Raw genomic sequence first — 57,671 nt, 5'->3', positions numbered from 1 at the left:
CGATACGCACAGCAGGCAGCGAGCTGCCGCCGATCTGCACTTCGCCGACCCCGGAAACCTGTGACAGGCTCTGCGACAGGATGGTGGACGCCAGGTCGTAAAGCTGGCCCTTTTCCAGCACTGTCGAGGTCATCGACAAGACCATGATCGGCGCCTGGGACGGGTTGACCTTCTTGTAGGTCGGCATGCTGCGCATCCCGCTGGGCAGCAGGTTGCGTGAGGCATTGATCGCCGCCTGCACTTCCCGGGCAGCGCCGTTGATGTCGCGATCAAGGTCGAACTGCAGAATGATCCGTGTCGTGCCCTGGCTTGAATTGCTGGTCATGGTGTTGATGCCGGCAATGCTGCCCAGCGACCGCTCCAGCGGCGTTGCCACCGTGGACGCCATCACCTCAGGGCTGGCACCGGCGAGACTGGCCGAGACCACGATCACCGGGAAATCCATGTTTGGCAACGGTGCCACCGGCAACAAGCGAAAGCTCACCGCGCCGAGCAGCATGATCGCCAGGCTCAGCAGAACGGTCGCGACGGGGCGGCTGATGAATGGCGCTGAGAGATTCATGCGTCAGCCCGTTCCATTCGGTCCGGATCGGCAGGCTTGCGACTCCAGCGACGGCCAAGGCGGTCGAAATACAGGTAGATGACCGGCGTGGTGAACAGTGTCAGGACTTGGCTGAGCAACAGCCCGCCGACCATCACCAGCCCAAGTGGTTGCCGCAATTCGGCGCCGGAACCACTGGCGAGCATCAGCGGGATGGCGCCGAACAACGCTGCCAGGGTGGTCATGAGAATCGGCCGGAAGCGCAACAGCGCCGCGTCGTAGATCGCCTGCTCGGGCGCAACACCGCGGTTGCGCTCAGCGTCGAGCGCGAAGTCGATCATCATGATCGCGTTCTTCTTGACGATACCGATCAATAGAATGATGCCGATGATCGCAATCATCCCCAGATCGTTGCCGCTGATCAGCAGAGCCAGCAAGGCCCCCACTGCTGCCGACGGCAGGGTCGAGAGGATGGTGATCGGGTGAATGTAGCTCTCGTAGAGCACGCCCAGCACGATGTACATGGTGACCACCGCCGCCAGAATCAGCAGCAGCGTGCTGGACAATGACGCCTGAAACGCTTCGGCTGCGCCCTGAAACTGGGTCTGCACGCCAATCGGCATGCCGATCTCCTGCTCGACCTCCTCGATCACCTTCACCGCCTTGCCCAGGGCGATGTCGGGCGCCAGGTTGAACGACATCATCACCGCCGGAAACTGCCCAAGGTGCGCGATGGCCAACTGAGCCTGGCGCTGCTCGACACGCGCCAGGCTGGACAGCTTCACCTGTGCACCATCGGTGGTCTTGACGTGGATCTGCTCCAGCGCCGCCGGACCGAGCTCGCTGCCCGACGCAGCCTGCAGCACCACTCGGTACTGGCTGGCCTGCGTATAGATGGTGGATATCTGGCGCTGACCGAAGGCGTCGTACAGCGCATCGGTGATGTTCGCAACCGTGACCCCGACCCGGCTGGCCGCATCACGATCGATGTTCAGGTACACCTGCAAACCTTTGTCCTGCAGGTCGCTGGCAACATCCCTCAGTTCGGGCCGCTTGCCGAGCGCGTCTACCAGCTTTTCGCTCCACAACGTCAGCAGTTCGGCGTCAGGCGACGACATGCTGAATTGATACTGGGTACGACTGACCCGGTCTTCAATGGTCAGGTCCTGCACTGGCTGCATGAACAGACGGATATCCGACAGTTTGTCGACTTCGGGCTGCAGGCGCTGGATCACCTCGGACGCGGTCAGGTCCCGTGCTCCGTGGGGCTTGAGGTTGATCAGCAGACGCCCGCTGTTCAGCGTGGCGTTGTCACCGTCGACACCGATGTAGGACGACAGACTGACCACCGCCGGGTCCTTGAGAATGATGTCGGCAAGTGCCTGCTGACGCTGGCTCATCGCTGCGAACGAGACCGACTGTGGCGCTTCCGAAATGCCCTGGATCACGCCGGTGTCCTGCACCGGGAAGAAGCCTTTGGGTACGACGATGTACAGCAGCACCGTCAGTGCCAGGGTGGCCAAGGCAACCAGCAGGGTCAGTGGCTGATGCTTGAGCACCCAGCGCAGCCTGCCCGCGTAGATGTCGATCAGCCAGTCGATCCAGGCACCGCTGGCCCGGTAAAAGCGGCTCTGCTCTTCTTCCTTGGGCTCGCGCTTTAGCAAGCGCGCGCACATCATCGGCGTCAGGGTCAGCGAGACCACCAGCGATATCAATATCGCGACCGCCAGGGTTATCGCGAACTCGCGGAACAGCCGCCCTACCACGTCGGCCATGAACAACAGCGGGATCAATACCGCAATCAGTGACAGTGTCAGGGAAATGAGGGTGAAACCGATCTGCTTCGCGCCCTTGAGGGCGGCCTGCAAGGGCGTTTCGCCCTCTTCGATATGCCGGGAGATGTTTTCCAGCATGACGATGGCGTCATCGACAACGAAACCGGTCGCGATGGTCATGGCCATCAGCGTCAGGTTGTTGACCGAAAAGCCTGCCAGGTACATCACGCCGAACGTGCCTACCAGTGACAGTGGAACGGCAATCGAGGGAATGATCGTCGCGCTGAAACGACGCAGGAACAGGAACGTGACCAGCACCACCAGGATGATCGCGATCAGCAATTCATGCTGAACATCGGTCACCGACGCGCGGATCGTCTGCGTGCGGTCCGTCAGGACCACGACGTCGAGGCCGGCCGGAAGGTTTTCGGTGATCGACGGCAACAACGCCTTGATCCGGTCGACCACCTCGATGACGTTGGCACCCGGCTGACGCTGAATGTTCAGTAGTACTGCCTGACTCCGATTGGCCCAGGCCGCGAGCCGCTCGTTTTCGGCACCATCGACGATTTCGGCGACATCCTTCAGGCGCAAAGGTGCGCCATCCTTGTAGGCCAGAATCAGGTTGGCGTACTCCTCCGGAGACTTCAGCTGATCGTTGGCATCCAGCATCGACACGCGGGTCGGCCCGTCGAAGTTGCCCTTCGGCTGGTTGACGTTGGAGGCGCTGATCAGGGTACGCACATCGGACAGGTTGAGGCTGTTGGCGGCCAGCGCCTCCGGGTTGACCTTGATCCGGACCGCCTGCCGCTGCCCGCCGGCAATGCTGACCATGCCCACGCCGCTGATCTGCGAGATCTTCTGCGCCATGCGCGTATCGACCAGATCATTGAGCTTGGGCAACAACATGGTTTTCGAGGTGATCGCCAAGGTCAGAACCGGTGTGTCGGCCGGGTTGACCTTGTTGTAGACCGGAGGCGCTGGAAGGTCGGTTGGCAGCAGGTTGGTGGCCGCGTTGATCGCCGCCTGCACCTGCTGCTCGGCCACATCCATATTGATTTCAAGGCTGAAGCGCAACGTAATGACTGACGCACCGCCCGAGCTGGTCGAGGCCATCTGGGTCAGGCCGGGCATCTGTCCGAATTGACGTTCCAGAGGCGCAGTCACGGAGCTGGTCATCACCTGCGGGCTGGCACCTGGGTACAGGGTCATCACCCGAATGGTCGGATAGTCGACCTGGGGCAACGCCGAAACCGGTAGCAAGGTATAGGCGATCAGACCCGCCAGGACGATTGCCAACATACTCAGTGTGGTGGCAACCGGACGCAGGATGAACAGGCGCGACATGTTCATACGTTTGGTTTTTCCACCTTGCCGAGCGCCGCCGACTTGTCGGTCTTGCTGTCAGGCTTGCCTTGCAGCTTCTGAGCCGGGCCAGCCGGCACTTCCTTGCTGTCGTTGACGACTTCGACTTCGGCACCGTCGCGCAGACGGTCGGTGCCTTCAAGCACCACCCGCTCGCCGGCCGCCAGACCTTCGGTGATCACCGTGGATGTCTCGTCGCTCGGGCCGGTCTTGAGCAGCTTGAGCTTGACCTTCTTGTCACCGTCCAGCACATAGACAAAGGTCCCGTCGGTGCCGAACTGCACGGCCGCGGTCGGCACGAGCGTGACTTTTTTCAGCGTGTCGGCGCGCAGCCGCACGTTGACAAACTGATTGGGAAACAGGACCTCGTCGCTGTTATCGAAACGCGCCTTGAACTTCAGTGTGCCGGTGGCCACGTCGATCTGGTTGTCGAGACTGGCCAGTACGCCGGTAGCCTGCATCTTCGTATCGCCACGGTCCCAGGCTTCAACGGGTAGCTTGTCGCCGGTGCGGTAGCGGGAAATGACTTTCGACAGGTCTTTTTCAGGCAGCGTGAACGCCACGGAAATAGGCTGAGTCTGGGTAATCACCACCAGTGCTGTCGTGTCATTTGCGGCAACCAGATTGCCCACGTCCAGCTGTTTGAGGCCGACACGCCCGGCAATCGGGGCACGGATGCGACTGAAGTCCAGGCTGAGTTTTGCGTCAGCCACGGCAGCCTGATTGGTCTTGATCGTGCCCTTGTATTGATTGACCAGCGACTCGGCAGTGTCGAGGGTCTGCTTGGCGATGCTGTCCTCGGCAAACAAGCCTCGGTAACGCTGCACGTCGAGCTGAGCGTTCTTGAGCAGCGCCTGGTTGGTGGCCAGCGTACCTTCGGCCTGCTGCAACGCCACCTGATAGCTGCGCGGATCGATTTCAGCCAGCAGATCACCCGCCTTGACCATCTGCCCTTCCTGGAAATAAATCTTCACCAGCTCCCCTGCCACGCGGCTGCGCACATTGATGGTGTTCATCGCCGTCACGGTGCCAAGCGCTTTGTAGTAGATCGGAAAATCACCTTCGGTAGCCGGGGCCACACGCACCGGAACCGCGACAGCCGATCCGCCGAAGCCAGGACGTGCCATCCCGCTCGTTGCAGGCTTCTTGTTGCTATCGGCCCCCTTGCCGGAAGTGGACGCAGGCCAGAACCACCAGCACAAGGCGACAATAACCAACAGGACCAACAAACTGATCAACCAGCGACGGGATTTACGGGAGCCAGACGATTGCATGAATAAATCAACCATTACAGGTGGGGGTTTGTTCAGAAGGCTGAACAATAAGCACAGTTACGTTACAAGCAAAGCGCCTTTACCAAGCGCTTACTTTGGATAAACGTATGAAGCACAAACAAAAAAACGGCCTGAGCGGATTCAGGCCGTCGACAGGTTGCGGAAAGTTACTTCAGCACAGCCAATGCAGCGTCATAGTTGGGCTCGCTACCGATCTCGGCAACCAGTTCGCTGTGCAGCACTTTGTCGTTTTCGTCCAGCACTACCACGGCGCGCGCAGTCAGACCCGCGAGCGGGCCGTCTGCAACGGCAACACCATAATTCTGAGCAAAATCAGCACTGCGGAACGAGGACAGGTTCTGGACATTCTCCAGCCCTTCGGAGCCGCAGAACCGGGCCTGGGCGAACGGCAGGTCAGCCGAGATGCACAGAACCACGGCGTTGCTCAGGTCATTGGCCTGGGTGTTGAATTTACGTACCGAAGTGGCACAGGTCGGCGTATCGACGCTAGGGAAGATGTTCAATACCTTGCGCTTGCCGGCGAATGAAGCCAGGGTTTTATCCGCAAGGCCTGCGCCAACCAGCGTGAAATCGTGTGCCTTGCTACCGACTTCAGGCAGGTTGCCACTGACCTGAACGGGGCTGCCTTTGAGGGTCACTTGAGCCATGAAACACGTTCCTTTTCAAAATGGATGAAAGAGCCGGAAGTTAAACACGAAAGTGTGCCGCGGCCTATATGGGATAATTCTGAATTTTTTTCAGGAAACCAGTCTGTCCCTAATATCTGTGTGGGCACACAATTCCACCAGCCAATCAACGAATACCCTGACCCGTCGTGATAACTGTCGATGCGGGGGGTAAAGCGCCGTTAGTGGCAGCGGCGGCGGACGGTGCAATCGCAATACTTCCACCAGTACACCGCTGCGCAATTGCGCGGCGACATGGTAGCGCGGCACCTGAATCAGGCCGAACCCGGCTTCGCACGCCGCGACATAGCCATCGGCACTGTTGACAGCGATCGAGCAGGCCGATGCGTGTTCAACGCCCATGCCATCGGCCATGAACTCCAGTCCATAACGCTTGCCGGTGCTGGTCGAAAAATATTCGATTACCTGATGTTGCGCGAGCTCCTGCAGGTTCAGTGGCGTGCCGTGTTGCGCCAGATACTCACGACTGGCGCAGGTAATCTGGGTCAGACTGCCCAGTGGCCTGGCAACCAGTGTTTCATCCAGTGCCGCGCCGGCACGCAACACGCAGTCCACACCTTCGCGGATCAGATCGACCGGCCTGTCACTCATGCCGATTTCCAGGCGGATCTGCGGGTAGCGCCGGCTGAACTCAGGCAACGCCGGGATGATGATCATACGGCCCAGACTGACCGGCAGATCGACACGCAGCAACCCCTTGGGCTCGGCCCCCGTCGCCGAAAACGATGCTTCAGCATCATCCAGATCGGCCAGCAGGCTGACGCAGCGCTGGTAATAGGCCTTGCCGTCCGGGGTGGCACTGACCTGACGCGTCGTCCGTTGCAAAAGCTGTACGCCCAAATGCGCTTCCAGCTGTTTGATCAGGATCGTCACCGAGGCACGCGGCATGTGCAGACTCTCGGCTGCTCTGGCAAAACCGCCCAGTTCGACGATACGGGTGAACACGCGCATGGCGTTGAATCGATCCATGATGGCCGGCAACCTGAAGGTGGATAACGTGTGAAGGGACTTGCGGTTGCAAGAGGGACGTCCGGGCAAGGCCAGGCGGATGGACGCGGGGCAGTACCATTACCGCCGGCGACCCTCGCTTAGAAGTCCCTTTTATAGAAAATATCCAGCGAGCTGGCAACACCGCTCGCGGCCTCAAGGTACACACGCTTGCTGAGCAGATAGCGTAAGGCGATGGTATTGGCCGGCTCAAACACGCCTACGCCATAGCGCAGGCTGAGCTTGTCGGTGATCTTGCCGCTGGCAACCACGTTGGTCTTGTCGCCGGTTCCCGAGGTGTCCAGTTCGAAGTCCTTGATACCCAGATTATCCGCGAGCTTGCCGGTGGTCGACGAGCTGCCTGCTACACCCAGCGCCAGCGCGGCCTGAGCAACCATGTTGTTGTCTTCGCCGGAAGTACTGAGCGGTCTGCCCATGACCAGATAGGAGAGCGCCTGCTCCTGGCTCATCGCAGGTTCGGAGAACACCTCGGTGGTAGGCTGCTCGGCACTGCCGGTCAGACGGATACCGGCAATCACGTCGTCGGTCTGCCGAATCGCCTCGATGTCCAGATAAGGCTGGTCGACCGGGCCGGCAAACAGCAAGCGCGCCTTGCGAATGGTCAGCCGCTGCCCGTAGGCACGATAACGACCATCGTTCAGGTTCAGTTCGCCACGGGTGTCTAGGTTGTCACCGATGTGCACATGCCCGACCAGATTGGCGGTGAGCCCGAACCCGCTGAAGCTGAGCTTTTCCTGGCCGACGTCCACATCGATGTCCATCGCCACAGCCAGCGGCGGAGCGCCCTGCTCGGTCTGCTGTCCAACGATCACCGTGTCGCCGGAGAGCTTCACAGTAGAAGGCGGCAACTCGCGTATCGTAATCGCGCCCTTGGGCACCAGCACCTTGCCGGAGATGGCCAGTCGCTCTCCCTGCATGGAGATTTTCAGGTCAGGCGCAGCCTCTACCGCCGCATAGGGTTCGACATTGATCGGCAGGCGCGAGCCCTTGAGGCTCACATCGACGTTCAGGCTCTGCCCCCAGGCCACCTGACCACCGAGGCTGCCCTGCCCGGTGCTGCCACTTTTCCAACCGCCGTTGAGCTGTACGCTTTCTCCGGCAATCAACGCCTGGACCTTGAGGTCGTGCAGCTCCATGGGCAGCTCTGCGCCCGCCACTTCACCGCCTTCCAGCGTCACGTTGCCGTTGACCAGTGGCGTCAGCAACGTGCCTGACAACCGGCCATTGCCATTCAGACGTCCATTGAGTTTCTGCACCATCGGCGCGAAAGGACGTGCCACCGAGATATCCAGCCCCGAGAGGTTGAAGTCACCTGCAAGGGTTTTGTCCTTCGCCAGTGGGTCGATCTGCGCGTTGAGCAGCAGCCTTCCCAGCTTGCCGCCGTCGAAGTTCAGACGCGTGTCGATGCGCTTGGGCGCCAGCGTGGTGGCCAGTTTCAGCGTCTGATAAGGAAAGTCCAGCCACTGATTGTTGTTGCGGACCCGCAGCGTCCCACCTCCGGCGTCGATCGTGACCTTGCCGCTGGGGCCGGCTGCCGGGATGTCGAGCTGCACATCTGCATTCAGCGCGCCCTTCCAGGCAAAATCCTTGGGCATCCATTGCGCCAGGCTGTCCAGCGGGAAATTCTTGAGCTGATAACGCAGATGGGGTTCCGGCATCAGGCGCTGATCACCGCCACACAGGCTGGCGGCCCCGGACAACCAACAATGCGCACCGAAGTTGAGGCGGCCATCGGCCAGACGCTCGATCTTCGCCGGCTGCTGCAAACGCCAGTTCTGCCCGCCGCTTTGCACCGTACCGCTGGCCAGTCGGCCTCGCCAATCACCCTTGTCCAGACCACCGTCAAGGCCGATGGCCAGCTTGAGCAATGGTCCTTGCAGGTCCAGTTTCAGTTGCTGGTTTTTGAGCGTACCCTGACCGTCCACCAGCAAGGTGCCCAACTGGGTATCGCCAGCCTGAATACCGGCACCTTTGAGGCTGATGTCCGCGCGCTGCGCCTGATCCAGTCTGGCGTTGAGCGTCAGGGTTTGCAGACGATTGTCTTGCAAGGCGAGCTGGCTGCCCTGCAAGGCCAATTGCCCCTGAGGCGCCTGCAGCGTTCCGGCCAGATCCAGCCGGCCTTTGACTTGCCCCTGCAAGCGTGGCCATAGCTGGGCCAGACGCGGCAGATCCAGGTCCAACTGACCCTTGAGACGCTCCTGCAGACTACCCGTACCTTGAATACGGTTGTCCCCGAGGCGGATGCTCAGGCTGCTGACATTCCATTGCTGATCACGGCCGTCAGCCTTGGCTTGCAGCAGCGCCGGCTGACCACGCAGGCGCCCTTTCAAATCGAGATCGGCGCTGAGTTCAAGCTGCTCGTTGCGCATCTGACCTTTGCTGCGCAACGGGCCTGCCAGAGTGCCGGGCAGTTCGGCAACCCAGAATGAAGGGTCCAGCGCACTCAGGTCCAGAGCCGTATCCCAGCCGATGCCGTCAGCGAATTGCAGGTTCAGGAAACCACTGGCCTTGCCCTGCCCGGCGACCAGTTCCAGTTGCGGCAGATGAATCTCCTGCAGGTTGCCGCTGAACGGGCTGACCAGGGTGAATGCACCGGCAGGCCCTTTGAGGCTGGCGTTGAAATTGCCGAGGTAATTGCCATCGGTATAGGAAATATCACCCTTGAAGGCATGCAATGCCACCTGAGGCTCTGCCGCCAGTGGATACAGGCGCTGCCAGGGGAAATCCAGCCAGTCGATGCTCGCCTCCGCAGAAAGACCGCTCTGCCAGTTCATCTTGCCGTTGATGGCCAGACGCTGCTGATCATCGGCGGCCAGATCGAGTCCGGCGATGGTTGCGCCGTTGGCATCCACACGCCCTTTCAATGCCAACGCAACCGGGCCTTTCTCTGCGGGAAGGCTGGCGCTGCCATCTATGAGGTAGCCCGAGTCAAGATTGCCCTCGGCGGTCAGCAGCAACTGGTCGAGTTGCAGGGTATCAGGCAATGCAGCGCTGGGCTTGAAGTGCTCGGCAGTCAGCTTGATGCGTGCCGGAAGGTGTTCGGCCAGGGGCTGCAACTCGCCGGTCAGCAAACCCGGCAGATAACCGCTGCTGTCCGCCTTGAGCTGCAGCGTCTTCAGCAGGTCGCCCTGAATATCCAGCGCCAGCGTCCAGGGCTGGCCATCCTGTGGCGGAAGTTGCAGTTGACCTTGAACGCTGAGTGGCCAGTCGCCCTCGGGTTTCAGCAGGCCACTGAGGTCCAGCACCAGCGCATCACGTTGCAGGTGCGCACTGTCGATCTTCAAGCCTTCTGCGGTCCAGTGTGCTGCCAGCTTGAGATCGCGCAATTGTTCGACGCCATCCAACTGCACACCGCCTACCTGTATATCACCCAGTTGCAGCGCCAGCGGCAGCCTGAGCGTCGGTAACTGGATCGGGCCGTCGCTGGCGGGCGTATCGCTCGGCGGGAAGTGCATCAGCACCTGCTGCGCATGCAGACGGTCGATGCACAGCGTCATCTTCAACAGACAGGCAGGCGTCCAGGCGAAATCGACGGATTGAACCTCGACGCGATCTGCGCCCTGCTGCCATACCAAACGCTCGGCGCTCCACTGGCTACCCAGTCGTCCCTGAAAGCTTTCCAGTTGTACACCGGGCACGCGAGCCAAGGCCCACTGACTGCCCGTATGAGTGCCCAGTAGCAGCGCGACACTGATGACCACCAGCAGCAGTAATGCAACAAGTCCCAGCCCGACGATCTTCGCGCCGCGGGTGATGTTCGCCTTGTTCAAAGCTCCGGCCCCATCGAAAAGTGCAGACGGATTCCGCCTTCATCGTCCAGCGCGTGGGCCAGATCGAGACGCAGAGGGCCCACTGGAGATACCCAGCGCACGCCGAAACCAACCCCGGTTTTCAGGTCTGGCTTGTCCAGGCTGTTGAACGAGTTGCCCTGATCGATGAAGGTCGCCAGGCGCCATTTATCAGCAATGGAATATTGGTATTCGACGCTGCCGGCAAACATGTATCGCCCACCGATGCGGTCGCCGTCGGAATTGGTCGGTGACAGCTTCTGATAGTCATAGCCACGCACGCTTTGATCACCGCCGGCAAAAAAGCGCAGCGATGGTGGTATCGAGGTGTAACCGTCGGTGAGGTTGCCGCCAAACTGCACACGACCGAGAAAGCGGTGATTTTGCGCGACGGTCGTCAGCCCTTTGAGCAGCACATTGGCATGCACCAGGTTGGCGTCAGACAACATGCCCTCCTTGGCCACCTGCGTGTCGAATTGCAGGCGGTAACCCTGGTGCGGGTCGATACGGTTGTCACTGCGCAGGTACGAGTAACTGATACCGGGCATCAGCAACGTGCTGAGGCCGGCGTCGTCGCCCAGGCGGTATTCTTCACGCTGCCACTTCAGGGATATGACCCGCTCCCAACCGCTGGGCAGCTTGCTGTGCCATTCAGGCCCGGCAGTCAGCAACTTGCTGAGGCTGTCGGTTCCGGCGATCTCTTCATACTGATACCCGCCGGCGTAGCGCAATTTGTCGGTCAGCGGCGGGTCGAGGGGCACGTCGTACCACAGACCGACATTTTGCCGTGGCGCGGAGATCTCGGATTCGAAGCCATAGCTGTGGCCCTGCGGGTTGGCCCAGTGCCGGGTCCAGTTGGCTTTGCCTCGCGGGCCGACGTCGGTCGAATAGCCCAGCCCCAACCCCATGGTGCGAGGTTTGCGGGTTTCGAGCTGGACGGTCACCGGAATGACCTGGTTTTGCGCTGCGGTGGGCGCCGCATCGACCCGTACGCCCTCGAAATAGCCGCTGCCCTGCATAGCCTGGGTCAGTTCGGCAATCAGTTGGGAGTCGTAAGGCGTGTTTTCCTTGAACGGCACCATGCGTTTGAGCAGATCGTCATCAAATGGCGCGTCGCCACTGAACATGACCTTGCCGAGCGTGTAGCGCGGTCCGCTGTCATAAACCAGTTCGATATCGGCCACACCGGCCCGCGGATCGATGGCCAGACGCTGGCTGGTGAAGTGTCCACTGAAAAATCCGTAGCGCGAGGCCTGATTCTGGATCAGGCGCTTGGCGTCTTCATAATTGCCGTGATTCAACACCGCGCCGGTTTTCAGGGCGTCGCTGCTGGGCACACGAAAGGCCTTCATCGCTGCCGCCGGCCCTTCGACCCGAATCACCACGTTGCGCAGATGAATGGGTTCGCCCGGCTGGATATTGATCACCAGGCTGGGCTGCTCTCCATCCTTGATTTCACTGTCGATCTGCGCCTGGTAATAACCCAGCGCCTGAGCGGCTTTTTCCGCCTGCTGCTCGGCGCCAAGGCTGAAGTTGCGCAATGCCTGGACATCACGCTCGCCCAGATCACCGACATACCCTTCGACGTTGGCCTTGAGTTGCGGATTGGCAGGCTTGATCCTGACATCTAGGCGGGCCTGGGCAAGCGCGGCCGCACTCATGGTCATCAGGAACACGCTGCTGAATAGTCTGAAGAGCTTCATGGGCGTAGATGCTACCACGATCGACAGGCTGCACTGGAAGCCCACGAATTGTCGGATATTCAGGCCATTACGTCAGGGACCGGCAGTGATACCTGAGGGTTGGGATGAAAAAATACATGCTCTCGGACAGGCCCTACAGCAATTTCACCGATCTCTTCGTAGCCCTGTCGCTTATAGAACTCCAGATAACGCGGATTGCCGGTGTCTACCACGATGCCCTGGGAGTGTTCATCCACTGCGCACCAGTCGTGCAACGCGGCCAGCAGCTGCTCGCTCAGGTCCTGACCGAGCTTCTGCCCCTGAAACTCCGGATCAAGGCCGATCAACGGCAGCACATGCACGGTTTCCGACGGTACGCAGGCAAGAACTGCGTTGTAATACGCCAGATAACGCTGGGTGCAACCCAGACCTGTGTCCATCACCATGCGCAAGCGCCACGCCCAGCTTTCGGTGACACCCAGACGACGCTGCGGCGGCGCGATCAGCGCTACGCCGACCAGGCGGTCCTGCAGAAACAGGCCCAGCGCGGGCTGGTTTTGCAGAAAGTGTTGTTTGACCAATTGGCGAATGGTCGCCAACACGCGTTGCTCGTAGCCCTCACGCTCGGCGTTGAACAGATAGGCAAATGTCGGATCGTGGCGGTAGGCCCTGAACAGCAAGGAGCGGGTTTCACGGGAATAACCACTGTCGAGTTGGCGAATTTCACCCGTGATGGCAGCAGGTAGGGACATAAAGGGCCTCGTGTTAACGGAACTGCGTCTGGCGCAGCGGTTTTGGCAAGCAGGCTTTCGAGTGATGGCCATTGATAACAGTTCCAACGATTTATCCAGACACACCAAGGCCTGCGCTTCCGACGCGGCACTGGTCCTGAAACCACAGGTCGGCTAGCATCGCTGTTTGTTTTTGCTCAGGACCGCTGTTTTATGAAAATCGTCTCGTTCAACATCAATGGTCTGCGCGCTCGACCGCATCAGCTGGCGGCGCTGATCGACAAACATCAGCCTGACGTGATCGGTCTTCAGGAAACCAAGGTTTCGGACGAGCAATTCCCCCAGGCGGAAGTCGAAGCGCTGGGCTACCACGTTCACTTCCACGGCCAGAAAGGCCATTACGGTGTCGCGCTGCTGTCGCGCAATGCGCCGCTGGCCCTGCACAAGGGCTTCGAGGGGGACGACGAAGAATCCCAGAAGCGTTTCATCTGGGGCACTTACGCCGACAGCAATGGCCAGCCGGTGACCATCATGAATGGCTACTTTCCACAGGGCGAGAGCCGTGATCACCCGACCAAATTCCCCGCCAAACAGCGCTTTTACGAAAACCTGCAAACGCTGCTCGAGGGACAATTTCGCAACGACCAGCCGCTGATCGTCATGGGCGACGTGAATATTTCTCCGCAGGACTGCGATATCGGCATCGGCGCCGACAACGCCAAACGCTGGCTGAAAACCGGCAAGTGCAGCTTTCTGCCTGAAGAGCGGGAGTGGATGGAGCGCTTGAAAAACTGGGGCCTGGTGGACAGCTTTCGTCACCTGTACCCGGAGGTCATTGACCGCTTCAGCTGGTTCGACTATCGCAGCCGTGGCTTTGAAGACGAGCCCAAACGCGGCCTGCGCATCGATCTGATCATGACCTCTACCGGTTTGCAGCCACGCATCAAGGAAGCGGGTGTGGATTACGATTTGCGCGCAATGGAAAAGCCGTCCGACCACGCGCCGATCTGGCTGGAACTGAGCTGACTGCCCGCCTGCCGGGCACTCTTGCGCGATCCTTCTTTAGTAAGGATTGGGTCGCGCTGAAACACGCACAGCCCCTGAAATTGTCATATTCCGGCAATCTCTCTGACTTATTCTCCCGGCACCCTCCCGTGATTCATGGTGACGCCGATGCTGCGCGCTTTGCTTACGGCGTTCATTCTGTTGAGCGCCACCCTGCCCGCTTTCGCGCAAGCCGCGCTGCCGTTGCCCGCTGGCGATATACCGGCCTTGCGCATTCAAGGCTCCAACACCATCAATGCGCAACTGGGGCCTGCGCTGGTCGAAGGATTGATGCGCCAGCAAGGTCTGCAGTCGGTACAGATCCTTCCCGGCAACACTCTTAATGAACAGCGCGTCGTTGGGACTACGGCCACCGGACAACCTGTCAGTGTCGAAATCGCTGCGCATGGTTCAGGCACCGGTTTTACCGCGCTGAAAGCAGGTAACGCAGATATCGCGGCCTCCTCTCGACCGATCAAGGATCAAGAGGCCAAAGACCTGACCAGTCTGGGGGACCTGAAAAGCGCGGCCAGCGAGCAAACCATTGCCATCGACGGCGTTGCGGTGATCGTGCATCCGGGCAATCCGCTGAGACAGCTGGATACCCTTCAACTGGCACGCATTTTCAGTGGCGAAGTCAGAAACTGGAGTGAGGTCGGTGGCAACCCAGGCACCATCCATCTCTATGTGCGCGATGAAAAGTCCGGTACCTACGAGACGTTCAAGGACCTGGTACTGACCAAATACGGCAAGACCCTGCTCGGCAGCGCTGCGCGATTCGAGTCCAGCGAACAGCTCTCTGACGAAGTCAGCAAGGACATCAATGGCATCGGCTTCACTGGCCTGCCTTCCATACGCCGCGCCAAGGCGGTGGCCATCGCCGACGGCGATTCCAGGCCCATGCTGCCGACCGTCAGCCTGATTGCCACCGAAGACTATCCGTTGTCGCGACGGCTGTACTTTTATGTGCCCACATCCACCCCTCAGCGTTGGGCGCAAGCATTGGTCCGCTTCGCGCAGAGTGCCGAGGGCCAGGCTATCGTCGCGCAAAGCGGCTTTGTCGCACAGACGGTGCAGGTGCTCAAGGTGCAGCCTACCGCGCAGATGCCCGCCGATTACCAGGCACTGGCACGCAAGGCCGAGCGCCTGTCAGTCAACTTCCGCTTTGCCCAAGGCAGCGCGCGCCTCGACAACAAGGCGCAGCAGGACCTCAAGCGGGTCGCAGATTATCTGAAAACCAGCGGCAAACTGGATCAGCACGTAACGCTGGTCGGCTTCGGCGACGCCAAGAGCGACCCGGAGCGTGCTGCCCTGCTCTCCAGGCTGCGTGCCATGGCCGTGCGCCGGGAACTGCTGAAAAGTGGCGTGACGTTCCGCGACATCGTTGGCCTGGGTGACGAAATGCCGGTGGCCACCAATGAAATCGACGACGGCCGGATCAAGAACCGTCGAGTTGAAGTGTGGGTACAGTGATCGACCGGTAGCTAGGAGCTGCTGCGCGTGGTACCTGCCGGCATATATTTGCCCAACTCATACTTGCCGACGGCAGCGCGATGCACTTCATCCGGGCCGTCAGCCAGACGCAGCGTACGCTGCATGGCATACATGTAGGCCAGCGGGAAATCACTGGAAACCCCGGCGCCACCGTGCATCTGGATCGCCCGATCGATGACCTTCAGCGCCACATTGGGCGCGACCACCTTGATCTGCGCGATTTCGCTCCTGGCGACCTTGTTGCCGACAGTATCCATCATGTACGCGGCCTTCAGGGTCAGCAGGCGTGCCATGTCGATCTCCATGCGCGAGTCGGCGATCAGGTCGATATTGCCGCCCAGCCTGGCCAACGGCTTGCCGAACGCGACGCGGTCAATGGAACGTCTGCACATCAGCTCCAGCGCCCGCTCCGCCATGCCGATCGAGCGCATGCAGTGGTGAATGCGCCCCGGCCCGAGCCTTCCCTGTGCGATTTCAAACCCCCGCCCCTCACCGAGCAGCACGTTTTCGAACGGGACCCTGACGTTTTCGAACAGCACTTCGGCGTGACCATGGGGCGCATCGTCATAGCCGAACACCGGCAGTGGCCGCACGATCTTCACGCCGGGCGTATCGACCGGTACCAGAATCATCGAATGCTGCTGATGGCGCGGCTCCTCAGGACTGCTCAGGCCCATGAATATAAGGATTTTGCAGCGCGGGTCGCAGGCACCGGAGGTCCACCACTTGCGACCGTTGATGACCCACTGGTCACCGTCACGCTCGGCGCGCGCGGCCATATTGGTGGCGTCCGACGAGGCTACGTCGGGCTCGGTCATGGCAAAGGCAGAGCGAATCTCACCACGCAGCAGCGGTTCGAGCCAGCGGGCTTTCTGTTCCTCGCTGGCATAGCGGACCAGTACCTCCATGTTGCCAGTGTCAGGCGCCGAGCAATTGAAGGGCTCCGGACCGAGCAATGAGCGCCCCATGATTTCCGCCAGCGGCGCATATTCCAGATTGCTCAGGCCGGCGCCCAGTCCGGAGTCGGGCAGAAACAGATTCCACAATCCTTCGGACTTGGCCCGGGCCTTGAGCTCTTCCACGATTGCCGTGGGCTGCCAGCGATCCCCTTCGGCCACTTGCCGCTCGAAAACCGGCTCGGCCGGATAAACGTAGGCATCCATGAACGCCGTGACGCGTTCACGCAGGGCCTGCACCTTCGGGGAGTACGCAAAATCCATGGGGTCGCCACCGTGTCGATCAGGTTGTCGAAGTCATGAACGCGATGCTAGAGAAACGCTGCACATTTATCTAATCTATTCCCAGCGTGTATAAACATTCATAACCGATATATGATCCGTCACCCTTGCGGCATTACCACCCCTCTAAACAATCAATCACAATAACGGCACGAGGCGCCCCATCAATGAACCTGAACAAGGTCGATCTCAACCTTTTCATTGTCTTCGACGCCATCTACACCGAAGCCAACCTGACCCGCGCCGGACAGATTGTCGGCATTACCCAGCCTGCGGTCTCCAACGCACTGGCGCGGCTGCGCGAGACTTTCAACGACCCGCTGTTCGTGCGCACGGCACAGGGCATGGTGCCGACACCGATGGCGCAAAACATCATCGGCCCGGTGCGCAACGCGCTTTCGTTGCTCAGGGTATCGGTGCAGGAAAGTCGCATCTTCAACCCGCTGCAGGCCAACAAGAATTACCGCATCAGCATGACCGACCTGACCGAGGCAGTGATTCTGCCGGCGCTGTTCCAGCGATTGCGGCGTCTGGCACCTGCAGTGACCATCGAAAGCTTTCTGTCCAAGCGCCGGGAAACCACCAAGGAACTGGCCGCAGGACGCCTCGACTTCGCTGTGGACGCACCGCTCAACACTGATCCGCAGGTGCGCCACGTGAAGCTGATGGAGGACCGCTATGTGTGTGGCATGCGCAAGGGGCATCCATTGGCGAACAAGGCCGCGCTGACCCTAGACGATTACCTGAGCCAGTCACATATCCATATCTCAAGCCGCCGCAGCGGGTTGGGCCATGTGGATCTGGCGCTCGGCAAGATGGGCATCCAGCGCAGGGTCGCGTTGCGCTCGCAACACTACATGATGGCAACCCAGGTGCTGCAGCAAACCGACATGGTCATGACCGTGCCCGAACGCTTCGCCCGTCGTAATGACTTGCACTATGTCTACCTGCCAGTCAGCGACGTTCCGTCGGTCGAGACCCACCTGTACTGGCATGAAAGCACCGACCAGGACCCGGCCAACCGCTGGATGCGCGAACAGATCATCGAACTTTCACAGCGGGTTGTGGCGCAGGAACAAAACCTCGAAAATGCATGAAATATTTAACTCAACTTATTGATTATTAATAAGTTAAGTTATTAACTTAATGTTGTTTCGAAGCAAAGGTTGGCGACCGCTCAAGCTCGGGCATCGCCACTGCTGCTTGACGTAAACGTAAAGCAGCCCTTAGCTTTGCGGCTGCAACCCTCGCCGAGCCACGCCATGAGCAGTCACACCTACAGCATTTCCGAACTCGCCCGCGAGCTGGACATCACCACCCGCGCCATACGCTTTTACGAAGAGCAAGGCATGCTCAGCCCTGAACGCAAGGGCCTGGAACGTATCTATACGGCGCGTGACAAGGTCACCCTGAAACTGATCCTGCGAGGCAAACGCATCGGTTTTTCCCTGGCAGAGTGCAAGGAACTGATCTCGTTGTATGACCCTGCCGGCGGCAATCAGAAGCAGTTGCAGACCATGCTGGGCAAGATCGCCGAACGCCGTGATCAATTGGAACAGCAGTTGCTGGACATACGCCAGATGCAGCTGGAGCTGGACACCGCCGAAGAGCGCTGCCGAGCCGCACTCGATAAGACCGCTGCTGCCCCACTCTGACCCATTCGCACTCACCACAAAGGCGCCGCCATGTCCGTCCCGCAAAAGGTGAATCTCGTCGAAGTCGGCCCGCGTGACGGCCTGCAGAATGAAGCACAACCCATCAGTGTCGACGCCAAGGTGCGCCTGGTGGATGACCTGACGGCAGCCGGGCTGAGCCACATCGAAGTCGGCAGCTTTGTCTCGGCCAAATGGGTGCCGCAGATGGCGGGCTCCGCGCAGGTGTTCGAACGGATCCAGCGCCGTGAAGGCGTTATCTATTCGGCTCTGGCGCCGAATCTGCGCGGCTTCGAAGACGCATTGGCTGCCGGGGTCAGAGAAGTCGCGGTGTTCGCAGCGGCGACCGAAGGGTTCTCGCAACGCAACCTCAACTGCTCGATCAGCGAAAGCCTGGAACGCTTCGCGCCTGTCATGGAAGCAGCACGCATGCATGGCGTGAGGGTTCGAGGGTATGTGTCGTGCGTGTTGGGCTGCCCTTACGAGGGCACCGTTTCGCCCGAACAGGTCGCGACGGTCGCCAACCAACTGCACGCGATGGGCTGCTATGAAATTTCCTTGGGCGACACCATCGGAACCGGAACGCCGGGCGCCACACGGGCGCTGCTAAATGCCGTGGCTGCACAGATACCGCGCGGCAAGCTGGCCGGCCACTTCCACGACACCTATGGCCAGGCGCTGGTAAACATCTATGCAAGCCTGGAGGAAGGCATCCAGGTGTTCGACAGCTCCGTGGCCGGCCTCGGTGGCTGCCCTTACGCCAAGGGGGCCAGCGGCAATGTTGCCACTGAAGACGTGCTGTACATGTTGCAGGGGCTGGGTATCGAAACCGGGGTCGATCTGGACCAGGTCATCGCGGCGGGCCAGCGCATCTGCGACGTGCTGCAACGCAGCAATGGCTCTCGCGTGGCCAAGGCCAGACTGTCTGCGTAGCACTGTCACCTGTCGGTAACAGGGTGCGACAACTTGCCACAGAGTGTTACTGTGCCCCGCGTCGAGCAGAGACAAACGGGTAACACGGAAACACTCGGCCGCAGAATCAAACGGCCCGATGCCGGAAAAACAAGGTCATCCCCCGGTATTACAGGGGTTTTGAAAACCTGGCACGGGTCCTGCTATATCCCTTGTACAACAAAAATAAAAACACGCAGCAACCTAATAAAAACAATACGTACCGGCTCTGACATAACAAGAACAACACGGACAGAGGCGTAGCTAACAGATTTTTTTGAAGTGGATAGCTTTTCTGAATCGCTTGCTTCGCAAGTTGTTCGCAGCCAGACAGAGAACAACAAAACTGCCCTGAGGCAGCTGCCGAACTGGTTGGATCGCTACGATGAAAGTGTAATCAGCGCTCAAAAAAATACGTTTGCTCTTGGTCCAGCATGTGGACCGCTCAAAAAAGATGTGAAGGGTCAGGTCGCCAAAAACAACAACAGGCCTCCCGAACAACAAAAAAGAGCGTAGCAACATACCTTGAAGGGGAGCCCAGGCTCCCCTTCGTGCTTTCCGGCTTTCCGCCCTCTCCTCTCATGACTGAAAAATACAGGCTCATCGCTCTTCGTCGGCATCGGCATAGGCATCGGCGTTGACAGCAAAACCCTACAGGTTTACGTTAACGTAAAGGTCATAGCTGATAGACGCTATAGCCGCTTCCAGAAAGACGCGCCATCCAAGAACAAAGCGCCACTCAAGAACAAAAAAGGAATGCCCCATGAGTTACCCCAGCCTGAACTTCGCCCTGGGCGAAACCATCGACATGCTGCGCGATCAGTTGCAGTCCTTCGTCGCCGCAGAGCTTGCCCCGCGCGCAGCGCAGATCGACAAGGACAACCTGTTCCCCGCCGACATGTGGCGCAAGTTCGGTGAAATGGGCGTACTGGGGATTACTGTCAGCGAAGAATACGGTGGCGCGGGCCTGGGTTATCTGGCGCACGTCGTAGCCATGGAAGAAATAAGCCGTGGATCGGCATCGGTGGCGCTGTCCTATGGTGCGCATTCCAACCTCTGCGTTAACCAGATCAACCGCAATGGCAGCCCGGCACAAAAGGCCCGTTACCTGCCCAGGCTGATCAGCGGCGAACACGTTGGCGCGCTGGCCATGAGCGAACCCAATGCAGGCTCGGACGTGGTGTCGATGAAACTGCGCGCCGACAAGCGCGGTGATCATTATGTGCTCAACGGCAGCAAGACATGGATCACCAACGGGCCGGATGCCGACACCTACGTGATCTACGCCAAGACCGATCTGGAAAAGGCAGCCCACGGCATCAGTGCGTTTATCGTCGAACGCGACTGGAAAGGCTTCTCGCGGGGCAGCAAGTTCGACAAGCTGGGCATGCGCGGCTCTAACACCTGCGAACTGTTTTTCGATGATGTCGAGGTGCCCGAGGAGAACCTGCTGGGCGTGCTTGATGGCGGGGTCAGAGTGCTGATGAGCGGCCTCGATTACGAGCGCGTCGTGCTCTCTGGCGGACCGACCGGGATCATGCAGGCGTGCATGGACGTGGTGGTGCCCTACATTCACGACCGCAAGCAGTTCGGCCAGAGTATCGGCGAGTTTCAGCTGATTCAGGGCAAGGTCGCAGACATGTACACCCAGCTCAATGCCAGCCGGGCCTACCTGTACGCGGTCGCCCAGGCCTGTGACCGCGGCGAGACCACTCGCAAGGACGCTGCAGGGGTGATCCTGTACAGCGCCGAGCGCGCCACGCAGATGGCGCTGGAGGCCATCCAGATTCTGGGCGGCAATGGCTACATCAACGAGTTCCCGGCGGGCCGACTATTGCGCGATGCCAAACTCTACGAGATCGGTGCAGGCACCAGTGAAATCCGGCGCATGCTCATCGGTCGCGAACTGTTCAACGAAACCCGTTGATTGGGGAGCCACCATGACCATTCTGCAAACCCGAATCAACACCCGATCGCCTGAATTTATCCTCAATCGCGACGCCCTGCTCAAGCAGGTCGAAGCACTGCGTTCGCTGTTGAGCAACGTCCAGCAAGGGGGCGGCCGCAAAGCCCAGGAGCGCCACACCTCACGCGGCAAGTTGCTGCCGCGCGAGCGTATCAACCGTTTGCTGGACACCGGTTCACCGTTTCTGGAAATCGGCCAACTGGCTGCGCATGAGGTATACGGCGAAGAGGTACCTGCCGCTGGTGTGATCGCCGGAATCGGCCGGGTCGAGGGCGTCGAATGCATGATCATCGCCAACGATGCCACGGTCAAAGGCGGCTCCTATTACCCGCTGACCGTAAAGAAGCATTTGCGCGCGCAGACAATCGCCCAGCAGAACCGCCTGCCATGCATCTATCTGGTGGATTCCGGCGGCGCCAACCTGCCGCGTCAGGATGAAGTGTTTCCGGACCGCGAACACTTCGGGCGGATCTTCTTCAACCAGGCCAACATGAGCGCGCAAGGAATCGCCCAGATAGCGGTGGTCATGGGCTCCTGTACCGCAGGTGGCGCATACGTACCTGCCATGGCCGACGAGGCGATCATGGTGCGCCAGCAGGCCACGATCTTTCTGGCCGGCCCGCCGCTGGTCAAGGCAGCAACCGGCGAAGTGGTCAGCGCCGAAGAACTGGGCGGTGCCGATGTGCACTGTCGCACGTCCGGCGTGGCCGATCACTACGCAGACAATGACGATCACGCGCTTGCACTGGCGCGCCGCAGCATCGCCAATCTTAACTGGCGCAAGCAGGGCCAACTGAACACCGTCGCGCCCATTGCACCGCTGTACCCCGGCGATGACCTGTACGGCATCATCCCCGCCGACACGAAACAGCCATTCGACGTGAGGGAAGTCATCGCGCGGCTGGTGGATGGCTCGGTACTCGACGAATTCAAGGCCCTGTTCGGCACCACGCTGGTCTGTGGCTTCGCGCGTCTGCATGGCTACCCGATCGCGATCCTCGCCAACAATGGCATCCTGTTCGCCGAAGCGGCACAGAAAGGCGCGCACTTCATCGAGCTGGCCTGCCAGAGAGGCGTCCCCCTGCTGTTCCTGCAGAACATCACCGGCTTCATGGTCGGCCAGAAGTATGAAGCGGGCGGCATCGCCAAGCATGGTGCCAAGCTGGTGACCGCCGTGGCCTGCGCCAAGGTGCCAAAATTCACGGTGATTATCGGCGGTAGTTTTGGCGCGGGGAATTACGGTATGTGTGGCCGCGCTTATGATCCGCGCTTTCTATGGATGTGGCCCAACGCGCGGATCGGCGTGATGGGCGGCGAACAGGCAGCCGGCGTGCTGGTGCAGGTCAAGTGCGAACAGGCCGAACGTGCTGGTCAGGCGTTCAGCGCCGAACAGCAGGCCGAACTGAAACAGCCGATTCTCGATCAGTACGAGCATCAGGGCCATCCTTACTACTCCAGCGCCCGCCTGTGGGACGACGGGGTCATCGACCCGGCACAAACCCGCGAAATTCTCGCGCTTGCCCTCTCCGCCTCGCTCAACGCGCCCATCGAACCTACCACCTTCGGCCTGTTCCGAATGTGAGCCGGGAAATGATCATGACTTCGACCTCATTCGCAACCATAGAGCTGATCAACGACCCACGTGGCTTTGCCACGCTGTGGCTGAATCGACCGGACAAGAACAACGCCTTCAACGCGCAGATGATCCGCGAGCTGATTATCGCGCTGGACCAGGTACAAGGCGATGCCAGCCTGCGCTTTCTGCTGCTGCGTGGCCGTGGCCGGCATTTCAGTGCCGGTGCCGACCTGGCGTGGATGCAGCAGGCAGCAGACCTGGATTACAACACCAATCTGGACGACGCCCGCGAACTGGCGGAGCTGATGTACGGCCTCGCCAGGCTGAAAATCCCGACGCTCGCTGTGGTACAGGGCGCAGCATTCGGCGGCGCGTTGGGCCTGATCAGTTGCTGTGACATGGCCATTGCAGCGGCGGATGCGCAGTTCTGCCTGTCAGAAGTGCGCATCGGCCTGGCGCCAGCGGTCATCAGCCCATTCGTGGTAAAGGCCATCGGCGAACGCGCCACGCGACGCTACACCCTGACGGCCGAGCGCTTCGATGGCCAGCGGGCGCAGCAGATCGGTCTGGTCGCCGAGTGCTACCCCGCTGCAGAGCTGCAAGACCAAACGCAGCACTGGGTCGACAACCTGCTGCTCAACAGCCCGCAAGCCATGCGCGTCAGCAAGGAACTGTTGCGCGAGGTCGGCAACGGCGAGCTGACCCCTTCGCTACGCCGCTACTGCGAAAGCGCCATCGCGCGCATCCGTACCAGTGCCGAAGGGCAGGAAGGCCTGCGCGCCTTTCTGCAGAAACGCACGCCCGGCTGGCAGCCCGTCAAGGATCAGCCACCTGGCGATCCCGTTACAACAGTCTCGGCAGCCGGGCACGAACCGCAGAAGGACTCGCAATCATGAGCACGCCCGAGCTGACCACGCTGTTGATTGCCAACCGCGGCGAGATTGCCTGCCGCATCATGCGCACGGCGAAAAACATGGGCCTTACCACGGTCGCCGTGCACAGCGCCATCGACCGTGACGCACGCCATAGCCGCGAGGCCGATCTCCGTGTGGATCTTGGCGGCAGCAAGGCCGCAGACAGTTATCTGGCGATCGACAGGCTTATCGAAGCCGCCAGGGCGAGTGGCGCGCACGCGATCCATCCCGGCTACGGATTTCTGTCTGAAAATGCCGATTTTGCGCGTGCCATCGAAAACGCCGGGCTGATTTTCCTCGGTCCACCCGCCTCGGCCATCGATGCCATGGGCAGCAAATCCGCCGCCAAGGCCTTGATGGAGCAGGCAGGCGTGCCTTTGGTGCCTGGCTATCACGGTGAAGCACAGGACATCGAGACGTTCCGTGCCGCGGCCGAGCGCATCGGCTACCCGGTGCTGTTGAAAGCCACCGCGGGCGGCGGCGGCAAAGGCATGAAAGTGGTCGAGCACACTGGCGAGCTGGCCGAAGCGCTAGCTTCAGCGCAACGCGAGGCGCTGTCCTCGTTCGGCGACGCGAGAATGCTGGTGGAGAAATACGTGCTCACCCCGCGCCACGTCGAAATCCAGGTGTTTGCCGACCGGCATGGCCACTGCCTGTACCTCAATGAGCGCGATTGCTCCATTCAGCGCCGACACCAGAAGGTCGTCGAGGAAGCACCGGCGCCCGTCCTGACGGCTTCATTGCGCAAAGCCATGGGCGAAGCCGCGGTGAAAGCCGCACAGGCCATCGGCTACGTGGGTGCGGGTACGGTGGAGTTCCTGCTGGACGCACGCGGCGAGTTTTTCTTCATGGAAATGAATACCCGTCTGCAGGTAGAGCACCCGGTCACCGAGTACATCACCGGGCTGGACCTGGTGGAATGGCAGATCCGTGTCGCCAGAGGCGAATCGCTGCCCATCACCCAGGAGCAGGTGCCCCTGACCGGCCATGCCATCGAAGTCCGTCTGTACGCCGAAGACCCGGCCAACGACTTTCTCCCGGCCACCGGCACGCTGGAGCTCTACAGAGAGCCTGCGCCCGGCCCCGGCAGGCGGGTGGACAGCGGCGTTGCCGAGGGCGACAGCATTTCGCCCTTCTACGACCCGATGCTCGGCAAGCTGATTGCCTGGGGTGAAGACCGCGAGCAGGCCCGTCTGCGCCTGCTGGCCATGCTCGATGAATTTGCCGTGGGCGGAGTGAGGACCAACCTGGCCTTCCTGCGCAGAATCATCGCGCATCCAGCGTTCGCCGCCGCGCAGCTTGATACCGGCTTCATTCCACGCTATCAGGCGCAGTTGCTGCCGCAAACCGACGAGCCGGACGAGACATTCTGGCAGGCCGCCGCCGAGGCCTTCAGCCAGAGCGAACCGGCACGCATCGATCAAGCCGATCCATATTCGCCCTGGGCAGTCAGCAGCGGCTTTCGCGCCGGTCTGCCTGCGCAGACGGATGTGCGACTGAGCTGCAACGGTCAGATCCGCAACACCTGCCTGCGCCACAGCAGCGCCTCGTTATTCACTCTGAGTGGCGAGCATCTGCAGGTCGAGCACAACGGTGTGCGCCAACGACACCTGGCGATACGACGCGGCAGTACGCTGTATCTCGAATGGCAAGGCGAGGTGCATACCGTCACGCGCCTGGACGCCATCGCCCAGGTAGACGTCGGTGAAGGTCAGCATGGAGGCCTGACAGCACCGATGAACGGCAGCATCGTACGGGTACTGGTTGAAGTGGGGCAGGCTGTCGAGCCTGGCGCACAACTGGTGGTGCTTGAAGCCATGAAGATGGAACACAGCATCCGCGCCGCCAGCGCCGGGGTGATTACCGCGCTTTACTGCCACGAGGGCGAGATGGTCAACGAAGGCGCGATACTGGTGGAGCTGGACTGACGCTCGTCAACCGCCGCACATGAAAACGCCCTGAACAGTCAGGGCGTTTTCGTGCAGCAATTTCTGTGCAGCGAAGAGACGCTTAGTAGTAGGCGTTTTCTTTCTGCGTATGGTCGGTAACATCGCGAACGCCCGACAACTCGGGAATACGCTCAAGCAGCGTGCGCTCGATACCTTCCTTCAGCGTGACATCTGCCTGACCACAGCCCTGGCAACCGCCACCGAACTGCAGGACGGCGATGTTCTTCGCCTCTTCCTCGACCACATCGATCAGCGTGACCTGACCGCCATGGCTAGCGAGGCCAGGATTGATCTCGGTTTGCAGGTAGTAATTGATGCGCTCGTTGATCGGGCTGTCGGCATTAACCATCGGCACTTTGGCGTTCGGTGCCTTGATGGTCAGCTGGCCGCCCATCCGGTCGGTGGCGTAGTCGACCACTGCATCGTCCAGAAAGGCCTCGCTGAAGCCGTCGATCCAGGCCGTGAAGCTCTTCAGGCCGATGGCTTTGTCTTCCGGTTTCTCTTCACCCGGCTTGCAGTAGGCAATGCAGGTTTCGGCGTACTGAGTGCCGGGCTGGGTGATAAATACGCGGATGCCTATGCCCGGGGTATTCTGCTTTTCCAGCAGATCGGCCAGATAATCGTGGGCGGCATCGGTAATAGTGATAGCGGTCATGAAAATTCCTCGCAGACGTGCGTGCAGTTTACGCCAATCGGCCGCTTCACACAAAGTCCCAGTATTTTTGTCAGGTTAATGCTTGCGCCTGACTGACCGCCCTGCGCGCATCCAGCCAGGCTTTCATCCGGCGGTAGAGGCCCTTCTCGACCCACTCATAACTGACCCAGGCACCGATGGCGATGATCGGCACGCAGAAGGCGAAGACCACATAGGGATTGAGACCAAAGCGCTGCGCCATCAGCAAGCCACCGTACAGCACCAGAACGTGCAGCAGGTACACCGAATACGAGCAGTCACCCAGCACCTTGAGCAGGCGATTGCCTTGGAAATACGGTTCCAGCGAGATGCACGACAACACGATCAAGGCACTCGGCAGGCCCCAGTTGAGCAGGCGCTGCTCGTTGGTCAGGTTATTAATTGCATACAGCCCCACCGCAATGCCTGCCAGCGGCAGCCATAGCGCCTGTTTGATCAAGCCCCTGCGATAGAGGATGCCGATACCGATCCCCAGCAGGAATTCGTAAATGATGTCGTTGCCGTAGAAGCGGCTGATCAGCCCGGCGCGAGCCAGAACCTCACTGACCGCAAACAGCGCTGCGGCAATGATCAACGGCCGGTGGCGCTGCTTGAAGAGGAATACCATCGAAAACAGCAGGTAGAAGAACATCTCGTAGTTCAGCGTCCAGCCAACGTTGAGCGTCGGGTAGAGACCGTAACCACCGGGGTTTTCGGAAGGAATGAACACCAGTGACAAGAGAAAATTCTGCCAGCCGATGACTTGGTGCGGGAGCATCGGCGCTGCCATCAGCAGCAACAACGCCATGGCGGCGGTGTATAGCCAATAGGCCGGAACGATGCGAATCAGGCGATGCAGAATGAAGCGCCGTGCCGGCATGTCGCTGTTCTGCGTAGACAAAAAGATCACCAGACCGCTGATGACGAAGAAGATATCGACGCCGACCGCGCCCTTTGACACAAAGAACTGCCCTACCGGGCCGCTGGCCTTGAAATCGAAAAAAATCTGCATGAAGTGATGACACACCACGACCCACGCTGCGAACGCCCGTAGGGCCTGAACTGAAATCAACATCACGAAAAACCTCTACTTCCTGACTTTCAATCATGGGCCGCTGAATAAACCGGCCTATGACGCGCACCATTTCGGACCACCTTTTTGAAAAAAAGATCGCGCAAGATACATTTCGTTCAGGAAGTAAAGATGGCCGCAGGCCATGTTACACAAGGGCCTGCGGCGTGAAGCCCCCGTTTTTCAGAGGTTCTCGTAGCGATTCATGTCCAGCACACCGGCTTCGCGCGGTTCAGTTTCCTGAACGTAGCGATTCAGATCGTGGAAGTAGCTCCAGAACAGCGGATGAGTACGGCGGATGCCCCAATGCCGGACGATCTGTTCGAAACTCGCCTGATCCTTGCTCTGCTGCATGGCATCGACAAAGGCCGGCACCTGTGCGACTGGAATGTTGAAAATGAAATTCGGGTAACTGCTGAGCACGCCCGGGTAGACAGTCAATGTGTCCAGGCCCGGAATATAGCGGTACGACTCGCCCAGCAGAAACGCGACATTACTGTGCGCGCGGTTGCGCAGCATGCTGTAGATCACGCGCTTGCCATTGCTGCCCTCAATCCGCAGCATGCTCGCTTCCGGCAACTGATCGATGACCTTCAGACCCGCCGCAGGACGCGACGTCAATCGGCTCAGCGCCTGTTCTGCCTGAGCGAAGCTGCTGTCGAGGCCAGGCCGCGAGCAATACGCCCCGGTGCAGCGGTTGATCGGGTCAGGTGCAGCATTCAATGTGCCGAAGCGCTCAATCAGCCTGGACGCAAAGTCACGCTGCGCGGCCTTTTCATCGAGCTTGATGCCCGTCGGCGTATCGTCGTCGATCTTCTGGTAATCCAGCCACATCTTGATTTTGCCGCCCTCCTGATAAAGATCACTGAGCATGTCTTCACGCAGGTCGGCAGGCATCAGGCGCAGGAAGTTGATCTCGGCGCCATTGCGGATCAAGTCGAAATACAGTCGCGTCTGGGCCTGATGTGCAACATTGCCATAGACGTCGAAGTTCACCGCCAGCTGGTAATAGGTACGCTCCAGCAACGGGTAATCGAACAGCCACATGGAGTGCGGCACGTCACCAATCAGGCCTTTATTGACCGACGCACTGTCGAAATGGCGGAAAACGGTCAGCAAGGCATTGTCATTGCCTGCCCACAGCGTGCTCCAGCCCGGCGCAGGCATTTTCGCGTAACTGTCGCGGCGCAGGTCTTCATACTCATTGCGTCGGTCGCGGTAGGACAGCCACAGGCTCAGCACGCTGCCCACGTCATCGTTCTGCCCCGGCATGGCCAGCAATGGCGTGGCCTCCCCGCGATACGTCGCATCGGTGATGTAACGATCATGGGACGGGTCCTGAAACAGCACCCAGAACTGATCGCGAATCACGTCTGTGGCGATCTGCCCGCGACAGACCGGCCCGCGAATGAACGTGCGGACGAAATATTCGGCGTTGTCGAGCATGAATTGATAACGCGCCGCTGCCGGGATGGCTTCGAAGGTCAGAAACGGATTGGCACGATGGCCAGGGCCGTAGCCCGGCAATGCGCTGACTTTCCAGTCGGCCCCGTAGAACAGCTGCCTGACCCGCGCCAGCTTCTGCGGGCTCATGGCGTAGGTAATGTGGGTCTTGTGAACGATCACTCCTTGCACGGGGATCAGCCGGTAATAGAAGTCGCTGCCCGGATCGTCGTCGGGACGACGGGTCGCGATCAGGTCCACAGGTTTACCGCTTGGAGTTCGCGAGCGCACCCACTGGAAGAAGTGCCCCGCCTCACCGCCTTCGAAATAGATGTGCGCCAGGAACAGGTGTTCGAACAGCCAGCGACCGACCAGCGCCTGATTCGCCCCAGGTTCGTTGAGCTGCGCCTCCCAGGCATTGATCTGCGCCGCCTCGGTGACACTCGGGGTAATGGCCTGCTGCTCGACCGGCGCACCGGCGGCCAGCCAGCGCCGCAGGGTCTGGTATTCGGCATCGGTCAGGCCGGCGACCGCCAGCGGCATGCCCTGCTGCGCGTGGGCAGCCGCATAAGCAGTGAATTCGCCGGGCAGCGGGCAGACGTTTTCGCGATTGATGCCCAGCGCGATGTCATCCGGAATCTTGCTGTTGGCTGGCAAGGGTGCGCTGCGCCCCAGGTCAAGCATGCGCGTCATCAATGCCGCCTGGCTGCCCTGAGCTTCCAATACTGAGTAGAAACCCTTGCCGCGCCACGCGTCGGTGTCACGCGCATCATAAAACAGGCGCGTCGGCGCAACCGCCTCGCTGCGTTCGCCCTGATAGACCGAGACCTTGCTGGCACCACGGCTGACGCCTTCCCCGCTGCCCAGGTTCAGCTGGCACGGAGCGTCATTGCAGGCGTGGCAGGCAACGCACTTCTCGGTGAGGATCGGCTGGATGTCCTTTACATAGGAAATCGCCGGGGATGCCGGTGTGACGGGGGGTGCAGGAGTCTGGGCCTGGACAGCACAGCAGATAAAAAGCAAGGCGACGCTTGCCAACAAACGGTGCTGCATATGCCATGGGCTCTGATATTAAAATGGCACGATTCTACAAGGGCATCACCCGCTCCAACATGAATGATTTTCATGCAAAAGGCGCAACACCACCAAAACCGTTCCGGTTTGCTATCATCCCGTTCTTTAAAGAATCGACCTTCTCAAGGTAGCCCCCATGTCTGACCGCAGCGCCCGCCATCAAGCCTTTCTCACTGCTCTGAAACAGAGGATCCTGATCCTTGATGGCGGCATGGGCACCATGATCCAGAGCTACAGGCTCGAAGAACAGGATTATCGCGGCAAACGTTTCGCCGACTGGCCAAGCGATGTCAAAGGCAACAACGACCTGTTGATCCTGACCCGCCCTGATGTGATCGGCGCCATTGAGAAGGCTTATCTGGATGCCGGCGCCGACATCCTTGAAACCAACACATTCAACGCCACCCAGGTGTCCCAGGCCGATTACGGCATGGAATCGATCGTCTACGAGCTGAACGTCGAAGGCGCACGCCTGGCACGCAAAGTCGCAGACGCCAAGACACTGGAAACCCCGGACAAGCCGCGCTTCGTGGCCGGCGTGCTGGGCCCTACAAGCCGCACCTGCTCGCTGTCGCCGGACGTCAACAACCCCGGCTATCGTAATGTGACCTTCGACGAACTGGTCGAGAACTACACCGAAGCGACCAAGGGGCTGATCGAAGGCGGTGCCGACCTGATCCTCATCGAGACCATTTTCGACACACTCAATGCCAAGGCGGCGATCTTTGCCGTGCAGGGTGTATTCGAAGAAGTGGGCTTCGAGTTGCCGATCATGATCTCCGGGACCATCACCGATGCCTCGGGGCGCACCCTGTCCGGCCAGACCACCGAAGCGTTCTGGAACTCGATCAGCCATGCCAAACCGATCTCGGTCGGCCTGAACTGCGCACTGGGCGCCAGCGAGCTGCGCCCTTACCTGCAAGAGCTGGCCAATAAAGCCAACACCCATGTGTCCGCGCACCCCAACGCTGGCTTGCCGAATGCATTTGGCGAATACGACGAACTGCCGAGCCAGACGGCAAAGATCATCGAAGAATTCGCCCAGAGCGGCTTCCTGAACATCGTCGGCGGCTGCTGCGGTACCACCCCGGCGCACATCAAGGCGATTGCCGAGGCGGTTTCGGGTTACGCGCCGCGGGAAATTCCGGACATCCCCAAGGCCTGCCGCCTCTCAGGCCTCGAACCATTCACCATCGATCGCCAGTCGCTGTTCGTCAACGTCGGCGAGCGTACCAACATCACCGGCTCCGCCCGCTTTGCCCGCCTGATCCGTGAAGACAATTACACCGAAGCCCTGGAAGTTGCCCTGCAGCAGGTCGAAGCCGGCGCCCAGGTGATCGATATCAACATGGACGAAGGGATGCTCGACTCGAAGAAGGCCATGGTGACCTTCCTCAACCTGATCGCAGCCGAGCCGGACATCTCCCGCGTACCGATCATGATCGACTCTTCGAAGTGGGAAGTGATCGAGGCCGGCCTCAAGTGCATCCAGGGCAAGGGCATCGTCAACTCCATCAGCATGAAGGAAGGCGTCGAGCAGTTCATTCATCACGCGCGGCTGTGCAAACGATACGGCGCGGCCGTGGTAGTCATGGCCTTCGACGAACAGGGTCAGGCCGATACCGAGGCGCGCAAGAAGGAAATCTGCAAGCGCTCCTACGACATTCTGGTCAACGAAGTGGGCTTCCCGCCGGAAGACATCATCTTCGACCCGAACATCTTCGCCATCGCCACCGGCATCGAAGAGCACAACAACTACGCCGTGGACTTCATCAACGCCTGCGCCTACATCCGAGACGAGCTGCCGTATGCGCTGACCTCGGGTGGTGTGTCCAACGTGTCGTTCTCGTTCCGCGGCAACAACCCGGTGCGTGAAGCGATCCACTCGGTGTTCCTGCTGCATGCGATCCGCAATGGCCTGAGCATGGGCATCGTCAACGCCGGGCAGCTGGAAATCTACGACCAGATTCCCGCTGAACTGCGTGACTGTGTCGAAGACGTTGTGCTCAACCGCAATCCAGAGGGTACCGATGCGTTGCTGGCGATTGCCGACAAGTTCAAGGGTGATGGCAGCGTCAAGGAAGCCGAAACCGAAGAATGGCGCAGCTGGCCGGTCAATCAGCGTCTGGAACACGCGCTGGTCAAAGGCATCACCACGCACATCGTCCAGGACACCGAGGAGTCGCGTCTTGGATTCGCGCGGCCTATCGAAGTGATCGAGGGCCCGCTGATGGCAGGCATGAACGTGGTCGGCGACCTGTTTGGCGCAGGCAAGATGTTCCTGCCCCAGGTGGTCAAGTCCGCGCGCGTGATGAAGCAGGCAGTGGCGCACCTGATTCCGTTCATCGAGCTGGAAAAGGGCGACAAGCCCGAAGCCAAGGGCAAGATCCTGATGGCGACGGTCAAGGGCGACGTGCATGACATCGGCAAGAACATCGTCGGCGTGGTACTGGGCTGTAACGGCTACGACATCGTCGATCTGGGCGTGATGGTGCCTGCCGAAAAAATCCTGCAAGTGGCCCGCGACGAGAAATGCGACATCATCGGCCTGTCCGGCCTGATCACGCCGTCCCTGGACGAAATGGTGCATGTTGCACGGGAAATGCAGCGCCAGGACTTCCACCTGCCGCTGATGATCGGCGGCGCGACCACGTCCAAGGCGCATACGGCGGTGAAGATCGAGCCCAAATACAGCAATGACGCAGTGATCTACGTCACCGATGCTTCCCGAGCAGTCGGCGTCGCGACCCAGTTGCTGTCTAAAGAGCTGAAGCCGGCCTTCATTGAAAAAACCCGACTCGAATACATCGAAGTGCGTGAACGTACCTCGGCACGCAGCGCGCGCACCGAGCGCCTGAGCTACGTTGCTGCAGTGGCTAAAAAGCCGCAGTTCGACTGGGAAAACTACACCCCTGCCCAACCGACGTTCACTGGCACTCGGGTGCTGCAGGATATCGACCTGAACGTGCTGGCCGAGTACATCGACTGGACGCCGTTCTTCATTTCCTGGGACCTGGCTGGCAAATACCCGCGCATCCTCACCGATGAGGTGGTCGGTGAAGCGGCCACTGCGCTGTACGCCGACGCAACGCAGATGCTGCGCAAGCTGATCGACGAGAAGCTGATCAGCGCTCGCGCGGTATTCGGCTTCTGGCCGGCCAATCAGGTCAATGACGATGATCTGGAAGTCTATGGCGACGACGGCAAGCCGTTGGCCAGGCTGCATCACCTGCGCCAGCAGACCATCAAGCCCGACGGCAAGCCGAACTTCTCGCTGGCCGACTTCGTTGCACCCAAGGACAGTGGCCTGACCGACTACATCGGCGGCTTCATCACCACTGCCGGCATCGGTGCCGAGGAAGTCGCCAAGGCGTATCAGGATAAGGGCGACGACTACAACTCGATCATGGTCAAGGCGCTTGCCGACCGTCTCGCCGAAGCCTGCGCCGAATGGCTGCACCAGCGAGTGCGCAAGGAATACTGGGGGTATGCGAAGGACGAAGCGCTGGACAACGAGGCGCTGATCAAGGAGCAATACATAGGCATCCGCCCGGCACCCGGCTACCCGGCGTGCCCCGACCACACGGAAAAAGGCACCCTGTTCGCCCTGCTCGATCCGCTGCCGGAAGGCAGCGCCGAACACACCGCAGGCAAGAGCGGTGTGTTCCTGACCGAGCACTACGCGATGTTCCCGGCTGCAGCAGTCAGCGGCTGGTATTTCGCCCATCCTCAGGCGCAGTACTTCGCCGTGGGTAAGGTCGACAAGGATCAGGTCGAAAGCTACACCGCCCGCAAGGGACAGGACCTGAGCGTCACCGAACGCTGGCTGGCTCCGAACCTGGGCTACGACGAGTAACGCCTGACCGGTTATCTGCCGCCTGAGTGATCAGGCGGCAACATCGCTTTCAATGAAAATGGCGATGCTTCGCCAGAAGCCATGTTCAGCTTCGGCAGATCCTTTATCGACCCGTCATCGGCTGCTGGCCCAGAACATCGCGGCACCTACCGCCAGAATGACAATGAATAAAATGGCCCAGGTATCCACGGATCTGCCTGGCTTGGTTACTTTCGGGTGCTTGCTCATCGCATCGCCTCTTGTCGGTCTTGTTGGTGATTGCACATGACTGGAAGTATTCCGACACCTGTCTGGCATCGGTCAACGTTCAGTTAAGTCGAGTCTTGCCCACACGGCAAGCAGGGATATGAACAAGGGTCGTTTTGCTTATCGCTTTTAGTGATTTGCATATATATAAACATCACTTTTATCGATAACTGCAAACTGCTATCGTCGCCTTCGCTCCCCGGGGAGTGCGCGGCCGTGCGCGCAGAATTGACCAGATGAAGCAGGAAACAACGAGCAGCGGGCTTTTTCCAGACTGACGCCACTGCCCTGCTTCATGACGAAGCCTGAGAACAGGACCTATATGTACGTATACGACGATTACGATCAGAAGATCATCGAGGACCGCGTCAAGCAGTTCCGGGATCAGACCCGACGCTACCTGGCCGGGGAACTGAGCGAAGAAGAGTTTCGACCGTTGCGCCTGCAAAACGGTCTTTATGTTCAGCGCTTCGCGCCAATGTTGCGCGTCGCCGTGCCCTACGGTCAGCTGACCTCGCGCCAGGCGCGCATGATGGCGAAAATTGCGCGCGACTACGATAAAGGCTATGCGCACATCAGCACCCGCCAGAACGTACAGTTCAACTGGCCCGCGCTTGAAGATGTTCCCGATATTCTCGCTGAACTGGCGACCGTGCAGATGCACGCTATCCAGACCAGCGGCAACTGCCTGCGCAACGTCACCACCGACCAGTTTGCCGGTGTGGCCGCAGACGAACTGGTAGACCCGCGCCCATGGTGCGAGATCGTCCGCCAGTGGACTACGTTCCACCCTGAATTCGCTTACCTGCCGCGCAAGTTCAAGATTGCGATCAATGGTTCGACCAGTGACCGCGCAGCCATCGAAGTGCATGACATCGGCCTCGAGCCATTGCGCAACGAAGCGGGCGAGCTGGGCTTTCGCGTTCTGGTGGGCGGCGGCCTTGGCCGTACACCGGTCGTCGGTGCCTTCATCAATGAGTTCCTGCCGTGGCAGGACCTGCTGAGCTACCTCGACGCCATCCTGCGGGTCTACAACCGCTATGGCCGTCGCGACAACAAGTACAAGGCGCGAATCAAGATTCTGGTCAAGGCGCTGACCCCCGAAGTGTTCGCCGCCAAAGTCGACGCTGAAATGGCTCACCTGCGTGGCGGTCAGACCACCCTGACCGAAGCCGAAGTGCAGCGCGTTTCCCGGCACTTCGTCGACCCGCAATACAAGGCACTCAGCGATCAGCACGCCGAACTGGCAGCGCTGGATGCTCAACATCCCGGCTTCGCTCGCTGGCGTCAACGCAATGTGCTGGCGCACAAGAAGCCTGGCTACATTGCCGTGACCCTGTCGCTCAAGCCAACTGGCGTCGCTCCTGGCGATGTGACCGACAAGCAACTGGACGCCATCGCCGACCTGGCCGATCGCTACAGCTTCGGTCAACTGCGCACCTCTCACGAGCAGAACATCATACTTGCCGATGTCGAGCAGAGTGAGCTGTTCACCCTGTGGAACGAGCTGCGCGACAATGGTTTTGCCACACCGAACATTGGCCTTCTGACCGACATCATCTGCTGCCCGGGCGGTGATTTCTGCTCGCTGGCCAATGCCAAGTCGATCCCGATCGCCGAATCCATCCAGCGTCGTTTCGACGATCTGGACTACCTGTTCGATATCGGCGAGCTGGACCTGAATATCTCCGGCTGCATGAACGCCTGCGGCCACCACCATGTCGGCCATATCGGCGTGCTGGGCGTGGACAAGAAAGGTGAAGAGTTCTATCAGGTCTCGCTTGGCGGCAGCGCCAGCCGTGACGCGAGCCTGGGCAAGATTCTCGGCCCCTCCTTTGCGCAGGAGGCGATGCCGGACGTGATCGAGAAGCTGATCGACGTCTACGTTGAAAAACGGACCGAAGACGAGCGTTTCATCGACACCTACCAACGTATTGGCATTGACCCTTTCAAGGAGCGCGTCTATGCAGCGAATCATTAAGAACAACGAAGTCATCGATGAAACCTGGCATCTATTGCCCAAGGACACGACCTTTGACAGCCTGTCGAACTGCGACGACCTGATCGTTCCGCTGGCGCTGTGGCGCGAACACGCGCATGCGCTCAAGGCACGCGATGGCGGTCTGGGTGTGTGGCTGGACAGCGATGAAGAGGCCGAGGAAATCGGCGAGGATGTCGACCATTTTCAGGTCATCGCTTTGAATTTTCCGGCCTTCACAGATGGTCGCAGCTTCTCGAATGCGCGCCTGTTGCGTGATCGTTATGGTTACAAGGGTGAGCTGCGTGCCATTGGTGACGTGTTGCGCGATCAGTTGTTCTATATGCGCCGCTGTGGCTTCGATGCGTTTGCAGTGCGTGCCGACAAGGACCCTTACGAGGCGCTGGAAGGTCTGAAGGACTTCTCGGTCACCTATCAGGCTGCGACCGACGAGCCGCTGCCGCTTTTCCGCCGCCGCTGATTCAGGCCCCTTTGGATTTGGCTGAAGGCACGGCTCGAGAAATGATGACTATTGTTCCCATGCTCCGCGTGGGAATGCCGTTCGTGACGCTCTGCGTCACACGGCGATTCTGCGATGTCAGGTGGATTGGCGTTCGGCTCAAGTCACCTTTTCGCCCCTCGGCGACTCACTTTGAGGGACCAAAGTGAGCAAAGTCCCAGCTCCGTTTCCGGCCCGACTTCGTCGGATTCCTTCGCCCTGTCACTGATCCGGGGGTCGCCGCAACGGGCCATCCATGGCCCGGTGCGGCTAGCCTGGCGTCCTGCCAGGCTCCCCCCGGATCAGCGCCAGGACTCAGCCGTCACTTACGTCGCACTCTGCGTCGTCAGGGCCATCGCGGTTGAAAAGCACTTTAGAGCAATTTGGATTTGGCTAAAGGCACGGTTCTGAAACTGATGACTATCGTTCCCATGCTCGCGTGGGAATGCAGTTCGTGACGCTCCGCGTCACACAGCGGTTCTGGGATGTCAGGTTGATTGAGGCTCGACTCAAGTCAGCTTTTCACTCACATCTACCAGAACCGCTGCTGGGTCAAACGTCCCCACCACTTGGTGGCCAGTTGATCCGCTGAGGTCGCTGCCGCCATGCCCATGCGCTCTTGCAGGCTCTTGCGTTGCACGTAGTGCAGGTGGAACACGTCTGCATCCTTGGCCCGCTCAGCCAGGTACTCGTCACTGGTCTTGAGTTCATCGACCAGCAGTTTGTCGACCGCTGCCATGCCGAGCCATACCTCGCCGGTCGCCACTTCGTCGATGGACAATTGCGGGCGGTAGCTGGCAACGAAGTTCTTGAACAGGTCGTGGGTGATGTCCAGGTCCTGCTGGAATTTCTCGCGGCCCTTTTCGGTGTTTTCGCCAAACACGGTCAGGGTGCGCTTGTATTCACCTGCGGTCAGCACTTCGAAATCGATGTCGTGCTTTTTCAGCAGGCGATTGACGTTGGGCAACTGTGCCACCACGCCAATGGACCCGAGGATGGCGAACGGTGCGCTGATGATCTTGTTGCCAATGCACGCCATCATATAGCCGCCGCTCGCAGCGACCTTGTCGATGCATACGGTCAGCGGGATGCCCGCCTGACGGATGCGCGCCAGTTGCGAGGACGCCAGGCCGTAGCTGTGGACCATACCGCCGCCGCTTTCCAGGCGCAGCACCACTTCGTCCCTGTCGGTGGCCAGGGTCAGCAGCGCGGTGATTTCATGACGCATGCTTTCAGTGGCCGAGGCCTTGATGTCACCGTCGAAATCCAGCACGTAGACACGGGCCTTGGGCTCGGCCTGCTTTTTCTCTTTCTTCAGCGCCTTGCCTTGCTCCTTGCGCAGCGTCTTCAGGCGCTCTTTATCCAGCAATGACTGCTCAAGGCGTTCGCGCAGGCCTTTATAGAAGTCATTGAGCCGGGTGACCTGCAATTGTCCGGACGACTTGCGTCGGCCCTTGCCACGCATGGACGCAATGGCAACCAGCACCACAACGATGGCGATCACCAGCGTCACGGTCTTGGCCAGAAAACTTGCGTAATCGACAACGAAATCCACGAATATCCCTCATTAGTGTCAGGCCCTTACCAATCAAGGGCTGTGATGAATGCAGCATACCGACGCCCTGTGCGGCGCACCAGCCAATGACCCGTTACAAACCATTAAAACGATGATTTCAAACGAGCGTATGTTTTTTTATTGACAGTCCCCCGGCATCCCTCATAACCTCGGTGAACCTTCGGCGTACCGAGAAGAAACGGACGTGGGCAGCATCTACCTGATACGACATGGCCAGGCCTCATTTGGTGCCGACAATTACGACGTGCTTTCGCCCGTGGGGATTCGTCAGTCTCAGGTGCTGGGTGCCTACCTTGCCGAGCAGCGCCTGAGCTTTGATCGCTGTGTGTCCGGCGAGCTCATGCGCCAGAAAGACACTGCCCAGTATGTGCTGGGCCAGTACACCGAGGCAGGCCTCGATACGCCTGATGTGCAACTGGACAGCGCGTTCGATGAATTCGATGCCGAAGGTGTGATCAGGGCGTTGATACCGGCGATGCTCGACGAGGAACCACAAGCGCTGGATATTCTGCGCGATGCCGCCGCAAATCCTGCAGGGTTCCAGCGCCTGTTCAACCTGATTACCAGGCGCTGGCTGAGTGGCAACCACGACACACCGGGGCTGCAAAGCTGGCAGGCGTTTGTGACGCGCGTTGAAGCAGGCCTGAAGCGGATTCTCCAGGCTGCCGGCCCGCATGAGCGTATCGCGGTATTCACCTCCGGCGGCACCATTACCGCCCTGCTACATCTTATTACCGGAATGCCTGCATCAAAGGCGCTGGAGCTTCACTGGCACATCGTCAACACGTCGTTGCACCAGCTTAAATTCAAAGGCAACGACGTGACCCTGGCTTCCTTCAACGGTTACACACATTTGCAACTGCTGAAGGCGCCGGAGCTCATCACCTATCGCTGAGCCCGGCCAATCGCGTCCTGTCGGACGCTGGCACTCACTCTAAAAGGATCACCCCATGACCTCAGTAGCAGACGCTGTACAGACCATGAAAAACAAGTTCAACCCAGCTGCTGCTGCCGGTCTGGACCTGGTCTTCGGCTTCAACATAACCGACGAAGACAAGCATTACGCCCTGATCGTCAAGGACAGCACCTGCGAACTGCAGGAAGGCGAAAACCCGGACGCCAACGTGACCCTGGTCATGGACAGCCAGACCCTCAAGGGCATCGTCAGCGGCGAGACCGACGGCATGCAGGCGTTCATGGGTGGCAAGCTGCGTGCCGAAGGCGACATGATGCTGGCCATGAAGCTCAGCGAACTGTTCCCGGTATAAACCTGCCGCGCAGCAGACTGTACTACCTGAAAACCGAAGCCCTGCCGGCTTCGGTTTTTTATGCGCGCACCTTTCTGTAAAAAAGCAATCAGAGCCACTGATTGCCCGGCAACACGCTAGCCTATAAAGCGGTCATATGCTTGATCGTGGATTGGACGATCATTAGATTAGTCAATAGTTTGCGCTGACCAAAATAAACACAAGGGATACGTATGGCACTGACTGACCAGTCCACCGAGATTCGCAAAGGCGAAGAACTGGACGCCTCCCTGATCGATGCGTACCTGAAGGCGCACGTGCCGGATCTTCACGGCACACCGACGATCAGTCAGTTTCCGGGCGGCGCATCGAACCTGACCTATCTGCTTCAGTACCCTGAGCGGGAACTGGTACTGCGTCGTCCACCTTTCGGACACAAGGCGCGCTCCGCCCATGACATGGGTCGCGAATACCGCATTCTCAATCAGCTCAAGGAAGCCTTTCCCTACTGTCCCGAGGCGTATCTGCACTGCACGGACGAGTCACTGATCGGCTCGGAGTTCTACGTCATGCAGCGCGTCAAGGGGATCATCCTGCGCTCTGACCTGCCGTCGGAACTGGCGCTGGATGCAACACAGACCGAACAGCTGTGCAAAAACTTTATCGACAAGATGGTGGACTTGCATCGCGTCGATTATCAGGCCTGTGGCCTGGGTGACCTCGGCAAGCCGCAAGGCTATGTACAACGGCAGATTTCCGGCTGGTCCGAACGCTATGAAAAAGCACTGACTCCGGACGCTCCAGCGTGGGAGCAGGTCAAGCGCTGGCTGGTAGACAAAATGCCTGCCGACTCGCCCACCTCAAGCATCGTGCACAACGACTACCGTTTCGACAATGTGATCCTCGACCCGGCCAACCCGATGCACATCATCGGCGTGCTGGACTGGGAGTTGACTACGCTCGGCGATCCGCTCATGGACCTGGGCAACACCCTCGCCTACTGGGTACAGGCCGACGATCCAGCCCCGGTTCAATTGATGCGCCGCCAGCCGAGCAATGCGCCAGGGATGCTGACCCGCCAGGCATTTGTCGACTATTACGCCGAGCGCGCTGGCGTGCGCATAGACAATTTCGATTTCTACTACACCTATGGCCTGTTCCGTCTGGCCGGTATCGTGCAACAGATCTACTACCGGTTTTTCCATGGCCAGACCCAGGACAAACGCTTTGCCCAATTCATTCACATGAACAGGTTGCTGGAGCAGATGAGCCTGAGCGTGATCGAAAAATCCAGCCTCTGACCGCCAGCGCCAAGACAAGGAAATGACATGTCCAGAACCCAGCTCTTCGACCTTGATGGCAAGGTTGCATTCGTTTCAGGTGCCAGCCGAGGAATCGGTGAAGCCATTGCTCGGCTGCTGGCCCAGCAAGGCGCGCACGTTATCGTCTCAAGTCGCAGGCTCGAGGGTTGCCAGGCGGTGGCGGACGCCATCGTCAGCGAGGGTGGCAAGGCAACAGCCATTGCCTGCCACATCGGTGAGCTGGAACAGATAAGCAGTGCATTCGCGCAGATTCGCCAACAGTTCGGGCGCCTGGATGTGTTGGTCAACAACGCCGCCACCAACCCGCAGTTCTGCAACGTGCTGGACACCGATCCCGGCGCCTTTCAGAAGACCATCGACGTCAACATTCGCGGCTACTTTTTCATGTCCGTCGAAGCCGGCAAGCTGATGCGCGAAAACGGCGGCGGCAGCATCATCAACGTGGCGTCCATCAACGCGATATCGCCGGGCGCCTATCAAGGCGTCTATTCAATGACCAAGGCAGCCGTGGTCAACATGACCAAGGTGTTTGCCAAGGAGTGCGCTGAGTTCGGCATCCGTTGCAACGCCCTGCTTCCCGGTTTGACTGACACCAAGTTCGCATCGGCACTGGTCAAGAACGACGCGATCCTCAACATGGCGCTGTCGCAAATTCCACTGAAACGCGTTGCCGCTCCGAGCGAGATGGCCGGCGCGGTGCTTTACCTTGCCAGCGAGGCCTCCAGCTATACCACCGGTGTGGCGCTGAACGTCGACGGCGGCTTCTTATCGTGAAGGCTCACGCGACTGGCAAAAAGAAATTGAATTAATTTTCCATTATTAAAATATATGGAATATATTTTCCGCATAACAACAATCCTTTCTGGAGAATGTCATGCGGGAATCCCTTTCCACATCACCTGCGCAATTGGGTATCGGACTGATCGGCACCGGCTTCATGGGCCGCGCCCATGCGTTGGCGTTCGGCAACGCCAACGCCGCGCTTGATCTGCCTGCACGTATACGGCTCTCCGCGCTGGCGGACGCCGACAGTGCGCGCGCCGAGCAATGCGCAAGCGCCTGGGGGTTCGACCGCAGCCACGCTGACTGGCAACAGTTGATCGATGATCCGTACGTGCAGATCGTGGCGATTACCACCCCCAATCACCTGCACTTCCCCATGGCCATGGCCGCCATCGCTGCAGGCAAGGCGGTGTACTGCGAAAAACCGCTGGCCGTGAGCCTCGCCCAGGCCGATGAAATGCGCCGTAGCGCCAAGGCTGCGGGGGTCGTCACCCAGGTCGGCTACAACTACCAGTACAACCCGATGATCGGCCTTGCCAGAGAAATGATCGAAGCCGGCGAGCTGGGCGAGATCGTCAGCTTTCAGGGCGAGTTCAGCGAGGATTTCATGGGTAATCCGGCGTCACCCTGGTCGTGGCGCTGTGAAGCGGCGCATGCGGGCGGTGCGCTGGCCGATCTGGGCAGCCACTTGCTGGCGATGGCTCGTCATTTGCTGGGCGATGTCGAAGCAGTCTGCGCCGACTCCAGCACCGTACACCGTGAACGCCCGGCGAGCCTCGGCAGCCAGCAGATCCGCGCCATTGCAGTGGACGACCAGACCCACGCGCTACTGCGCTTTGCCAACGGTGCGCGCGGAACCTTCAGCAGCAGTTGGCTCAAACACGGCTACAAAAACCATCTGAGTTTCGAGATCAGCGGCACCAAGGGCACGCTGGCGTTCGATCAGGAGCGGCTCAACGAGCTGCGTCTCTACCGTACAGGCGCAGCCGGACGCGATGGTTTTCAGCGTCTGCTGGCCGGCCCTGCACAACCGGGTTACGCCGCATTCTGCCCGGCTCCCGGCCACCAGTTGGGCTACAACGAGCTCAAGGCGCTCGAAGTACAAGCGCTCATCCAGGCCGTATGCGGTCAGCGCAGCCGTGGCCCGGACTTCGAGGAAGCGTGGCAAATCGAGCGCCTGGCGACGGCCATTCGCGTGGCCGCTGCCGAGCAACGCTGGGTCGCGCTCACCGACATCTGACTTCCTGCAAACGTTGTACAAGGGGTAGAATGCGCTACGTTCGGGCAGCCATTCTGCCCCTTTGCCGTCCTCGCCATAAGCCCTCTGCCACCATGCCTTTTGAACTCAGCGTCGACCTGACCACCCTCGCCATTCTTGCCGTGGTAGCTTTCATAGCGGGATTCATAGACGCCATCGCCGGTGGCGGCGGACTGCTGACCACCCCTGCGCTAATGACAGCCGGCCTGCCGCCGCATCTGGTGCTGGGCACCAACAAGCTCAGCTCGACCTTTGGTTCAGCGACGGCCAGTTTCACCTTCTACCGTCGCAAGCTGTTTGACCCAGGCCAATGGCTGCATGCAGTGGCCGGTACTGCAGTCGGTGCTGCGCTGGGCGCGGTGATCGCCCATTACCTGCCAGCCGAATGGCTGAACCAGATGTTGCCGGTGATTGTGTTCGGTTGCGGGCTGTACTTGTTGTTTGGTGGCACGCCCAAGGCGCCCCTGGACAGCAATGCGCCGATCAAGAAGAAATGGCAGCTGCCGCAAGGACTGGGACTGGGTTTCTACGACGGTGTTGCCGGGCCGGGTACCGGTGCCTTCTGGACAGTCAGTACCCTGCTGCTCTACCCGGTGGATCTGGTCAAGGCCAGCGGCGTGGCGCGCAGCATGAACTTCGTCAGCAATGCCGTGGCATTGTCGGTGTTCATCTTTTCTGGCCAGGTGGATTACATCATCGGCCTGAGCATGGGCCTTGCGGTGATGCTTGGTGCCTACTTCGGTGCAGGCACCGCGATCAAGGGCGGTGCCAAATTCATCCGCCCGGTGTTCATCACCGTGGTCCTGGGCCTGACCGTGCGCCTAGCCTGGCAGCACTGGTTCGGGGGCGCCTGAACGCTCGGCCAGGTACGCCTCGATAAGGTAACGGGCAATTGACCGATTGGCTGGTAACGGCGGCAGGTCATCGACATGAAACCAGCGTGCGTCTTCGATTTCTTCTGCCTGTGGCACAATTTCGCCGCTTTCGTATTCGGCATGGAACCCGAGCATCATCGAATGCGGAAACGGCCAGCACTGGCTGCCCCGGTACTTGAGGTTCTTGATGCGTACCTGCACCTCTTCCATCACCTCGCGGTGTACGCAGTCCTCAGCAGACTCACCCGGCTCCACAAACCCGGCCAGTGCGCTGTACATACCGGTGACGAAACGCGGTGAGCGGGCCAGCAGGATTTCATCACCCCGAGTAACCAGCACGATCATGCTCGGCGAAATACGCGGGTACAGCCGCAGGTTGTCATGTTCGCAGAACATCGCCCGCTCTCCGCGAATCTGCACGGTGGGACGACCGCAGGCACCGCAGAAACGGTGTTCTCTGGCCCATGTGCTGACTTGCGCGGCGTAGCCGAGCATCTGGAAAACAGCAAAATCACCGTCCAGCATGAACTGACGCAAACCCTGCCAGGCGCAGCCCTCGACGGCAACCGAGCGTTCCAGCACCAGCAGGTAGACAGGCTCCCCGTCGAAATAGCCGATGCCATGCTCGCTCTGTATCGGCAGCTCCTGCGCGGCCAGCCAGTTTCTGGGGAACAGCACCCCATTGGCATCCAGCAAAAAACCCTGATCCCCCTGAACCACAGCCAAACCGCCAGGGGCCTCGACATCCAGAACTGCAGTTGTCCAACGCTCCGGGCGCGACATGGGAAACTCCTTAGCTCAGACTCGAGCCTTTGTCATGTATCAATTATCGAAGACCGGCTTCTGCTTGCTCATCTGCGCAGCCATCGCCAATTTCAGGTCAGGTGATTGCAGCATGGCTGCGTTCCAGATGGCAACGTGTTCGAGACCGTCCTCCACTCTGTGATCACGCATGTAGCTGATCATTTGCTTGGTGCCCTCAATGGCGAGGGGCGATTTGCCGGCTATTTCCCGAGCCACCGCCAGGACACCCTGCAACAGACCGTCCGGGTCATCGAAGGTGCGATTGACCAGCCCGATCCGTTGCGCCTCTTCAGCGCCGACGGTACGTCCGGTGTAGGCCAGTTCGCGCAACACACCATCACCGATGATCCTTGGCAGCCGTTGCAGCGTGCCGACATCAGCGGCCATGCCCATGTCGATCTCGCGAATGGAGAACTGCGCGTCGGCGGCCGCGTAACGCATGTCACACGCGGAAATCAGGTCGATGGCGCCGCCCAGGCAATAGCCTTGAATGGCGGCGAGAACCGGTTTTCGGCAATTGTCCACGGCAGTGAACGAGGCCTGCATGTCGCGGATCTTGCGCCGCAACAGACGTGCGTTACGCCCGGCATCCTTGCCCATCTGGCTGGCGACCGAGGCCAGCAGTGCCAGATCGATACCTGACGAAAAGTGCTTGCCCGCACCGCTGAGTACCACGACGCGTACCTCGTCAGTGCGCTCTATCCAGTCGAAAATGTCGATTATCTCCGTCCAGAACGACTCGTTCATTGCGTTGAGTTTTTCAGGCCGGTTGATTTGTACGTGAGCAATGCTGTCGGCCAGCTCGACCCGGAAACTTTGATAATCGGTCACGACGTGATCCTCAGGCAGATTGGGGTGTTCAGGTGCAGGACTATAACAACAGCACCCGATACATCGTAACCGGGCTGAACTGACATTCGCCGGACCCGCAAACCACCCGCACAGCTATATTGGATATGGCCGCCCCCTCAAATAGAGGGAACGGCCGCATCACCTTAAGGTCCAGTAATGAATAGCAACAAAACCTGTGCGGTTATCAGAGGGCGATACTTGAATACGTCAAAAGCGGCAACCGGCATTGAAGGCCTGGACGACATCCTTGCAGGAGGTCTTTCACGCAGTCATGTGTTTCTTCTCGAGGGAGAGCCCGGAACCGGCAAGACAACCGTAGCCCTGCAATTTCTGCAGGCCGGAGCGGCAGCGGGCGAAATATCCCTGTACATCACCCTGTCCGAGACCGAAAGCGAGCTGCGCTCGGGTGCAGCCTCGCACGGCTGGCAGCTCGACGAACATATCAATATCTTCGAACTGACGCCGCCCGAAAGCCTGCTCGACGCCGATCACCACCAGAGCCTGCTCTACTCCTCTGACCTGGAGCTGGGTGAAGCAACGCGGCAGATATTCGAGGTGGTCGAGCGCGTCAAACCCACCCGTGTGGTGATCGACAGCCTCTCGGAAATCCGTCTTCTGGCGCAGAGTTCGTTGCGCTACAGGCGCCAGATTCTGGCCATCAAACATTACTTCACGCGCTACAACGCGACGGTACTGCTGCTGGACGACCTGACCACCGAGGCGCTGGACAAGACCGTGCACAGCGTTGCCCACGGCGTTATCCGCCTCGAAGCACTGACACCTACCTACGGTGCCGAGCGCAGACGTTTGAAAATCGTCAAATACCGTGGCCAGAAGTACCGCGGTGGTTTTCATGACTTCAACATTGCCGAGAACGGTATTCAAGTCTTCCCGCGCCTGGTGGCTGCCGAGCACCGCTCCAACTACGCGCGCACTCAATTGAGCAGTGGCATCAAGGAGCTGGACGATCTGCTGGGCGGCGGCATCGAGGGCGGCTCCAGCACCCTGATTCTCGGCCCGGCCGGGACCGGGAAATCGCTCATCTCGCTGGTTTTTGCCGCACAGGCGGTGGCGCGCGGCGAGCGTGTCGGCCTGTTCATATTCGATGAGGAAATGGGCCTGCTGTTCGAGCGCATGCTCAAACTGGGTATCGACCTGCGTGCGCTGCAGGAAACCGGCAATCTGGTGGTCGAACAGATCGACGCGGCAGAGCTGTCCCCAGGTGAATTCGCACACCGCGTGCGGCGCGCAGTCGATATAAAGCAGATAAAGACCGTCGTCATCGACAGTATCAACGGCTATCAGGCGGCAATGCCGGAAGAAAGCGCGCTGGTTTTGCATATGCACGAGCTGCTGCTCTACCTCAACCGCCAGGGCGCCTCGACCTTCATGACCGTAGCGCAACACGGACTGGTGGGCGACATGCGCTCGCCGGTGGACATTACCTACCTTGCCGACAGCGTGATTCTGTTGCGCTATTTCGAAGCGCTGGGTCAGGTACGCCGTGCCATATCGATCATCAAGAAACGTACCGGCACTCACGAATCCACTATCCGAGAGTACCGCATCAGTTCCAGCGGACTGAAAATCGGCGAACCGCTGGCGGCCTTTCAGGGCGTGCTGCGCGGTGTGCCGTCATACATGGGTGACAAGAAACCGCTGCTGGAGGATGACGACCTGTGAGTACTCCAGGTCTGTTGTCAGAGCGCGCGATCATTCTCGCCCCACGCGGGCGGGACAGCCAGATCGCCACGCGTATTCTCGACGAAGCGGGCTATCCGTCAACGGTAGCCCATGATGTGTCCGAGCTGGTCAGAGAGCTGAGCGCGGGCGCTGGCCTGGCGATTATCGCCGACGAGGCACTGCGCAACGCCGACATGACCCCGTTGCTCGAACTCCTCGGCCGCCAGCCGCCCTGGTCGGACTTGCCGATCGTTTTGCTGACCCATCACGGCGGACCGGATCACAACCCGTCCGCACGCATGGGCAACCTGCTGGGCAACGTGACCTTTCTTGAACGCCCTTTCCATCCCGTCACGCTGGTCAGTCTGGTCATGACGGCTGTACGTGGTCGTAGACGCCAGTATGAAGCCCGGGCGCGCATGGAGGACCTGCACGAAAGTGAAGGCCGCCTGCAGAACGCCCTGAAGGCTGGCAGGCTGGGCTCATGGGTGCTGGAAGCGGAACACCTCAAGCTGACCTGTTCGGACATCACCAAAAGTCATTACGGCCGCGATGAGCAGAATACGCTTGATTACCAGGAGTGGCTGGCCGCCGTCTACTTCGAAGACCAACCGAGGATGCAATCGGCGCTGCAGCGCAGCTTGGACACCGGTGTCGACTTGATCATCGAATACCGTAATGTCTGGCCGGATGGCTCACTCAATTGGGTGGATGTACGCGCCCGCGCCACTCGCAGCAAGAACGGCCTGATCGGCTCCCTTGCCGGTGTGACCTCTGACATCACCGAGCGCAAACAGGCCGAGTCGCAATTGCGTCGCCTCAATGAAACGCTCGAACAACAGGTTGAGGAGCGAACCTCGCAGCTGCGTCACAAAGAGGAGATTCTGCGCCAGTCACAGAAAATGGAAGCGGTCGGCCAGTTGACCGGCGGGATTGCCCATGACTTCAACAACATGCTGACCGGCATTATCGGCAGCCTGGAGTTGATAAGACGCCGGCTGGCGCGTGGCCGCATCGAAGACCTGAATGGCCTGATCGATCTGGGGGTCACATCGGCCAACCGCGCGGCCGCCCTGACCCATCGGCTGCTGGCCTTCTCGCGGCGTCAGTCGCTGGACTCCAAGCCGGTCGAAATGAACCATCTGGTCAATGCCATGGACGAACTGCTGCAGCGCAGCGTCAACGAGAGCATTCACCTGCAACTGCGTCTTGCGCACGATCTGTGGACCGCAGAAGCCGACCCCAACCAGTTGGAGAGCGCCCTGCTCAATCTGGTACTCAATGCCCGCGATGCCATGCCTGATGGCGGTACGCTGGTGGTCGAGACCTCCAATCAGCGGCTGGACAGATCGTTCACCAACGCCTACGAGAACCTGCTGCCAGGTGACTATGTCGCGCTGAGCGTCAGTGACAATGGCTGCGGCATGCCTGAAACCGTCATCAGTCGGGCGTTCGACCCCTTCTTCACCACCAAACCCATCGGCCAGGGCACTGGCCTGGGGCTTTCGATGATTTACGGCTTCAGCAAGCAATCGCACGGCCACGTCCTGATCAAGAGCGAGGTCGGCGTCGGTACTACCGTACAACTGTTTCTGCCGCGCTTTAAGGGGCTTGCGTCTGAGGCCGAGCAGACTTTCCAGAGCAATGCGGTTTATGCCGAGAATGGCGAGACCGTGTTGATCGTCGAAGACGACCCGGCCGTGCGTACGCTGGTCAGTGAGGTGCTCGGTGAGCTGGGCTACACCTTCATCGAGGCCGGAGAAGCGTCGGACGCGGTGCCGATACTCGAATCAGGACAGCGCATCGATCTGTTGATCAGCGATGTCGGACTGCCAGGCATGAACGGCAGGCAGCTGGCGGAAATAGCCAGACAACTGCGGCCGGAGCTCAAGGTGCTGTTCATTACCGGCTACGCTGAACATGCGGCGGTACGAGGAGGCTTTCTGGACACAGGGATGCAATTGATCACCAAGCCCTTTGCCTTCGATCACCTGACTTCAAAAGTACGGGAAATGATAGAAGCCTGAGCAATGCTCAGGCTCCAGGTAGCACAGACTCGTCTAGTTGCCCGCGCAGTCATCATCAAGCCAGCAGTTTCTGAATCTGCGTATGCAAGGTGTCCATGGTGAAGGGCTTGGCGAGAATGGGTGCCTTCAGCGCAATCGGGCTGCCCGAGTCGAGTATCTCTGCCGGGTAACCGCTGATGAAAATCACCTTCAACTCAGGCCGCAGCATGATCGCAGGCTCGGCAATCTGGACGCCCGAGACGCCGCCCGGCAGCCGATAATCGGTGATCATCAGGTCGAGATGGGGTTTGGTCGCCAGAATCTCGAAAGCCTGCTCGCCGTTCTCGGCTTTCAGGACACGATAACCCTCACCCGACAGATAATCGGCCAGAAGCATCAGGATCAGGGGCTCGTCTTCGACGATTAGTACGACGTTTTCTGCATCAGCGCTCATTGAACTGCCTTTGATCTTATAAATAGCTGCCATTACGACCACGGCACGCTTGGGAGGTTGCGCCAACCTGTGATTAAACTTGACTGCCGGTGGCGGCGACCTTACAGAGGCAGGCAGATACGAAACACCGAACCCTTGCCCTCTTCACTTTCCACTTCGATGCGACCGCCGTGCGCCATGACGATCTGATCGGAAATGAACAGCCCAAGACCCAATCCGGCAACAGCGTGATTGCTCGACACCCGCTCGAACTGCTGAAAGATGCGCTTCTGGTTTTCGGCCGTAATGCCAATACCTTGATCCCTGACTTCGATGAAAGCCTCGCTGTCCTTGCTGTAAACATGCACTTCAATCGGCTTTCGCGCACCGTAGCGCAGCGCGTTGGTGAGCAGGTTGGCAACCACCTGCTCGATACGAAATTCGTCCCAGACGCCGATCACCGGCTGTTCGGCAAACTGGGTGATGCTGGAATCGGCGGCAGCGATCTGTGCGGCAAAGCTTTCCAGCAGCTGCGTGACCAGTTCGCTGAGGTCGAACGGGCTCGGTCTGATCGACAGCTTGCCGGTGCGGATCCTCGATACATCGAGCATGTCTTCGATCAGGCGGATAAGACTCTGAATCTGTCGCTCATCGCGATCGACCATCGCGTGCAGCTTCTCCATGGTAAACGCCGCGGCGTTGTCCTTGGCCAGGTGCAGCTTGCGCAGCTGGGTCTCCAGAATAAGGCCGTTGAGCGGCGTGCGCACCTCGTGGGAGACGATGGACATGAAGTCATCCCGCATGCGAATCGCGTGTTCCAGCTCGCCCTGAGTCGACTGCAGACGCTTGAGCAAGGCTTCCTGCTCCTGGCGACTGCGCTCAAGCTCCTCGACCTGTATTTTCATGGCCTTGCGCTGTCGGTAGAGATCGACGAACACATTGACCTTGCTCTTTACCGCGTGAATATCCAGCGGCTTGTGCAGGAAGTCCACGGCACCACTTTCATAGCCCTTGAAGGCGTAATTCAGCTCGCGCCCGGCAGCACTGACGAAGACGATTGGAATGCTTTTGGTCTTTTCCGTGCTGCGCATCAGCTCGGCCAGCTCGAAGCCGTTCATCCCGGGCATCTGAACGTCGAGGATGGCCATGGCGAATTCGTGCTGCAGCAGCAGTGACAGTGCTTCGTCCGCAGACAGCGCCTTGTAGACGATTCGATCGCCGCGCTTGATCAGCGCTTCGAGCGCCAGCAGGTTTTCCGGCAAATCATCGACGATGAGCAGTTTTGCCTGAATTTCACTTAACATGCGGTTCGTTCCAGCTCGACCAGCAAGCGGCCAATATCGTTCAGGGAAAGGAGGTAATCGGGCGAGTGCAGCGCCAGGCCCGCTTCAGGCATGGTAGACGCCTGGGCCTGCGCGGGGTCCTGAATCACCGTGAAACCACCGTACTTCTTGATCTGCAGCAACCCGTTCGCGCCGTCATTGTTGGCACCGGTCAACAGCACGCCAGCCAGTCGCGGCGCATAGGCATCAGCGGCCGAACCGAACAGAATGTCGATACTGGGCCTTGAATAAAACACCTTGTCCTCCTGACTCAGTGACAGGGAAAAGTCAGACTCCACCGAGACGTGATAACCCGCTGGCGCAACGTACAAAGTGCCGGGCACGATGCTCTCCTTGTCGTCGGCTTCCTTGACCGGAATTGCCAGACGGTTCTGAAACACATTGGCCAACTGGCTATGCCGATCATCAGGTAGATGCAGAACCATCAGGATAGGCAATGAAAACCCCCTGCGCAGACCGCTGAATATTTTCAGCAGGGCTTCCACGCCGCCCGCCGAGGCACCGACCACAATGGCATCGACCACGGGTAACGCGTGGCTGGGCGCTTCATCGCCAAACGTGGTTCTCATGATTTCCGGTAAATCCGCTCGGGTTTCACCAGCGCCTCGAAGTCGCCACCGTAGGCGGAAAATTCCAGCGTTTCCTTGCTGCCCAGCGCCAGAAAGCCACGATGACACAACGAATCATGAAACAACCCGAACGCTCGATCCTGAAGCTTTTTGTTGAAATAAATCAGTACGTTACGGCAAGAAATAAATTGCGTTTCGGAGAATACACTATCTGTGGCCAGACTGTGATCGGCAAACGTGACGTTCTCGCACAGCGTCTTGTCGAAGATCGCATAGTCATAGGCAGACGTGTAGTACTCGGCAAAATCGCGCTGCCCTCCCGCCTTTCGATAGTTCTCGGCATAGGCCCGCACGTTGTCCATGGAGAAGATGCCCTGCTTGGCCTTTTCCAGCGAGCTGGGGTTGATATCGGTCGCATAGATGATGGTCCGCTCCAACAGCCCTTCCTCGCGCAACAGAATAGCCGTGGAATAGACCTCTTCGCCCGTACTGCAACCGGCGATCCATACCTTGAGTGACGGGTAAGTGCGCAGCACCGGCACAACTTCGTTGCGGATCGCCAGAAAGTGCGACGGGTCACGAAACATCTCACTGACCGGAATCGTGAGAATCTGCAGCAGCTGCATGAACGCTGCAGGATCATGGAGCACACGTTCCTGCAGGGCGGAAATGGTCGCACAATCGAACTGACGCAGCGCATGGATCACGCGGCGCTTCACCGAAGCGCCTGAGTAGTCACGAAAGTCGTAGCTGTACTGAAGGTAAATCGCTTCGATCAGCAGGCGCAGTTCGATATCCATGCTTCGATCAATAGGCATGGTAGCGCCCGGGACTGGCATAGCAGACGCCCCTCCATTCAAGCCTCATTCAGATACGCTCCATCTTCGGCAGCCAGACGCGGATCAGCGAAAACAGGCGATCCAGATCGATGGGTTTGGCCAGGTAATCGTTGGAACCCGCCTGTAGGCAGCGCTCCTGATCATCTTTCATGGCCTTGGCCGTGACGGCAATGATCGGCAGCTTGCGCCAGCGCGGGTCCTTGCGAATCTCGATGGTCGCTTCAAAACCGTCCATTTCAGGCATCATCACGTCCATCAGGACCAGATCGATGTCTTCCACCTCATTAAGCCTGGCAATCGCCTCCAGACCGTTACGGGCGATTTCCACCACCGCGCCTTTATGTTCAAGGGCACTGGTCAGGGCGAAAATGTTACGCACATCGTCGTCGACCACGAGGATCTTGCGCGCCTCGAAGACCTTGTCACGGCTTCGCGCGGTCTTGAGCATCTTTTGCCGCTCGTTGGACAGTTGCGACTCGACCTTGTGCAGGAACAGCGTGACTTCATCGAGCAGCCGTTCAGGCGAACGCGCACCCTTGATGATGATCGAGCGCGAATACTTCATCAGCTCGGCTTCTTCATCGCGGGTCATGTTACGGCCGGTATAGACGATCACCGGCGGGAAGGCACAGATGTCTTCCATAGACATGCGTTTGAGCAACTCATTGCCGAGCATGTCCGGCAGCTTCAGGTCGATGATCATGCAGTCGTAGACGTGATCGCGCAGCAGGTCCAGCGCCTCCTGGGCGAAGCCTACCGCGGTGATTTCAATATCATCATCACCGATCAGGCGCGCGATGCTGTCACGCTGCAGCGCGTCATCCTCGACCAGCAGGATACGTTTGACCTTCTGCGTCAGCTTGGCTTCCAGCTTGGCGAACACGTCCTTGAGCTCTTCACGCGTGGTCGGCTTGACCGCGTAGCCAATCGCGCCCATATGCAAGGCGGCTTCCTGGCGATCTTCGACCGAGATCACGTGCACCGGAATGTGCCGGGTGGGCGCCAGCTCCTTGAGACGCTGCAGCACGGTCAGGCCCGAATGGTCCGGCAGGCGCATGTCCAGCAGGATCGCATCCGGCGTATAGCGGGATGCCAGATTGAAGCCATCGTCGGCAGCATGCGCCACCAAACAGTCGTAGCCCAGTTCGTGGGCCAGATCGTAGAGAATCTGGGCGAATCGCACCTCGTCTTCGATCACCAGAATGCAGCGCCGCTGGAAAGGTGCCTTGTCGCGGTCGTCGGCAAATACCGGCACCGGCGTATCCATCGGCACGGGTGCCGGAACAGGCTGCGCAATGACCGGAAGCACAGGGGCATACGGCTGCAGCGCAGCAGGCGCTGGCACGATTGGCAGATCGCTGCCCGGCTCGCGGTCGTCTTGCTCGACGTAATGCTCCGGCAGCACCAGGCTGAAAATACTGCCCTGCCCCGGTGCGCTGGTCACACTGATCGATCCGCCCAGCAATGCTGCCAGATCACGTGAAATCGACAACCCCAGGCCGGTACCGCCATAACGTCGGTTGGTGGTGCCGTCTGCCTGACGGAATGCTTCGAAGATACCCTGCTGGTGCTCCTCGGCGATGCCGATGCCCGAATCACGCACGATGAACGCGATACCTGCGCCCGGCTGACGCGAAACGACCATGCTGACCGAGCCGGCCTCGGTGAACTTGATCGCGTTGGACAGCAGGTTCTTGAGGATCTGCTCAAGACGCTGGCGATCGGTGAACAGCATGGTGGGCGCGCCGGTCTGGATGTCGACGGTAAACGCCAGCTTCTTCTCGGCGGCCAGCGGTTGGAAGAGCGTCCGCAGACCTTCGACCAGTCGGGGAACGCTGCTGTTTTCCGGGCGCACTTCCAGCTTGCCGGCCTCAACCTTGGAAATATCCAGAATGTCGTTGATCAGATTCAGCAGGTCATTACCCGCCGAATAAATCGACTCGGCAAACTTGACCTGTTCGGCGGTGAGATTTTCGCCCGGGTTCTCGGCCAGCAGTTTGGCGAGGATCAGCGAGCTGTTGAGCGGCGTGCGCAGCTCGTGGGACATGTTGGCGAGGAACTCGGACTTGTACTTGCTGGCACGCTGCAGCTCGTCCGCCCGCGCCTGCAACTCGGCCTGGGCGATATTCAGTTCTTCGTTGTTGCGATCCAGCGCATCGCGCTGCTCGGCCAGCGCTTGACTCTGGTCGGCCAACTGCTCGTTGGTCTGCTCGAGTTCGGCCTGCTGGGTCTCCAGATGAGCCTGGGATTCCTTGAGGATGCGCGACTGCTCCTCCAGCTCTTCGTTGGCGGTGCGCAGTTCTTCCTGCTGCACCTGCAGCTCTTCGTTGAGCTGCTGGGTCTCGGCCAGCACCTCCTGCAGACGCTGGCGATAACGGGCGGCTTCGATGGACGTGCCGACGTTGTCCGCCACCAGCTCAAGGAACTCGATGTCCCGCTCGGTCAGGGCACGCAAAAAGCCCAGTTCGATCACCCCGTTGACCTGATCGTCATTGCTGGTTGGCACCACCACCACGCTGCGCGGTGAACCGTCGCCCAGGCCGGAAGCAACCTTGAAGTAATTATCCGGCAGTTCATCCAGCGTAATGATGCGGTCCTGCTGGGCGGCCTGCCCGACAATGCCTTCATCACTGTGAATGGTCTGATCTTGCTGCTCCTGTTCGCGGGAGAAGCCATACGAGGCTGCGCGCGTCAGGCCGCCGTGGTCTTGGCGAATGTAAACCGCCGCCACCGACGCGCCCAGGTATTGGGTCAGGAACTGGAGGATATTGCGGCCCAGCATGCTCAGCGTCAGTTGCCCCAGAACCTGCTCAGCCAGCTCGCTCTGGCCATTGCGCAGCCAGGCTACTTTCTGCAGACGCTCGGAATTGATTTCCTGCAGCCTGAGGTTTTCGCTGTAAGTATTCGACAGCGACAACAGATCCCTGCGGCCGATATAGGCAAGAATTGCGCTGACGATCACCACGAATATCAGATAAAGGGTGACGGAAAGAATGGTACTGCGCGTGACTTCAGCATTGCGGTTCAGTCGAAGCTGTTGCTCCATCTCCACGGCCTGATCATATTCGGTACGGATCTGGTCGGTGATGCGTTTGCCACGTCCGGCCAGCACCGGCGTTTGATAATCGCCGTTGGTGCGCCGTAACGTGATCATCTCCTGGGCGAACGCATTCCACTCCTGCTGCAGCGTGGACAGACGTCTGAACCGATCCAGCTGCGTAGGGTTGTCGTCTACCAGTTTCTCCAGCCCCTGCAGCTCGGCGAGCAACAGCGGCTTGGCGACCTCATAGGGGTCGAGAAAATGCTGATCACCCGTCAGCAGAAAACCGCGCATGCCGGTTTCCATGTCTATCGACAGTTTCATTGAGCGGTTGGTGTTGTTGATTACCCGGTCAGTGTGCTCGACCCACTGTATTGCAGTGAGCAGATAACTGATCAGCAAAATGAAGAAAACTGCGCTCAGTACACCGACACCCAATGGCAAGCCAACGTTACGACCCAGCAATTTTCGAAAGCGTTGTTCATCGACAACAGACGTCCGATTCATGAAATATCCCTGACGAGTGGATCAAAACCGTAGAGTTTGCCGTAAACCTACGAAAAACACTCTTATTTCCGACATAGAGGATTGAAATTTCACACATAAATGGGCGATAAGCTCACGCCTGTATTCATTAATGACGCCAACCCGTGATTCGCCCTCGCGATTTACGGTATTTGTGCCTCGATTGAACTTCCACCCGGTTTTTATTTACTGATACAAGGACTGTATCAACAGCCGACAGGCCCTCGCTCGGTTACCCTGAGTCGACGGGAAAGGATGCGCAAAATTCCACACTGTCTGCGCTATCGCCATTATTCAGGTTTAAGGAGTCAACCATGCCCGACACAGCCCGCACCATTCTCGTGGTCGAAGACGACGCCATAGTGCGCATGCTGATTGTCGACGTGCTCGAAGAGCTGGAATACAGGGTACTGGAAGCCGAGGACGCTACGTCGGCACTGACCTTTGTTGCAGACGATTCCAATCACATCGACCTGCTGATGACTGACCAGGGACTGCCTGACATGAAAGGCACCGCACTGGCCAAAAAGGTCATCGAACTTCGCCCGCAATTGCCGGTGCTGTTCGCCAGCGGTTACTCGGAAAATATCGACGTGCCGCCAGGCATGCACTCGATCGGCAAGCCGTTCTCCATCGACCAGTTGCGTGACAAGGTAAAAAGCATTCTTGGAAACAGCCTTGACTGATATCGACGCTGCCCTCAACAGCACTGAAAAGCCTGTCAGCACCCGCTTATTGATCATCGGCTACGTATGGCCAGAGCCGCGTTCCTCGGCTGCCAGCGGGCACATGATGCAACTGATTCAATGCTTTCTGGAGCAGGACTGGCAGATCACCTTCGCCAGCCCTGCCACCGAAGGCGAGCACCGCGCCGATCTGCTCAGCCTGGGCATCCGCGAAGTGCACATCGCGCTCAACGACAGCAGTTTTGACGTGTTTGTCAGCGAATTGCAGCCTGACGTCGTGCTCTTCGATCAGTTCATGATCGAGGAACAGTTCGGCTGGCGCGTCGAGCAGCAGTGTCCCGACGCACTACGCATTCTGGAAACGTCGGATTTTCAGAGCCTGCGCCACGCACGCCATCAGTTGTTGAAGGATTTGCTTAACAGCGATTGCGCCGAGGCCGGACCGTGCAGCGCCGACGTTTCAGCGCCGCAGCTTTTCCGGCGGATCGCATCCAGTGATCTGGCGCAGCGCGAAATTGCTTCGTTGTATCGCTGCGACCTCAACCTGATGACGTCGGATGTCGAAATCGCCCTGTTGAGCGGCTCTTTCGGCCTGCCCGCCGCGCTGCTGCACTGGTGTCCGCTGATGATCGACGGCGCGCCCGACAGCTTCCGGCCTTTTGCAGAGCGTGCGCACTTCCTCAGCATCGGCAACTTCCGCCATGCGCCCAACTGGGATGCGGTGCTGTGGATGAAAACCGCTATCTGGCCGCTGATTCGTCAGCAACTGCCTGACGCTCAGTTGCACATCTACGGTGCCTACACGCCACCCAAGGCCTCGGCGCTGCACAATGCCTCGCAGGGCTTTCATGTGAAGCACTGGGCCGAGGATGCGCTGGAGGTCATGTCCCATGCGCGGGTGTGCCTCGCGCCATTGCGCTTCGGGGCCGGCATCAAAGGCAAGCTGATGGACGCGATGCTCTGCGGAACGCCGTCAGTCACGACGCCGATGGGTGCGGAAGCCATGAGCGGCGGGCTGCCGTGGCCCGGCATCATTGCCGACAACCCTGCGGAAATCGCGGGCGCTGCGGTCAGGCTTTATCAGGACCAGAACCTCTGGCTTGAAGCGCAACAAGCGGGTCAGGCGTTGCTGCAGGCGCGCTTTCAGCATCGGCAGCACTGTGCGAGCCTGATCGAACGCATCGACACCCTTCGCAACGAACTCGCGGAGCATCGTCTGGCGAACTTCACCGGCGCCATGCTGCGGCACCATCACCACAAGAGCACCAAATACATGGCGCAGTGGATCGAAGCGAAGAATCGCAACAAGGATGAAAAACCGGCTTAGGCTCAAT

43 protein-coding genes (1 of these 43 cut by a window edge) are annotated in these 57,671 nt (G+C 59.5%); 22 read left to right on the top strand and 21 right to left on the bottom strand.

Going from position 1 to position 57,671, the window contains the following annotated elements; all coding sequences use genetic code 11:
• The 8 genes from JOE39_RS06310 to JOE39_RS06275 form a co-directional block, all read right to left on the bottom strand.
• Positions 1-562 carry the 5' end (the start) of an efflux RND transporter permease subunit gene (locus JOE39_RS06310; protein ID WP_004417843.1) on the bottom strand. It extends 2,546 nt beyond the left edge of the window, so 562 of the gene's 3,108 nt are visible here — the first part of the coding sequence; its start codon is at positions 560-562; its stop codon lies off the left edge, out of view.
• The gene (locus tag JOE39_RS06305) at positions 559-3,669 is read right to left on the bottom strand and encodes an MdtB/MuxB family multidrug efflux RND transporter permease subunit (RefSeq protein WP_057406705.1); all 3,111 of its coding nucleotides are present in this window, start codon (positions 3,667-3,669) and stop codon (positions 559-561) included. Before JOE39_RS06305 ends, JOE39_RS06310 begins: the two co-directional genes overlap by 4 nt.
• A complete protein-coding gene (locus JOE39_RS06300; RefSeq protein WP_004417845.1) occupies positions 3,666-4,970 on the bottom strand; it encodes an MdtA/MuxA family multidrug efflux RND transporter periplasmic adaptor subunit in 1,305 nt (434 codons plus the stop codon). The genes JOE39_RS06305 and JOE39_RS06300 overlap by 4 nt, the downstream gene beginning before the upstream one ends.
• 152 nt (positions 4,971-5,122) lie before the next feature.
• Positions 5,123-5,623, bottom strand: a complete 501-nt coding sequence (gene tpx / locus JOE39_RS06295; RefSeq protein ID WP_003317607.1) for a thiol peroxidase — start codon at positions 5,621-5,623, stop codon at positions 5,123-5,125.
• 90 nt (positions 5,624-5,713) lie between these two features.
• A complete protein-coding gene (locus JOE39_RS06290) occupies positions 5,714-6,631 on the bottom strand; it encodes a LysR family transcriptional regulator (protein ID WP_210077690.1) in 918 nt (305 codons plus the stop codon).
• A gap of 119 nt (positions 6,632-6,750) precedes the next feature.
• Entirely contained in the window at positions 6,751-10,440 is a 3,690-nt protein-coding gene (locus JOE39_RS06285; RefSeq protein ID WP_210077692.1) for a translocation/assembly module TamB domain-containing protein, read from the bottom strand.
• A complete protein-coding gene (locus JOE39_RS06280) occupies positions 10,437-12,161 on the bottom strand; it encodes an autotransporter assembly complex family protein (RefSeq protein ID WP_024662061.1) in 1,725 nt (574 codons plus the stop codon). Before JOE39_RS06280 ends, JOE39_RS06285 begins: the two co-directional genes overlap by 4 nt.
• A gap of 59 nt (positions 12,162-12,220) precedes the next feature.
• Positions 12,221-12,892: a GNAT family N-acetyltransferase gene (locus JOE39_RS06275; RefSeq protein WP_003345438.1), complete on the bottom strand. Its 672-nt coding sequence runs from the start codon at positions 12,890-12,892 to the stop codon at positions 12,221-12,223.
• 192 nt (positions 12,893-13,084) lie between these two features.
• On the opposite strand from JOE39_RS06275, the gene xthA reads away from it, so the two are divergent.
• Together xthA and JOE39_RS06265 are read left to right on the top strand one after the other, a co-directional pair.
• Positions 13,085-13,897 (top strand): exodeoxyribonuclease III, encoded by an 813-nt coding sequence (gene xthA, locus JOE39_RS06270; RefSeq protein ID WP_122233303.1) that lies wholly within the window; start codon positions 13,085-13,087, stop codon positions 13,895-13,897.
• A 147-nt stretch (positions 13,898-14,044) separates the two neighbouring features.
• Positions 14,045-15,388: a phosphate ABC transporter substrate-binding/OmpA family protein gene (locus tag JOE39_RS06265; protein WP_210077694.1), complete on the top strand. Its 1,344-nt coding sequence runs from the start codon at positions 14,045-14,047 to the stop codon at positions 15,386-15,388.
• 11 nt (positions 15,389-15,399) lie between these two features.
• Here the strand turns inward: JOE39_RS06265 and JOE39_RS06260 are convergent, their stop codons facing one another.
• A complete protein-coding gene (locus tag JOE39_RS06260; RefSeq protein WP_210077696.1) occupies positions 15,400-16,629 on the bottom strand; it encodes an acyl-CoA dehydrogenase in 1,230 nt (409 codons plus the stop codon).
• A 185-nt stretch (positions 16,630-16,814) separates the two neighbouring features.
• Here JOE39_RS06260 and JOE39_RS06255 point away from each other — a divergent pair, with 185 nt between their 5' ends.
• The 3 genes from JOE39_RS06255 (at position 16,815) to JOE39_RS06245 (ending at position 19,232) form a co-directional block, all read left to right on the top strand.
• Complete coding sequence (locus JOE39_RS06255) at positions 16,815-17,744, top strand: LysR family transcriptional regulator (protein ID WP_210077698.1); 930 nt, start codon at positions 16,815-16,817, stop codon at positions 17,742-17,744.
• Between the two features lie 165 nt (positions 17,745-17,909).
• The gene (locus JOE39_RS06250) at positions 17,910-18,302 is read left to right on the top strand and encodes a MerR family DNA-binding transcriptional regulator (RefSeq protein WP_003410292.1); all 393 of its coding nucleotides are present in this window, start codon (positions 17,910-17,912) and stop codon (positions 18,300-18,302) included.
• Between the two features lie 30 nt (positions 18,303-18,332).
• Complete coding sequence (locus JOE39_RS06245) at positions 18,333-19,232, top strand: hydroxymethylglutaryl-CoA lyase (RefSeq protein ID WP_210077701.1); 900 nt, start codon at positions 18,333-18,335, stop codon at positions 19,230-19,232.
• Positions 19,233-19,514: 282 nt separating this feature from the next.
• On the opposite strand, the gene JOE39_RS06240 is transcribed toward JOE39_RS06245, so the two are convergent.
• Positions 19,515-19,772 (bottom strand): hypothetical protein, encoded by a 258-nt coding sequence (locus JOE39_RS06240; RefSeq protein ID WP_210077703.1) that lies wholly within the window; start codon positions 19,770-19,772, stop codon positions 19,515-19,517.
• 241 nt (positions 19,773-20,013) lie between these two features.
• On the opposite strand from JOE39_RS06240, the gene JOE39_RS06235 reads away from it, so the two are divergent.
• Genes JOE39_RS06235 through JOE39_RS06220 form a run of 4 tightly spaced genes read left to right on the top strand, consistent with a single transcriptional unit; the run spans position 20,014 to position 25,634 of the window.
• Positions 20,014-21,177, top strand: a complete 1,164-nt coding sequence (locus tag JOE39_RS06235; protein ID WP_010411635.1) for an isovaleryl-CoA dehydrogenase — start codon at positions 20,014-20,016, stop codon at positions 21,175-21,177.
• Between the two features lie 13 nt (positions 21,178-21,190).
• The gene (locus tag JOE39_RS06230; protein WP_046265927.1) at positions 21,191-22,798 is read left to right on the top strand and encodes a carboxyl transferase domain-containing protein; all 1,608 of its coding nucleotides are present in this window, start codon (positions 21,191-21,193) and stop codon (positions 22,796-22,798) included.
• Between the two features lie 14 nt (positions 22,799-22,812).
• Positions 22,813-23,688 carry a gamma-carboxygeranoyl-CoA hydratase gene (locus JOE39_RS06225; RefSeq protein ID WP_024649200.1) on the top strand — a complete coding sequence of 292 codons (876 nt, stop codon included), beginning with the start codon at positions 22,813-22,815 and terminating at the stop codon, positions 23,686-23,688.
• The gene (locus JOE39_RS06220; RefSeq protein WP_046265926.1) at positions 23,685-25,634 is read left to right on the top strand and encodes an acetyl/propionyl/methylcrotonyl-CoA carboxylase subunit alpha; all 1,950 of its coding nucleotides are present in this window, start codon (positions 23,685-23,687) and stop codon (positions 25,632-25,634) included. Before JOE39_RS06225 ends, JOE39_RS06220 begins: the two co-directional genes overlap by 4 nt.
• An 82-nt stretch (positions 25,635-25,716) precedes the next feature.
• Here the strand turns inward: JOE39_RS06220 and nfuA are convergent, their stop codons facing one another.
• The 3 genes from nfuA to JOE39_RS06205 all read right to left on the bottom strand — a co-directional run bounded on the left by nfuA (position 25,717) and on the right by JOE39_RS06205 (position 29,716).
• Positions 25,717-26,310, bottom strand: a complete 594-nt coding sequence (nfuA, locus tag JOE39_RS06215) for a Fe-S biogenesis protein NfuA (protein ID WP_002553665.1) — start codon at positions 26,308-26,310, stop codon at positions 25,717-25,719.
• Between the two features lie 70 nt (positions 26,311-26,380).
• Positions 26,381-27,403: an acyltransferase gene (locus JOE39_RS06210; protein ID WP_032661608.1), complete on the bottom strand. Its 1,023-nt coding sequence runs from the start codon at positions 27,401-27,403 to the stop codon at positions 26,381-26,383.
• Positions 27,404-27,583: 180 nt separating this feature from the next.
• On the bottom strand, positions 27,584-29,716 hold the full coding sequence (locus JOE39_RS06205) for a fatty acid cis/trans isomerase (protein WP_174518694.1): 2,133 nt from the start codon (positions 29,714-29,716) through the stop codon (positions 27,584-27,586).
• Positions 29,717-30,053: 337 nt separating this feature from the next.
• Between JOE39_RS06205 and metH the strand changes: the two genes are divergently transcribed.
• The 3 genes from metH (at position 30,054) to JOE39_RS06190 (ending at position 36,478) form a co-directional block, all read left to right on the top strand.
• Entirely contained in the window at positions 30,054-33,773 is a 3,720-nt protein-coding gene (gene metH, locus JOE39_RS06200) for a methionine synthase (protein WP_210077705.1), read from the top strand.
• A 568-nt stretch (positions 33,774-34,341) separates the two neighbouring features.
• A complete protein-coding gene (locus tag JOE39_RS06195) occupies positions 34,342-36,000 on the top strand; it encodes a nitrite/sulfite reductase (RefSeq protein WP_003410272.1) in 1,659 nt (552 codons plus the stop codon).
• Positions 35,984-36,478 carry a DUF934 domain-containing protein gene (locus JOE39_RS06190; protein ID WP_003306050.1) on the top strand — a complete coding sequence of 165 codons (495 nt, stop codon included), beginning with the start codon at positions 35,984-35,986 and terminating at the stop codon, positions 36,476-36,478. The genes JOE39_RS06195 and JOE39_RS06190 overlap by 17 nt, the downstream gene beginning before the upstream one ends.
• Positions 36,479-37,028: 550 nt before the next feature.
• On the opposite strand, the gene sohB is transcribed toward JOE39_RS06190, so the two are convergent.
• Positions 37,029-38,051, bottom strand: a complete 1,023-nt coding sequence (sohB, locus tag JOE39_RS06185) for a protease SohB (protein WP_004404729.1) — start codon at positions 38,049-38,051, stop codon at positions 37,029-37,031.
• Positions 38,052-38,256: 205 nt separating this feature from the next.
• Here sohB and JOE39_RS06180 point away from each other — a divergent pair, with 205 nt between their 5' ends.
• From JOE39_RS06180 to JOE39_RS06155, 6 genes are all read left to right on the top strand, one after another.
• Positions 38,257-38,967 carry a histidine phosphatase family protein gene (locus JOE39_RS06180; protein ID WP_032661600.1) on the top strand — a complete coding sequence of 237 codons (711 nt, stop codon included), beginning with the start codon at positions 38,257-38,259 and terminating at the stop codon, positions 38,965-38,967.
• Positions 38,968-39,022: 55 nt separating this feature from the next.
• The gene (locus JOE39_RS06175) at positions 39,023-39,340 is read left to right on the top strand and encodes an SCP2 sterol-binding domain-containing protein (protein WP_003348992.1); all 318 of its coding nucleotides are present in this window, start codon (positions 39,023-39,025) and stop codon (positions 39,338-39,340) included.
• A 212-nt stretch (positions 39,341-39,552) separates the two neighbouring features.
• Positions 39,553-40,620: a phosphotransferase family protein gene (locus JOE39_RS06170; RefSeq protein WP_210077707.1), complete on the top strand. Its 1,068-nt coding sequence runs from the start codon at positions 39,553-39,555 to the stop codon at positions 40,618-40,620.
• A 27-nt stretch (positions 40,621-40,647) separates the two neighbouring features.
• Positions 40,648-41,415, top strand: a complete 768-nt coding sequence (locus JOE39_RS06165) for an SDR family oxidoreductase (RefSeq protein ID WP_044312875.1) — start codon at positions 40,648-40,650, stop codon at positions 41,413-41,415.
• Between the two features lie 100 nt (positions 41,416-41,515).
• The gene (locus JOE39_RS06160; protein ID WP_122220424.1) at positions 41,516-42,664 is read left to right on the top strand and encodes a Gfo/Idh/MocA family oxidoreductase; all 1,149 of its coding nucleotides are present in this window, start codon (positions 41,516-41,518) and stop codon (positions 42,662-42,664) included.
• Positions 42,665-42,756: 92 nt separating this feature from the next.
• Entirely contained in the window at positions 42,757-43,536 is a 780-nt protein-coding gene (locus JOE39_RS06155; RefSeq protein WP_003410257.1) for a TSUP family transporter, read from the top strand.
• Here JOE39_RS06155 and nudC read toward each other — a convergent pair.
• Both nudC and JOE39_RS06145 read right to left on the bottom strand, forming a co-directional pair.
• A complete protein-coding gene (gene nudC, locus JOE39_RS06150) occupies positions 43,504-44,340 on the bottom strand; it encodes an NAD(+) diphosphatase (RefSeq protein WP_024665080.1) in 837 nt (278 codons plus the stop codon). The two genes, JOE39_RS06155 and nudC, sit on opposite strands and share 33 nt — an antisense overlap.
• Before the next feature lie 39 nt (positions 44,341-44,379).
• On the bottom strand, positions 44,380-45,192 hold the full coding sequence (locus tag JOE39_RS06145) for a crotonase/enoyl-CoA hydratase family protein (protein WP_024665081.1): 813 nt from the start codon (positions 45,190-45,192) through the stop codon (positions 44,380-44,382).
• A 219-nt stretch (positions 45,193-45,411) separates the two neighbouring features.
• On the opposite strand from JOE39_RS06145, the gene JOE39_RS06140 reads away from it, so the two are divergent.
• Together JOE39_RS06140 and JOE39_RS06135 are read left to right on the top strand one after the other, a co-directional pair.
• Positions 45,412-46,896 (top strand): ATPase domain-containing protein, encoded by a 1,485-nt coding sequence (locus JOE39_RS06140; RefSeq protein WP_024665082.1) that lies wholly within the window; start codon positions 45,412-45,414, stop codon positions 46,894-46,896.
• On the top strand, positions 46,893-48,923 hold the full coding sequence (locus JOE39_RS06135) for a response regulator (RefSeq protein ID WP_122220422.1): 2,031 nt from the start codon (positions 46,893-46,895) through the stop codon (positions 48,921-48,923). Before JOE39_RS06140 ends, JOE39_RS06135 begins: the two co-directional genes overlap by 4 nt.
• Positions 48,924-48,978: 55 nt before the next feature.
• On the opposite strand, the gene JOE39_RS06130 is transcribed toward JOE39_RS06135, so the two are convergent.
• The 5 genes from JOE39_RS06130 to JOE39_RS06110 all read right to left on the bottom strand — a co-directional run bounded on the left by JOE39_RS06130 (position 48,979) and on the right by JOE39_RS06110 (position 55,633).
• Positions 48,979-49,356: a response regulator gene (locus tag JOE39_RS06130; protein ID WP_003318062.1), complete on the bottom strand. Its 378-nt coding sequence runs from the start codon at positions 49,354-49,356 to the stop codon at positions 48,979-48,981.
• A gap of 101 nt (positions 49,357-49,457) precedes the next feature.
• Positions 49,458-50,639, bottom strand: coding sequence for a hybrid sensor histidine kinase/response regulator (locus JOE39_RS06125; protein ID WP_024684612.1), 1,182 nt, complete (start codon positions 50,637-50,639; stop codon positions 49,458-49,460).
• Positions 50,633-51,247, bottom strand: a complete 615-nt coding sequence (locus tag JOE39_RS06120) for a chemotaxis protein CheB (protein ID WP_003410240.1) — start codon at positions 51,245-51,247, stop codon at positions 50,633-50,635. Before JOE39_RS06120 ends, JOE39_RS06125 begins: the two co-directional genes overlap by 7 nt.
• Complete coding sequence (locus JOE39_RS06115) at positions 51,244-52,065, bottom strand: protein-glutamate O-methyltransferase CheR (RefSeq protein ID WP_003318059.1); 822 nt, start codon at positions 52,063-52,065, stop codon at positions 51,244-51,246. Before JOE39_RS06115 ends, JOE39_RS06120 begins: the two co-directional genes overlap by 4 nt.
• A 49-nt stretch (positions 52,066-52,114) precedes the next feature.
• Positions 52,115-55,633, bottom strand: a complete 3,519-nt coding sequence (locus JOE39_RS06110; protein WP_024684611.1) for a response regulator — start codon at positions 55,631-55,633, stop codon at positions 52,115-52,117.
• Positions 55,634-55,965: 332 nt separating this feature from the next.
• On the opposite strand from JOE39_RS06110, the gene JOE39_RS06105 reads away from it, so the two are divergent.
• Positions 55,966-56,337, top strand: a complete 372-nt coding sequence (locus JOE39_RS06105) for a response regulator (protein ID WP_003318056.1) — start codon at positions 55,966-55,968, stop codon at positions 56,335-56,337.
• A complete protein-coding gene (locus tag JOE39_RS06100; RefSeq protein WP_046266471.1) occupies positions 56,330-57,664 on the top strand; it encodes a glycosyltransferase family 4 protein in 1,335 nt (444 codons plus the stop codon). Before JOE39_RS06105 ends, JOE39_RS06100 begins: the two co-directional genes overlap by 8 nt.
• Positions 57,665-57,671: the final 7 nt, after the last annotated feature.

Source organism: Pseudomonas sp. PvP100 (assembly GCF_017833055.1).
GTDB lineage: Bacteria > Pseudomonadota > Gammaproteobacteria > Pseudomonadales > Pseudomonadaceae > Aquipseudomonas > Aquipseudomonas syringae.
The sequence above is the reverse complement of the archived record's forward strand: the minus strand, read 5'-3'. Positions and strand labels throughout refer to the sequence as shown.

Bases quoted from the DNA above. Each gene is read 5' to 3' on its own strand.
- JOE39_RS06305 (WP_057406705.1), bottom strand. From the start codon at position 3,669: ATGAACATGTCGCGCCTGTTCATCCTGCGTCCGGTTGCCACCACACTG.
- JOE39_RS06300 (WP_004417845.1), bottom strand. From the start codon at position 4,970: ATGGTTGATTTATTCATGCAATCGTCTGGCTCCCGTAAATCCCGTCGC.
- tpx (WP_003317607.1), bottom strand. From the start codon at position 5,623: ATGGCTCAAGTGACCCTCAAAGGCAGCCCCGTTCAGGTCAGTGGCAAC.
- JOE39_RS06290 (WP_210077690.1), bottom strand. From the start codon at position 6,631: ATGGATCGATTCAACGCCATGCGCGTGTTCACCCGTATCGTCGAACTG.
- JOE39_RS06280 (WP_024662061.1), bottom strand. From the start codon at position 12,161: ATGAAGCTCTTCAGACTATTCAGCAGCGTGTTCCTGATGACCATGAGT.
- JOE39_RS06275 (WP_003345438.1), bottom strand. From the start codon at position 12,892: ATGTCCCTACCTGCTGCCATCACGGGTGAAATTCGCCAACTCGACAGT.
- xthA (WP_122233303.1), top strand. From the start codon at position 13,085: ATGAAAATCGTCTCGTTCAACATCAATGGTCTGCGCGCTCGACCGCAT.
- JOE39_RS06265 (WP_210077694.1), top strand. From the start codon at position 14,045: ATGCTGCGCGCTTTGCTTACGGCGTTCATTCTGTTGAGCGCCACCCTG.
- JOE39_RS06260 (WP_210077696.1), bottom strand. From the start codon at position 16,629: ATGGATTTTGCGTACTCCCCGAAGGTGCAGGCCCTGCGTGAACGCGTC.
- JOE39_RS06255 (WP_210077698.1), top strand. From the start codon at position 16,815: ATGAACCTGAACAAGGTCGATCTCAACCTTTTCATTGTCTTCGACGCC.
- JOE39_RS06250 (WP_003410292.1), top strand. From the start codon at position 17,910: ATGAGCAGTCACACCTACAGCATTTCCGAACTCGCCCGCGAGCTGGAC.
- JOE39_RS06245 (WP_210077701.1), top strand. From the start codon at position 18,333: ATGTCCGTCCCGCAAAAGGTGAATCTCGTCGAAGTCGGCCCGCGTGAC.
- JOE39_RS06240 (WP_210077703.1), bottom strand. From the start codon at position 19,772: ATGTTGCTACGCTCTTTTTTGTTGTTCGGGAGGCCTGTTGTTGTTTTT.
- JOE39_RS06235 (WP_010411635.1), top strand. From the start codon at position 20,014: ATGAGTTACCCCAGCCTGAACTTCGCCCTGGGCGAAACCATCGACATG.
- JOE39_RS06230 (WP_046265927.1), top strand. From the start codon at position 21,191: ATGACCATTCTGCAAACCCGAATCAACACCCGATCGCCTGAATTTATC.
- JOE39_RS06225 (WP_024649200.1), top strand. From the start codon at position 22,813: ATGACTTCGACCTCATTCGCAACCATAGAGCTGATCAACGACCCACGT.
- JOE39_RS06220 (WP_046265926.1), top strand. From the start codon at position 23,685: ATGAGCACGCCCGAGCTGACCACGCTGTTGATTGCCAACCGCGGCGAG.
- nfuA (WP_002553665.1), bottom strand. From the start codon at position 26,310: ATGACCGCTATCACTATTACCGATGCCGCCCACGATTATCTGGCCGAT.
- JOE39_RS06210 (WP_032661608.1), bottom strand. From the start codon at position 27,403: ATGTTGATTTCAGTTCAGGCCCTACGGGCGTTCGCAGCGTGGGTCGTG.
- metH (WP_210077705.1), top strand. From the start codon at position 30,054: ATGTCTGACCGCAGCGCCCGCCATCAAGCCTTTCTCACTGCTCTGAAA.
- JOE39_RS06195 (WP_003410272.1), top strand. From the start codon at position 34,342: ATGTACGTATACGACGATTACGATCAGAAGATCATCGAGGACCGCGTC.
- JOE39_RS06190 (WP_003306050.1), top strand. From the start codon at position 35,984: ATGCAGCGAATCATTAAGAACAACGAAGTCATCGATGAAACCTGGCAT.
- JOE39_RS06175 (WP_003348992.1), top strand. From the start codon at position 39,023: ATGACCTCAGTAGCAGACGCTGTACAGACCATGAAAAACAAGTTCAAC.
- JOE39_RS06170 (WP_210077707.1), top strand. From the start codon at position 39,553: ATGGCACTGACTGACCAGTCCACCGAGATTCGCAAAGGCGAAGAACTG.
- JOE39_RS06165 (WP_044312875.1), top strand. From the start codon at position 40,648: ATGTCCAGAACCCAGCTCTTCGACCTTGATGGCAAGGTTGCATTCGTT.
- JOE39_RS06160 (WP_122220424.1), top strand. From the start codon at position 41,516: ATGCGGGAATCCCTTTCCACATCACCTGCGCAATTGGGTATCGGACTG.
- JOE39_RS06155 (WP_003410257.1), top strand. From the start codon at position 42,757: ATGCCTTTTGAACTCAGCGTCGACCTGACCACCCTCGCCATTCTTGCC.
- nudC (WP_024665080.1), bottom strand. From the start codon at position 44,340: ATGTCGCGCCCGGAGCGTTGGACAACTGCAGTTCTGGATGTCGAGGCC.
- JOE39_RS06130 (WP_003318062.1), bottom strand. From the start codon at position 49,356: ATGAGCGCTGATGCAGAAAACGTCGTACTAATCGTCGAAGACGAGCCC.
- JOE39_RS06125 (WP_024684612.1), bottom strand. From the start codon at position 50,639: ATGTTAAGTGAAATTCAGGCAAAACTGCTCATCGTCGATGATTTGCCG.
- JOE39_RS06120 (WP_003410240.1), bottom strand. From the start codon at position 51,247: ATGAGAACCACGTTTGGCGATGAAGCGCCCAGCCACGCGTTACCCGTG.
- JOE39_RS06115 (WP_003318059.1), bottom strand. From the start codon at position 52,065: ATGCCTATTGATCGAAGCATGGATATCGAACTGCGCCTGCTGATCGAA.
- JOE39_RS06110 (WP_024684611.1), bottom strand. From the start codon at position 55,633: ATGAATCGGACGTCTGTTGTCGATGAACAACGCTTTCGAAAATTGCTG.
- JOE39_RS06105 (WP_003318056.1), top strand. From the start codon at position 55,966: ATGCCCGACACAGCCCGCACCATTCTCGTGGTCGAAGACGACGCCATA.